Genomic DNA, 57,671 nt, shown 5'->3' on the forward strand with positions numbered 1-57,671 from the left:
GCCGACCGCGAGGAAACAGGTGATCGAGTGGTAGCCATCGGCAATGGGATTCACTGTGTCGCCTACGCGGTGGCCGCGCACACGCGAGCCGGGCCGCGAACGGCGGATGCTCGGTCTCGCTTCGCTCGAAAGACGTGGCTGGGGTGCGCTGGGCGCGTTGGTGGTCGAAGTCGGGCGGGGCGCGCGGTTCGGGAGTTGTGTTCGCTCGGCCACGGCTTCGTCACACGTGCGAGTTGTCGCTGCCGGAGTCGTCGGGGAACCCGGGTCGGCGGGGCTGTTACGGCTGTGGGCTCGGTTGCAGGGCGTCCCAGCCGTCGGCGTGGCCGTCGTGGCGTTGGGCGAGACCGGCCATGCGGGAGCGCTCCTGGGAGCAGTGCAGGGCGTCGAGCAGTTGCACGCGCCGCAGGATCAGCGGCTCGAACTCGTCGGTGCCCGGGCCGCTCACCTGCGGTGCGGGGGAGTAGCCGTCCTGCGCGGCGATCGCGCAGACGGCCTGTACGTGCCGGGGCGGGATGCGCAGGTGATGCCGCAGCACGGCGGGAGCATCCGGTGCCAGCCCCGTCGCGCGCGCCAGCGCGGCCGAACACGCCTCCGCGTCGTCGAAGCTCGACGCGACCACGACCAGGTCCGCCCGGTCCGGGTCGAGAGCGGTGTCCCGGTCCCGCCGGAACAGTCGTCGCCACAGTCCCGGCGTCGCCTTCACCTTCATCTCAGCTTCTCCTTACCCTCGCCTGTCATGCTGGCCGGGCGTTCGTCCGCGCGTGCGACTCGTTCCCGGTTCGCGCATCCGGCTCGTACCGGCCCTGCCTGGTCGAGAGCCCGCTCTCCCTGCGTTTTCCGACACGGAGGAACGAGTTTCGTACCCGGCTACTGCCGTCGTACTACGACGAGTCATACTTACCCCCGTGACGACCGCAGTAGGGACCCCAGGATCGGCCATTACCCAGCGTGTGCATTCGCTGAACCGGCCCAACATGGTCAGCGTCGGTACCATCATCTGGCTGTCGAGCGAGCTGATGTTCTTCGCCGGCCTGTTCGCGATGTACTTCGTCGCCCGCGCCCAGGCGCACGGTAACTGGCCGCCGGAGCCGACCGAGCTGAACCTGAAGCTCGCAGTGCCGGTCACGACCGTGCTGGTCGCGTCGTCGTTCACCTGCCAGATGGGCGTGTTCGCCGCGGAGAAGGGCGACGTGTTCGGCCTGCGCCGCTGGTACGTCATCACTCTGATCATGGGCGCGTTCTTCGTCGGCGGCCAAGGCTACGAGTACATGAACCTCGCGCACGAGGGCACCACGATCTCCAGCAGCTCCTACGGCTCGGTGTTCTTCATCACCACCGGCTTCCACGGTCTGCACGTCATCGGCGGTCTGATCGCGTTCGTGTTCCTGCTCATGCGCACCAAGGTCAGCAAGTTCACCCCCGCGCAGGCCACCGCCGCGATCGTCGTCTCCTACTACTGGCACTTCGTCGACATCGTGTGGATCGGGTTGTTCGCCACGATCTACTTCGTCCGCTGATCGTGGTCGCCGCGCCGCCTCGGCGGGCGCGGCGCGACCCGAGATCTTTCGCACAAGTCGGTTCCGTCTACTCCAAAGGGACACAGATGAGTTCATCTCCCCCGTCAGCGCCAGAGCCCGCCAGCCCCGGGAACGGCCAGGCCAGCAAGACGCGCAGGCAGCGGCGCGTTCGCCGTCGCATCGCGGGCGGACTTGCGCTGCTGGTGGGCCTCGTCGGAGCAGGCTTCCTGGCATCGGCCCTCACGCCGGACCCGCAGCGGGCCACCGCGCACGAGGACCAGTCCGCGCTCATCCGCGAGGGCGAGCAGCTCTACGACACGTCCTGCATCACCTGCCACGGCGCGAACCTGCAGGGTGTGGCCGACCGTGGTCCCAGCCTGATCGGCGTCGGCGAGGCCGCGGTCTACTTCCAGGTGTCCTCCGGCCGCATGCCGATGGCCCGTAACGAGGCCCAGGCGCAGCGCAAGCCGCCGAAGTTCGACGCCCACCAGACCGACGCGCTGAGCGCGTTCGTGGCTGCCCACGGCGGCGGTCCGACCGTGGTCCGCGACGCCAACGGCGAGGTCGCCCAGGAGTCGATGCGCGGCGACGACATCGCCCGCGGCTCGGAGCTGTTCCGCATGAACTGCGCGTCCTGCCACAACTTCACCGGACGCGGCGGCGCGCTGTCCTCCGGTAAGTTCGCGCCGCCGCTGGAACCGGCGAGCGAGCAGCAGATCTACGCCGCGATGATCACCGGCCCGCAGAACATGCCGAAGTTCTCCGATCGCCAGCTGAGCGCGGAGGAGAAGCGCGACATCATCGCCTACGTCAAGAACGCGACCGAGGAGCACAGCCCGGGCGGCTGGGATCTCGGCGGGTTCGGTCCCGCGACCGAGGGCCTGGCCATCTGGGTGGTCGGCATCACGCTCGTCGTCGGCGCCGCGATGTGGATCGGATCCAGGTCATGAGCAATAGCGAGAAGGAGCGAGACGACATGGGTCGGCCGGATGAGGGCCACGACGCGCATCTGTCGAAGGAGCAGTCGGTGAACGCCAACCCGGCGGAGCCCACCGAGGCGGACCTCGACAAGATGTCGCGCGACGAGCTGGTCAAGCTCGGTACCGAGCGCGACGGCGTCGACGTCGCCTACCGCCGCGAGCGCTTCCCGATCCCCGGGACCCGGGCGGAGAAGCGCGCCGAGCGCGCGGTCACCTTCTGGTTCGCCGTGTCCGGCATCGCGGCCGCGGCGCTGGTCGGTGTGTTCCTGTTCTGGCCGTGGGAGTTCAAGGCCAAGGACGAGGAGGGCCACGGGCTCTACTCGCTGTTCACCCCGCTGGTCGGCCTGACCTTCGGCATCTCGGTGCTGGTCATCGGCGTCGCGGTGGTGCTGATCCGCAAGCTGTTCATCCCCGCCGAACTCTCCATCCAGGAGCGGCACGACGGTCCGTCGCCGGAGGTCGAGCGCCGCACCCTGGTCGCCGAGCTGCAGGACGCGCTGGACACCTCCACGCTCGGCCGCCGCAAGATGATCACCCGCACCGCGGGCGCGGGCGTGGGCGTACTCGGCGTCGGCGCGCTGCTGGTGTTCGTCGGCGGTCTGATCAAGAACCCGTGGGCCAAGGGCGACAAGTCGCCGCTGTGGGTCTCCGGCTGGACCCCGGACTACCCGGGCGAGACCATCTACATCCGCCGCGACACCGGTCGCCCGGAGGACGTGGTGCTGGTGCGTCCGGAGGACCTGGACGCGGGCGCCATGGAGACGGTGTTCCCCTGGAAGGAGAAGTGGCGCGGTGACGAGCACGCGACCCTGCAGTCGCTGCGCGGCATCCGCAACGCCGTCATGCTGATCCGCCTGCGTACCGAGGACGCGCAGAAGGCGATCAAGCGCAAGGGTCAGGAGAGCTTCAACTACGGCGACTACTTCGCCTACTCGAAGATCTGCACCCACCTCGGCTGCCCGACCTCGCTGTTCGAGCAGCAGACCAACCGGATCCTGTGCCCCTGCCACCAGTCGCAGTTCTCCGCGACCGAGTGGGGCAAGCCGGTCTTCGGTCCCGCCGCTCGCGCGCTGCCGCAGCTGCCGATCACCGTCAACGCTGAGGGCTTCCTGGTCGCCAACGGCGACTTCATCGAGCCGCTCGGCCCGGCCTACTGGGAGCGCCGTTCATGAGTCCTTCAGTCGCAGCCCAAGCCAGCGAGGCGGACGAGCGCTACCGCGCCGCCGCGTTCATGAAGCGGTCGATCAACAAGGTCTTCCCGACGCATTGGTCGTTCCTGCTCGGCGAGATCGCGCTCTACAGCTTCATCATCCTGCTGCTGTCGGGCGTCTACCTGACCTTGTTCTTCGATCCCTCGATGAGCGAGGTCGTCTACAACGGCGCCTACCAGCCGCTGCGCGGCGTGACCATGTCGCGCGCCTACGAGACCGCGCTGAACATCACCTTCGAGGTCCGCGGCGGTCTGTTCGTCCGGCAGGTCCACCACTGGGCGGCCCTGCTGTTCGCGGCGTCGATCATCATCCACCTGTTCCGTATCTTCTTCACCGGCGCGTTCCGCAAGCCGCGTGAGGCGAACTGGGTGATCGGCTCGCTGCTGCTGATCCTGGCGATGTTCGAGGGCTTCTTCGGTTACTCGCTGCCCGACGACCTGCTCTCCGGCACCGGCCTGCGGGCCGCGTTCGGCGGTATCACCATGAGCATCCCGATCGTCGGTACCTGGATGCACTGGCTGATCTTCGGCGGTGACTTCCCCGGCGAGATCATCATTCCGCGGCTCTACATCGCGCACGTGCTGTTGTTCCCCGGCATCATCCTGGCGTTGATCGCCGCGCACGTGGCGCTGGTGTGGTACCAGAAGCACACCCAGTTCCCCGGGCCCGGCCGCACGGAGAACAACGTGGTGGGCGCCCGAATCGTGCCGGTGTTCGCCGCCGACCAAGGCGCGTTCTTCGCCTTCACCCTCGGCATCGTGGGCATCATGGGTGGCGTGTTCCAGATCAACCCGATCTGGAACCTGGGTCCGTACAACCCGTCGCAGGTGTCGGCGGGTTCGCAGCCGGACTTCTACATGATGTGGACCGACGGCATGGCGCGATTGATGCCGCCGTGGGAGCTGTACCTGGGCCGCTACACCGTGCCCGCCGTCTTCTGGGTCGCGCTGATCATGGGTCTGGTGTTCACGGTGCTGATCGCCTACCCGTGGATCGAGAAGCGGCTCACCGGCGACAACGCCGCGCATCACAACCTGTTGCAGCGTCCGCGTGACGTCCCGGTCCGGACCGCGATCGGCGCGATGGCCATCGCGTTCTATGTGGTGCTCACGCTGTCGTGCGTCAACGACATCCTCGCGCTGAAGTTCGACATCTCGCTGAACGCGACCACCTGGATCGGCCGCATCGGACTGCTCGTCGCCCCGCCGGTGGCGTACTACCTCACCTACCGGTTCTGCCTCGGCCTGCAGCGCAGCGACCGGGCGGTGCTCGAGCACGGTATCGAGACCGGTGTGATCAAGCGCCTGCCGCACGGCGAGTACATCGAGGTGCACCAGCCGCTCGGCCCGGTCGACGACCACGGCCACCCGATCCCGCTGGAGTACCAGGGCGCGCCCGTGCCGAAGAAGATGAGCAAGCTGGGTTCGGCCGGCAAGCCCGGCACCGGCAGCTTCCTGCGCGCGGATCCGCAGGAGGAGAGCGATCGGCACTTCGAGATCGAGCACGCCGAAGAGCACAAGCAGCTGAAGGTGCTGCAGCAGGCGCAGGAGGCGGCGAACGGCAAGCACGGCCACTGACGCCCCGGCCACGGAAAGCCCCGAGTCGAATACGACTTGGGGCCTTTTCGCGTCTATGCCGCCTATGTCAGAGGCGTGGCGCCGCGCGGCGTGCGGCCTCGATTGCCTCGAATTTGGCGAGGTTGTGCCGGGCGTCGGCGAGCGCGTCGTGCGCGTCCGGCGGGATCGGCGGAAGTTCGGGACGGCCGTGCGACTCCCAGTGCTGACGCAATTCATTGGTGTAGCGCGGCAGCGCGTTGGGCAGATCGACCATCGAGCCCCACAACTGGCACAGGGCGACGTGATCGTAGGCGGACACCCAGGCCCACAACTCCGGCTGCACGGTCGGCCGCGGCACCAGGAACGCGTACAGCTCGTCGCGGATCCGGTCGCGGCTGCGCCACAGCGGAGAGGAGGGCGAAGGCAGCTGCGGCAGTACGAATTTGCGCACCCAGGGCCCCGCACGTTCGGCATCGAATTCGGTGGACACCGCGTAGTACTCCCGGCCGTCCTCGCAGACGACGCCGATGGAGACCAGATCGATGGTCACTCCGTCCTCGATGAATTCGCAGTCATAAAAATATCTCAAGCACGGTGCCTCTCTGATATCTGCGCTGGCAGGGATTTCGGCAGCAATTGGGTGCGGAATGGCTGGTGTTCTCGTATGCAGTGTAGAAGGTCGTGCACGGAGGGTACGAGCGCGAGGGCCGTGTGGCAAGGAGAGAATCCTGCCCTGGAAACTGGATAGAAGAATCCTTCGGAAATGGATTTTCGTCATATCGCCGGTATCGAGTCGGGCAACCGAAAATCCTCGAATTCCGCGATGGCGCTGAAGACGACAAATCGAACCACACGGTCTTGCTCCGCGGCGGCACCCGCTGGGCAGAACACATTCACCCTGGGTGGAGCGATTCCAGCCCTGGGACTGGGTGTCCCCACGGGGCGTGCGGTCCGTATTCTGAACTCGTGAACTGGACCGTCGACGTACCCATCGATCGCCTGCCGGAACTGCCGCCGCTGCCCACCGAGCTGCGCAGGCGGTTGGACGACGCGCTGGCGCGGCCCGCGCTGCAGCAGCCGTCCTGGGATCCGGAGCAGGCGGCCAACATGCGCACAGTGCTGGAGAGCGTCCCGCCGATTTGCGTGCCCGCCGAGGTGGAGGAGCTGCGTGGCCAGCTGGCCGAGGTGGCCCGCGGTGAAGCGTTCCTCCTGCAGGGCGGCGACTGCGCGGAGACCTTCGCCGACAACACCGAGCCGCACATTCGCGGCAATATTCGTACTCTTCTGCAAATGGCGGTGGTGCTCACCTACGGCGCGAGCCTGCCGGTGGTGAAGGTCGCGCGGATCGCGGGCCAGTACGCCAAACCGCGCTCCTCGGACACCGATTCGCGCGGGCTCAAGTCCTACCGCGGCGACATGGTGAACTCGCTGGTCGCCGACGCCGCGCTGCGCGAGCACGACCCGTCGCGCTTGGTCCGGGCCTACGCCAACGCGAGCGCCGCGATGAACCTGGTGCGCGCGCTGACCGGCGCGGGCATGGCCGACCTGCACAAGGTGCACGACTGGAACCGTGACTTCGTGGCCAAATCGCCCGCTGGCGCGCGCTACGAGGCGCTGGCCGAGGAGATCGACCGCGGCTTGAGGTTCATGACCGCGTGCCGGGTGAACGACCCGAGCCTGAAGTCGGCCCGCATCTACGCCAGCCACGAAGCGCTCGTGCTGGACTACGAGCGCGCCATGCTGCGCCTGAGCGAGAACGCGATCGGCGAGCCGGTGCTCTACAACCTGTCGGCGCACTTCCTCTGGATCGGCGAGCGCACCCGCCAGCTCGACGGCGCGCACATCGCATTCGCGGAACTGCTGGCCAACCCGATCGGCCTGAAGATCGGCCCGTCCACCACGCCCGAGCAGGCCGTGGAGTACGTCGAGCGGCTCGACCCGAACAACGAGCCGGGCCGGCTGACCATCGTGTCCCGCATGGGCCACAGCAAGGTCCGCGACGTGCTGCCGCCGATCATCGAGAAGGTGCAGGCCACCGGTCACCAGGTGATCTGGCAGTGCGACCCGATGCACGGCAACACCCACGAGTCGTCCACCGGCTTCAAGACCCGCCACTTCGACCGCATCGTCGACGAGGTGCAGGGCTTCTTCGAGGTGCACCACGCGCTCGGCACGCATCCCGGCGGCATGCACATCGAACTCACCGGAGAGGACGTCACCGAATGCCTCGGCGGCGCCCAGGACATCTCCGACCTCGATCTGTCCGGCCGCTACGAGACCGCCTGCGACCCCAGGCTGAACACTCAGCAGTCGCTGGAGTTGGCGTTCCTCGTCGCCGAAATGCTGCGCTGAGGTCCGATCCCCGGCCGCGCGGTCTTCCCTGACCCGCGGCCGGTGCGCTTCCCGCTAGGGAAGGGCCACGATGGTGACCGTGTCGCCCGCCTCCAGGTTGACCCCGATGGCCGGAGTCTGTGAGACCACCAGGGAGCTGTCCGCGCGCGCCAACTGCTTCACCTCGACCCGCAAACCGAGGCTCTCCAGCTTGGCGCGGGCGTTGGCCACGGTCCACCCGCGGACGTCGGGCATCTTCAAAGCGTTGGAGATCAGCAGGACGACGCCGTCGCCCGATTGGATGGTTGCGCCCGCGCCCGGCTGGGTGCCGATGGCCTTGTCCGCCTCGACGCTGCGGTCGAACTGAGGTTTGGACTCACGCACCGCGATGCCGGCGGCGGTGAGGATCTTGGTGGCTTCGTCGGTCGACTTGCCGCGCACGTCGGGAACCTTCACCGGTTGGGAACCCTTGCTGCGGTATACCTTCACCTGCGCGCCGAGAGGCAGCACGGTCCCCGGGTTCGGTTCCACCCGGGCGACCGTCCCCTTGGGCGCGGTATTGGACACTTCGCCCGCGTCGACCGGTTGCAGGCCGTTGTCCCGGATCAACTGGTTGACCTTCGACACCTGGTCACCCGCTTTGACGTCCGGTACCTTCGGCTTGCCGTTGGAGACCAGGACGGCGACCGTCGACCCTTTGGTGATCTTGGATCCGGCCGAAGGGTCGCTGCCGACCACGCCGCCGACCGGGATCGCGTCCGACGCCTTCTGGCGGATCTCGGTCTCGAAGCCGGCATTCTGCAGGGTGGCGACCGCCTTGTCGGTGTCCAGCCCCGCGATGGGTGGCACCGCAGAATAGCGACCGACACCGAGCCACCAGCCGCCGATGCCGACCAGCAGGGTGAGCACCGCGACGATGGCCACCCACACCCAGACCGTGCGCCGCGAGCGGTTGATGTCGTCGGAATAGGGCGGATACGGCGCCGCGGGATGCGCTTGGCGCACCGGTTGCGGCCGGTCGTAGGCATCCGGCGCGTCGTGGTCGATGCGGGGCCGCTGGGCGGTGACCACTCGGGTGTGCTGCACCGGCTGCGGCGGGTGGGCAGACGCCCCGGCGAAGCCAGGCTGGTCGTCGCGATCCGGCTGCACGGCTCGGTAGCCTGCGCTGAGATGCTCGGCGGAGTCCTGCGGCGTGGGCACCCGATAGGCGGGTAGCCGCAGCTCGGCGCCGATCAGCCGCAGCGCGGCCGCCATCTCGTTCGCGTCCGCGAACCGGTGCGCGGGTTCGCGCGCGGTCGCCTTGGCGACCAGTTCGTCGAACTCGGGCGGTACCCCGGAGATGAAAGCGCTCGGACTCGGCACATCGTTCTCGATGCGTTGATAGGCCACCGAGATCGACGTGTCGCCGGTGAACGGAACCCGGCCGGTGAGCAACTCGAAGATCAGCACGCCGAAGGAGTAGACGTCGCTGCGCGAGTCGGCGGAGCCGCTGGTGACCTGCTCGGGCGACAGATAGGCGGCGGTGCCGAGGATGACGCTCGCCGATGTGGTGTTCGCCGCCGCCACCGCGCGCACCAGACCGAAATCGGCGATCTTCACCTCGCCCGCGTCGGAGATCAACACGTTCTCCGGCTTGATGTCGCGGTGCACCAGTCCCGCGGAGTGCGCGACGCCGATGGCCGCGAGTACGGGTTCGGCGACAGCGCGCACGGCGTGCGGCGGCATCGGGCCGCGTTCGCGCAGCAACTCGCGCAGCGTGCCGCCCTCGACCAGCTCCATGATCAGGAAGGGGTGATCGCCGTCGATGCCCTGGTCGTACACCGCGACCAGAGAAGGATGCTTGAGTTTGGCGACCGCGCGCGCCTCGAACTCGAATCGGGACAGGAACTGGGGGTCGCCCGCGAACTTCGGATCCATCACCTTGATGGCGACCGGCCGGTCCAGGCGGGTGTCGACCCCGCGGAAGACCATCGACATTCCGCCGCGGGCGATCGGCGCATCGATCCGATAGCGCCCTTCCAGCATCTGGCCGATCAAGAGAAGTCCTCCGGCTTTCACAAAGTCAGCCGCTCCGTGCGGCCCCCACGATGGTATCGACTCGCACCACCCCGGGTGTCTCACGACGTGCGGCGCGCGACCGTCTACCGTTGTCCGGGTGAGTGCATTTCCCTGCAGTGACGACGTCCTTCCGCAGTCGGTGACCCTGGTGTCGCTGCCGGAGGTGGCCGAGCGACTCGGGCTTGTGGTAACCCGGGTGCACCAGATGTTGCGCGACCATCAATTGATCGCCGTCCGCAGAGAAGGCGTGGCGGGTGTCCCCGAGCGGTTCTTCGACGACACCGGCGCGGTCGTGAAGCCGCTGCCGGGCCTGATCACCGTGATGCGCGACGCCAAGTACACCGACGAGGAGATCCTGGAGTGGATCTTCACCGACGACGACACCCTGCCCGGCAAGCCGGTCGACGCCCTGCACGGGCCCCTTGCCCGCGAAGTCCTGCGCCGGGCCGCCGCGGATCCGTTCTGAGTTTTTGGCCGCGCGGCCGCGAACGGAACAGGCTCGGTCTCGCTTCGCTCGAATCCTGTGGTTGAGCTGGTGTGCGTCGGGCGGTGACCTCGCTACCAGGGGTTTCGCGGTTGTCGCAGGGCTGATTTCCGTGGGGTGGCATCGGTGCGGCTGCTGTGCCTGTTCTGTTGAGCTTGCGTGGTGGTGCTCGGTGTCGCGTCGCTCGGATCCTGTGGTCGAGGTGTGTGTGGTTGTGTCGGGTGGTGACGTCGCTACCAGGGGTTTCGCGGTTGCCGAGCGGCCTGGAGGTCCTCGCTGGGGGCACCGCGGCGCGGCGTGTCGGTTCGGCCGCGCTCGGAGGTTGGGCTGGTGCTCTTACGTTGGACAGGGCGAGGCCTCGTTGGCGGTGGCGGGGCGCTGATGGTGGCGTCTTGTCCGGGCCGTCGCTCGGAGGAGGGATGGATCGTGAAGCTGCAATCGGACCAGTGCCGAAAGAATCGGGGCCGTGGTCAGCGGGTGAGGCGGCCACGGAGTGTGGCGGTGGTGAATTCGGTGGCGGCTATGCGGAGGCGGTGGTGGCGGGGGACTACCGCGCGGTGGCCGAAGACGGCGTAGTCGCTGCGCTCGATGTGGTGCAGGATGTCCGAGTAGAGGGTGGCCGCGGTGCGGATGGCGGGGCGTACTCGCGGTTCGAGCAGGTCGATGCCGGGTTCGGCGCGGCGGTAGAGGTCGCGGTTGACCGCGATGAGGTGGGCGAGGGCACGTCGGACGCGCGGATCGGTCCGGCCGGTGCGGCGACATTCGAACAGCAGGGCGTCGTCGACGCCGAACGCGGCGAGGGCGTCGGCGGGCAGGTAGACGCGGTCGCGGTCGAGATCCTCCGCGACGTCGCGCAGGAAGTTGGTCAGCTGGAACGCCTCGCCCAGCGCGGCGGCGGCGGGCTCGGCCGCGGACACCGGGACGACCGTGCCGAGCACCGGCAGCAGCTGCAAGCCGATCGCGGCCGCCGAGCCGCGCATGTATTCGCGCAGCTGCGCCATGGTGGCGTAGCGATTACGGAACGCCGGGGCGCCAGGCGCGTCCATTCGCATGGAATCCAGGAACGTCCAGAAGTGCTGCGCGGCAATGTCATAACGGTGGATGGTGTGGGTGACCGCCGCCAGGACGAGGGCGCGCGGCCGCGGACCCGATTCCCAGCTCCGGTCGTTCTGCCGGTCGGCGGAAGAAGCGTGCGGTGCCGCGCTCGCGCTGCCGGGGCGCGATTCCAGTGCGGCCCGCAGGTCCCGTTCGATCAGATCGAGTTCCGCGGCCGGGTCGCGATCGTGTGCCGCGGCGGGACGGCCCGCCCGGTCGACGACGTCGTCCACCATGCGCGCGAACGCGTACAGCGCGTGCACGGCGGGTCGTCGTTCGGCCGACAGCAGCCGGGTGGCCAGGAAATAGGTGCGGCCATGGGTGGCCGCGATCTGCCTGCACTCGCGGTAGGCGAGCGGCAGCAGCGCGGAACCCGGTAGGCGGTCCTCGGTCATGGGGTGGCGGCGCGCGAAGCGGTGGCCTCGCCGGGCGTGGCCGCGACATCGCCCGGCGGCGTGGCGCGCAGGCGCAGCGGGTCCACCGTGCGCAGCGACAGCGCCGCCACGACCGCGGCGAAGGTGGCGGCGACGACGTGCCAGAAGTTGTACAGGCCGATCGAACCGTCCGGCTGGAAGACCAGCATGAGCCAGGTGCACAAGCCGACCAGCGCCATCAGCGTCGTGGTGGACAGGGCGAACCCGGCGGCCAGCGCCAGCGGCCACGAGTAGTACCAGGGCAGTGCGGCGGGCGACAGGATGACGATCGCGACGAACGCGATGAGGATGCCGAGCACCGCCTCCCGCTCGCTGTGCCGGAACCGCCACCAGGTCCACGCGAGCACCGCGACCAGGGCCAGCGCGCACATCGCGCGGGTCACCTCGAGCACCGATTCCAGCCGCAGCGGGGTGATCCAGGTGACCGCGTGCGCCATCACGGTCGGCAGCGACAGCCAGTTGATGATCTTCTTGGACCCGGACAACGCCGTCAGCCAGCCGATGCCGACGCCCGCGATGGCCGAGGCGGCGACGAAGACGACCGCGAACACGCTCAGACCGAGCCCCGCGATCTTGCCGAACATGAGTGCGGGATGCGGCATGTCCTCGGTGGGCTCCGCGGCGTCTCCGGGTTGCTCACTGGCGGGCAGGTGCGCCGGGTCGCGCCCGACCCGCTGCGCGGCGCGGCGTTCGCGTTCGTGCAACATCCAGATCCAGACCAGGAACGGCAGCGCCACACCCGCGGTGGCCTTGATGGCCACGCCGATGGCGACGACGACGATGCCCGCAACATGGTGGCGCTCCAGCACCAGCGCGATACCCGCGCACATCAGGCCGACCATCAGCATCTCGTTGTGCACGCCGCCGATCAGGTGGATGAGTACCAGCGGGTTGAGCACCGCCAGCCACAGCGCGACGGTCGGCTTGCCGCCGAGGTGCTTGGTCAGATACGGCACCGCCCACATCATCAGCGCCAGGCCGGGCAGCATGACCAGCCGCATCGCGATGGTGCCCGCCACCACGTTGTCGCCGGTCACGGCGGTGATCGCGCGCCCGAGCAGCAGGAACACCGGGCCGTACGGCGCGGTGGTGGTGGTCCACACGGGGCTCACGTTGTCCAGCAGCACACCGGGATTCGCCACCGGACCGACCTGGTATGGGTCGAAGCCGTCGCGCAGCAGCGCGCCCTGTGCGAGGTAGGAGTAGGCGTCGCGGCTGAACATCGGCACGGCGAACAACAGCGGCGCGATCCAGATGCCGACGATGGCGCGCAACTCGTTCAGCGTTACCTCGGCGTCGGTCCGGTCGCCCGTGCCGATCGTGGCGCGCCCGAGCCGCACCCACGCGGTGATCATGAGCAGCACGCCGATCCAGATGCAGATGGTCGACAGCGCGTAGCCGTGGCCGAACCGCAGCCAGGACAGGTGCATGGCTTCGAGCAGCGGGTCCCGCTTGCGGACACTGCCCGCGCCGAACCCGCCGAACATGATCATGATCGCGCCGAAGAAGCCGAGCAGTGCGGCATGGCCCTCGGGGCTTCTGGCGAAGTCGGCGGAGGTGCGGACCCACCACAGGACACCGCGAGGGGTGGCCGATTCGCGACCTGCGGAGGCGGGCGACGAGGAGCGGACGTCACCGGCGGAGGCGGCCTCTGCGGTGCGCGTTTCGGGGGATGCCATCTGGTGTCGGTCCCCCCGAATGGTCGGCGGTCGCAACCGCGAGCGAATAGGTCGGCGCTTAGTTTACGGCGTCGCCTCGAACACTATCCGGCTGGTGCGCGGGGTTCCAGGCGAAGTGGGCGCGATCGCGCGAGCAATACGGTTTGCCGCCAGTTTTCCGGAGAGCATGGCTGTCGGCACGCCCACACCAGGAGTGGTGCCGCAACCAGCGATAACCACGTTGTCGCTGGAACGCGGGAAATTGCTCGGCCTGAAGGGACCGGTCTGGCGGAAGAGGTGAGCGGCGGAGAACGGTGTGCCCGCGAGCATGCCGCGGTCGAGCCACGTCCGCGGTGTGTCGAGCCGGTCGACGGCGAAATGCTCGGCGATGCCCCGATAACCGCGCGCTTCCAGCACGGCGAGCAGCTCGCGGAGATAGGCGGGGCCGAGACGCGGCCAGTCCAGCGGCGCCGCCGAAAGATTCGGGCACGGCGCCAGCAGGGAGAACGGCTCGTGACGTCCGTCGGCGCGTTCGATGAACAGGCTCGGATCGGTCAGCGCGGGCCGGGTCAGCAGCAGCGAGGGGTCGCTCATCAGCCTGCCGTGGCCCCGGCGGGCCGTGATCTCGGCGAATGTCCGATCCCAGGCCTGCCCGAACTCGATGGTGTGGTGGGCCCGCACCGGCCAGTCCGCCGCGACGGCGGCGGGGACGGTGCCGTGCGCGACGACCGCCGACGGCGAAGCGCGCAGCCCGCGCCGGGGCCGCACGCCGAGCCGGTCGAGCGAGCCGAGATCTGCGGTGAGCACCAGCGCGTCACAGTCGAACGAACGCCCGTCGGCGGTGCGAGCGCGCCGGGCGCGGCGGTCCGCGTAGTCGATCCCGACCACTTCGGCGTTCAGTTCCAGCGTGCCGCCCGCCTCGGTGAACGCCTGCGCCAGCGCAGCGGCGATCGCCCGCATCCCGCCCTCGGGGAAATACACGCCGAGCGAGGTGTCCATGTGCGGGATCGCGCCGTACACGGCGAGCGCCCGCGCGGGCGGCATGCCCGCGTAGAGCGCCTGGAAGGTGAACAGTCGCGCCAGGCGCGGGTCCCGCAGGAACCCGCGCACCCGGGGACCGAGCCTGCCGAAGCCGCCGAGTCGCACCAATTCGGCCAGGGCGCGGCGCTTCTCGGGGACGCGCACCATATCCAGCGGCGAGTCGAAGTTGGTGTCCATGAACTCGGTGAACTCGGCCGCGTAGACCCGCGCCAGCCAGGCGCGCAGCCGCCGGTATCCCCGTGCCTCGGCCGGGCCGCAGGCCCGCTCGACTTCCGCGGCCATCGCGTCCGGATCGGCGAAGACCCTGATCTCGGCGCCGTCGGCGAACCGGGCGTGATAGCCAGGAGCCAGCCGGTGGATGCGCAGCGGGGGCACGCAGGTCTCCGGGGTGCGGCCGACGGCGGCGAGCGCGTCGGTGATCAGTTCGGGCAGCGTGAGGACGGTGGCGCCGGAATCGATGTCGTAGTCGGCGCCCCGGTAGCGTCCGACCCGGCCACCGGGGTGGTCGGCCCGCTCGAGCAGCGTCACCGTGCGACCCGCACCGGTCAGATACAGGGCGGCCGAAAGCCCGGCCAGTCCCGCACCGACCACCACGACGCGATCGGTCGGTCCCGCAACGGTTCTCATCGGAGTCTCCTCGCCGTGGCGCTCACGCGGCACGCTTGGTGGCGGCCAGCGCCATGGCGCGCAGCCGTTCCTTGGCCGCGGGCGTCGCCGAGCTGGCCTCGATGGCCGCCAGGCCGGTGTCGGTGAGTTCGGTGATGCGGCGCTCCACTTCGTCGACCGCGCCGAGTTCGACCAGCAGAGCGCGCAGCCGCTGCACCTGCTCCGCGCTCAGGTCGGTGCCGATGCTCGAGCGCAGCAGCGCGGCCGCGGCGGGATCGGCGTCGTCGGCGCGTCGCAGCGCTTCGGCCAGCAGCACGGTGCGCTTGCCCTCGCGCAGGTCGTCGCCGGAGGGCTTGCCGGTGACCGCCGGATCGCCGAACACGCCGAGCAGGTCGTCGCGCAGCTGGAAGGCGATCCCGATCGCGGTGCCGAACTCGCGGTAGGCCTCGATCAGCTCCTGACCAGCGGCGGCGATCGCGGCGCCGAGATGCAGCGGGCGTTCGACGGTGTAGGCGGCGGTCTTGTAGCGGTTGATCCGCAGCGCGGCCTCGACCGATTCGTCGCCGCCCGCCTCGCCGCTGATGTCGAGCAGCTGGCCGCCGAGCACCTCGGTGCGCATGTCGGCCCACACCGGCGCGAACCGGGCGATGGCCGCGGGGGCGAGGCCGGACGCGTGCACCATGTCATCGGCCCAGGACAGCGCCAGATCTCCGATCAGGATGGCCACGCTGGCGCCGAAGTGCGCCGAGTCGCCGGACCATCCGCGGTCGCGGTGGCGCTGCTCGAAGTCGACGTGCACGGTGGGGAATCGGCGGCGGGTGCGGGAGGAGTCGATGATGTCGTCGTGGACCAGCGCGCACGCCTGGACGAGCTCGAGCGCGGAGCACGCGGTGAGCACCGCAGCGGCGTCGGGGGCGTGCGGATCGCCGCCCGCTCCGAGCCAGCCGGTCCACGCGAACGCCGGCCGGGTGCGTTTCCCGCCGCGGAGCACGAACTGCTCGAGTGCGTCGGTGGCCTCGACGAAGACCGGGCCGAGGCGCTCGGTCGTCGAGCGGCGGGTGGCGAAGAAATGGGTCAGGGCGTCTTCCACGGCGGTGACGAAGGCGGGGGTGCCCGGCTGCGGCACCGCTGGGCGCGGCGTCTGAGTACCGGTTGCGGCGGACAGAGGAGCCTCCAAGGTCGTGCGGATGGTGGACGCACGGGGTCGCGGAGGGTGCCCGGGCGCTGCGGATGATTCGGGGCCGAGCGAGGGGCAGTCGCGCGTGTCGCTCGGCGTGGCGAACAACTCGCCCGATGCGAAGAATACGCGGAGGGTCCGAGCGACCCGACAGGGCCGCCACCGGCCACCTCTACACTGAACCGGTGACTTTCGACAACGTGCGGGGCGGCTCGACCCCTGGCCGGGCGTCCCGGACGCACCCGAACGTCTCCGCCACACCGTCGGTCGTGGAGAGTCTGCGGGCGCACGCGGGGCACGCGGTGCCGTTCTCCGTGGAGTTCAATCCGCCGCGCGACGCCGCCGCCGAAGCGCGGCTGTGGCGCGCCGTCCGGCAGTTCGAGTGCATGCACCCCGCGTTCGTATCGATGACCTACGGCGCGGGCGGTTCCACTCGCGACCGCACTGTCCGCGTGACCGGGCAGCTGGCGCAGGAGACGACGCTGCTGCCGGTCGCGCACCTGACCGCGGTCGAGCACAGCGTCGCGGAGCTGCGCTCGCTGGTCGGCGCGTACGCCGACTCGGGCATCCGCAACATCCTGGTGCTGCGCGGCGACCCGCCCGGTGACCCCCTCGGCGAGTGGCACAAGCATCCCGACGGCGTCTCCTACGCCGAGGAGCTGGTGCGCATCGTGCGCGACCTCGGCGATTTCCACGTCGGCGTGGCCTCCTTCCCGCAGGGCCACCACCGCTCGCCGGACCTGGCGACCGACACCGCGTTCCTGGCCGCGAAACTGCGTGCGGGAGCGGAGTATTCGATCACCCAGATGTTCTTCGACGTCGAGCACTATCTGCGTCTGCGCGATCGCCTCGTCGCGCTCGACCCGATCGAGGGCGCGAAGCCGATCATTCCGGAGCTGATGCCCATCACGTCGCTGCGCACGGTGCAGCGCGCCGAGGAGCTGTGTGGCAGGCCGCTGCCCGCCGCCGTGCTGGACCGGCTGCGCAAGGCGGCGGGCGACGACGGTGAGGAGAACGCCGCGGCGGTGCGGGCGGCGGGCATCGAGATCGCCACCGAGATCGCCCAGCGGCTGATCGACGAGGGCGCGCCCTGCCTGCATTTCATCACGCTCAATTTCGCCAAGGCGACCAGCGAGGTGCTGACCAACCTCGGTTACGGCGTCACGGCGACTCCGGTCAGCGCCTGACCGCGCACGGGGTCCTCTGATCACGGCGCGTCGAGCCGGCGGTGTTCAGCGGTGCGTACGGGTGGTCGTCCGGAACGCATGTCGAGTCGAACGGCCGATCACCGGTCGGGCGATCGTCCGGAACGTGCGCGTCGAGCCGAGTCGGCGATCACCGGTCGGGCGAGTGTCCGGAACACGCGTCGGGCCGAATCGGCGTTCAGCGGTAGCGCGCGGTGCTCCGGTGCCGGTGCGGCCGAGCCGAGTCGGCGATCACCGGTCGGGCGAGTGTCCGGAACACGCGATGGGCCGAATCGGCGTTCAGTGGTAGCGCGCGGCGCTCCGGTGCCGGTGCGGCCGGGCCGGACGCCGATCGACGGAACCCGGGCGAGATGATCCCGGAGTCTGCCGGTGCGCACGAGGACGCACCGGCAGGGCACCGGTCAGGCGGCGCGAGCCGCGCGCAGTCCCCATGCCTCGGCGAGCAGCCGATACGATTCCAGGCGATCGGCGTGCTGATGAGTGATCGTGGTGACGAGCAACTCGTCCGCCCCGCTGACGCGTTGCAGCGCGGCGAGCCGTTCCGCGACCGTGCCGGGTGATCCCACGAACTGGGTGGCAAGGCGGTCGTCGACCAGACGCCGCTGCTCCGCGGTGAGCGGCGCGATGGTCGCCGGATCGGGATAGTCGGCCGCTCCCGCCCCGCTGCGGATGCTGTGCACCCAGTGACCGTAACTGGCGGCCAGCCGCTGTGCGGTCGCGTCGTCCTCGGCCACGACCACGTCCGCGGAGATCACCACGTACGGCTCGGCCGAGTCGGCGGACGGGCGGAACGCCGCCCGATACGCCTCGATCGCGTCCAGCGCGGTGCCCGGCGAGACGTGATAGGCCGCGGCGAACGGCAGCCCCAGCCGCCCGGCCAGCTCCGCGCTCTCGCCGCCGGTACTGCCGAACAGCCACAGCCGTACCTGTGCGTTCTCACCGGGAACAGCGTGCAGCGCAACGCCTTCCGGGCTGACGAAACTACCGGCCAACAGGGCGCGCACCTCGCCGATCTGCTCGGCGAAATCCAGCGGCTCCGCGCCGCGCTGCTGCAACGCGCCCACCGAGGCGATGAATTTCGACCGGTCCAGGATGCGGCCCGGGTCGAACGGCGGCGGAACGACCACGCCGTCGCGGATCTCGGTGCGCCCGGTCACCGCGTCGACCACCGGTTTACCGCCCTTGTTGCGCCCGGCTTCGGCCCCGAACTGGCTGCGCCGATGACCCGACCGGCCCAGCCCCAGGTCGAGCCGGCCCGGGTACAGCGCGTCGATCGTGCCGAACGCCTCCACGATCGAGGCCGAGGTGTGATGACCTACCTGCACGGCCGCCGAACCCACGCGGATGCGCTTGGTGGCCGCGGCGACCAAGCCGATCAGGGTGATCGAGGAGGAACTGGCCACCCTGACGAAGTGGTGCTCGGCCAGCCAGTACCGGTGGTAGCCCCACTGTTCGGCGTGCTGGGCCAGATCGACGGTGTTGCGCAGCGCCTGCTGCGCGGTGGAGCCCGCGCTGATCGGGGACAGGTCCAGGATCGATAGGGGAACGGACCCGCTCATGCCGCACGCCCCTGCCGCGGATCCTGCTCGCCCGCTTCGATGGCCACGCGCAGCCGGTTCTGCGCGGGCGCCACCGGGCAGGTCGCGAAATCGGTGAACGCGGACGGCAGATTCGCCGCGCGGTTGAAGTCCAGCACCACCGTGCCGTCCGCCTCCGGTGCGCCCACGGTCAGTGACCGTGCGGCCGGGTAGGTCGTCACACCGCTGGTCGCGTCGGTGAACAGCACGCGCAGGTCGTTCCGGTCGCCGAACGCGACGACCCGTTCGGTCACCTCGCCGATGCGGAATTCGATGGTGCCCGCGGCGCTGTGGTGGTGTTCGAGTCCCTCGATCACCGCGCCGGTGACCACCGTCCGCTGTTCCTCGAACGGGGTGAACCGCCCGGAGAGCACCCAGCGTGGATCGGGTCGATACGACGGGATGCCGTCGAAGGTGAGCAGGGCGGGGGAGGCCGGGTCGTGCACCCGGACGGCGTAGCGACCTGTGCGGCGGATCACCTCGAGCACCCGGCGCTCCTGCCGGACGTGCAGTCCGGGCGCGCCTTCGGCGGGGGTGACGATCTGCACGCCGGCGATGCCGAGCCCGTCGTACTCCAGCCGGTCGGCGGGCTGGGCGGTGATGAACACCTTCTCGTCGGTGACCCACCAGGTGCCGGGGACATCCGGCAGCCGCTCGGGGCGGTCGGTGAGCCAGTGCAGCCCGGTCAGGCTGAGAAAGCCGAGCGGGTCGCGCAACTGGTCCTCGCGCGCGTGGTGCCAGCGCGCCCACTCGGTCTCGAAAACGCTGGTGATGCTGGTGGTCATGACGCTATGGCTCCTTCGTGGGCGGTGGTGCGACGGTGGGGATGGCGCAGGCCGAGGTGGTCGCGCAAGGTGGTTCCGGCGTACTCGGTGCGGAAGCTGCCGCGCTCCTGGAGTTCCGGGACGACCCGGTCGACGAACTCGTCGAGCCCGTGCGGGGTGAGGTGCGGGACCAGGATGAATCCGTCGGCGGCGTCGGATTGCACATAGGTGTCGATCTGCTCGGCGACCGACGCGGGCGTGCCGATGAACTGCTGGCGCGCGGTGACCTCGATGATCAGCTCCCGGATGCTGAGCCCGCCCGCTTCCGCCTTGGCCCGCCAAGCCTCGGCGACCGCCCGGGGGTCCTTGGCGTGCCGTACGCGGCCGCGGGTGACGGTGACGTTGTCGGCGGGCTCGACCTCCGGCAGCGGGCCGTCCGGGTCGTAGCCGGAGAGGTCGCGGCCCCAGACCTGCTCGAGGAAGGCGATCGCGGTCTGCGGACCGACCTGCTGCAGGCGGATGTGCCGGGCGCGCTCCTCGGCTTCGGCCTCGGTGTCTCCGAGGACGAAGGTGGCGGCCGGGAGGATCTTCAGCTCGTCGGGGGTGCGCCCGTATTTGGCCAGGCGGCCCTTGAGGTCCGCGTAGAAGCGCTGCCCGTCCGCCAGGGTGCCGTGGCCGGTGAAGATCGCGTCGGCCGTGGCCGCGCCGAATTCCCGGCCGTCGTCGGAGTCGCCCGCCTGCAGCAGCACCGGGTGGCCTTGCGGGCTCGGCGGGAGCACGAATCGGGCGGCGATGTCGAATTGCGTTCCGCGATGCCGGGTTTCCGGGATGTCGCGGGCGAACACCCCGGCCTCCCGATCGACGACCAGGGAGTCCGCGGCCCAACTGTCCCACAACGCCCGGGTCACCTCGACGGTCTCGGCCGCGCGGCGGTAGCGCTGCCCGTGCTCGAGATAGCCGCCGCGCCGGAAGTTCGCGCCGGTGAACGCGTCGGAGGAGGTCACGACGTTCCAGGCCGCGCGCCCGCCGGAGAGGTGGTCGAGCGAGGCGAATTGCTTGGCCAGCTCGAACGGTTCGTTGTAGGTGCTGTTGATGGTGCCGGCAAGGCCGAGCTTCTCGGTCACCCCGGCCAGCGCGTTGAGCACGGTGAAGGTGTCCGGCCTGCCCACGACGTCCAGATCGTGGATGCGGCCGAGGTGTTCGCGCAGACGCAGTCCTTCGGCGAGGAAGAAGAAGTCGAACAGGCCGCGCTCGGCGGTCCGCGCCAGATGCTCGAACGACGCGAAATCGATCTGGCTGCCCGACTCGGGATCGCTCCAGACGGTGGTGTTGTTCACGCCGGGGAAGTGGGCGGCGAGGTGGACGGGCTTGCGGGGCTTGTCGGTCACGACAGCGTGCCTTCCGTGCTGGTGGCGTAGCGGCTCGCCGGGCGGGGCAGGCCGAGGCGAGCGCGTAAAGTGCCCGCGGGCAGCGGTTTCCGGTCCAGTGCGGACAGCAGACGGACGGCGGCGGGAAGCGCGAGGGGGCGCAGGACCACGCCGTCGGCGGCCTCGGCGGCAGCCACGTCCGCGAGCAGTTCACGCAGCGTCGCGGTGGTCCCGACGTGGCGCAGGGCGGTCGGCGCGGGGGTGCGGACCGGGTCGGCCCAGCTGTCCAGAGTGTGGACGTCCACACGTGCCGTGTCCGGGGAGTCCGCCAGATGGATGTCCAGATCCAGCAGCACCTGCACGCTGTCGGGGTCGCGTCCCGCGGCCGTCAGCGCAGCACGCACTTCGGTGCGCCGCGTCCGTGCCGCGTCGAGATCCGCCGCGTCGATCCGGATCAGGTCGGCGCGGCGCAGCGCGACCTCGGTGTCGGCCGCGCCGTCTGCGCGCACCGCGACGATCGGCTGACCCTGGGGCGAGCGCGGAGTGATCGATGGCCCCTTCACCGCGAAGTTGTCGCCGGTGAAGTCGATGTAGTGCAGTTTGTCCCGGTCGACGAAGCGGCCGGTCGCGGCGTCGCGGATCTCCGCGTCGTCCTCCCAGCTGTCCCACAGCCGGGTGACGACATCGATCGCCTCGTCGGCCTCGTGCCACAGCGCGGCCGCCTCCTGTGCCGGTTTGCGTCCGAACGCCCGCGCCTGCTCGTCTCCTTCGGAAACGGTGACCTCCCAGCCCGCCCGGCCGAGCGTGGCGAAATCCAGGCTCTGGAACGCCTTCGCCAGATGGAACGGCTCGGTGTGGGTGACCGGCGCCTGCGGGATCAGGCCGACGCGGTGAGTGGCGGCGGCGACGCGGGCGGCGATCGCGACCGCGTCGAGCCTGCCCCGGGTGGCGCCGGGGCCGCCGGGCTGCAAGCCGAACGAGTCGGGCAGGAACACCGCGTCGACGCCCGCCCGCTCGGCCGCGACGATCAGATCGACCCAGTACCGCCCGGTGAACAGGTCTTCGGCGCGTGAGTCGGCACGCCGCCAGGACGCGGGGTGCGCGCCGGTCCCCGCCGCCTCGACGGCGAGGAAGAGGCCGGAATCCGTCATCAGGCCGTGCCCTCCGCGTCGATCTGCTGCCGCAGCGCCGGGTGCGTGCCCGCTCCTGCGACATCGGGGGCCGAGAACAACGCCTGCTGCCACAGCGCGGCGCGTATGCCGGGCGAGGAGCGGACGACGCGGCGGTCCCGCTCGGCGCGGACCGGTGCGACCGCGTGGACCCGCGCGTTACCGGAGATCTCGGCGGCGCGCGGGGCGCGCAGGCGGGTGCGCCACCAGCGGGCCGGGTCGGCTTCGAAGGCGGCGGGGTCGGCTGGAACGTCCGGCGCGGCGGCCGGTTCGGCGTCGGCGTCGGGCTTCCGGTTGAAGGCGGAGTACACCATCAGGGCGATCCTTTTCGGTCGGTGCCACCATGTGCTCGGCTTGTGGCCGGTGGTGGGCTCCGGTGAGCGGGGAGGGGTAATCGCGGAGGACGAGACGGCGGGTTCCGGGCGGCTGCGGCACGGAGCCCAGCGCCGCCGGTTCAGCACGCGGCTGTGGCGGTAGGTCGGATTCGGCATCAGGACACGCCTTTCGCCAGGGCGGGCGTCGGTATGGCCGACAACAGTTCACGGGTGTACTCGTGGCGCGGATCGCCGAAGATCTCTGCGGTGCGGCCGGATTCGACGATGCGGCCGTGCCGCAGCACCGCGACGTGATCGCTGATGCGGCGCACCACAGCCAGATCGTGCGAGATGAACAGGTAGCTCAGCGACAACTCGGCCTGCAGCCGGTCGAGCAATTCGAGAATCTGCGCCTGCACCGAGGCGTCCAGCGCGGAGACCGGTTCGTCGAGCACCAGCAGTTCCGGATGCAGCGCCAGCGCCCGGGCGATGGCGACGCGCTGACGTTGTCCCCCGGACAACTCGGCGGGCCTGCGCTGGGCGAAACCGGGCGGGAGCGCGACCTGCGCGAGCAGTTCCGCCACGCGGTCGCGGCGCTGCGCGCGGTTCCCGATGCCGAACGCGCGCAACGGTTCCTCGACGATCGCACCGACCCGCCAACGCGGATCCAGTGAGGCGTAGGGGTTCTGGTACACCACCTGGAAGCGTTTGCGCAGTGCGCGCAGCCGCGACCCGCGGGCCCGCGACAGCGACTGCCCGTCGAAGGTGACCTCGCCGCGGTCGGGTTCGGTGAGCCGCAGCGCGATCCGCGCGGTGGTGGACTTGCCCGATCCTGATTCGCCGACCAGCGAGAGGGTCTCGCCGCGACCGAGTTCGAAACCGACCCCGGCCACCGCCGTCACGCTGTCGCCCCCGTGCGCCCGGAAGGTCTTGTGCACCTCGCGCAAGACCAGTAGCGGCTCGCCCGTCCTGGGCTTGGGCTCGCGGTAGCCGTCGGCGGGCGCGAGGCTGGGTGAGGCGGCGAGCAGGCGCTTGGTGTACGGGTGGTGCGGCGTGGCCAGCACCTCGGCGGTGGCGCCGCTTTCCACCACCTCGCCGCCGTTGAGCACGACCAGGCGGTCCGCGCGTTCGGCGGCGACGGCCAGATCGTGGGTGATCAGCAGCACCGCCGTGCCGCGCGCCGCGATCTGCTCGGCGAGCCGATCCAGTACCCGGCGCGCGACGGTCGCGTCGAGCGCGCTGGTCGGCTCGTCGGCGATGACCAGGTCCGGTGCGCAGGCCAGCGCCGAGGCGATCAGCACCCGCTGGCGCTGCCCGCCGGAAAGCTCGTGCGGGTACTGGGTGGCCCGTAGTTCGGGCCGGTCCAGTCCGGCGTCGGTCAGCAGCTCGATCGCCCGCGCCCGTGCCGCTTTGCGGTCGGCCAGTCCGTGTACCAGCAGCGATTCGGCGACTTGGTCGCCGATTCGCCGGACCGGATTCAGCGACAGCCCGGGGTCCTGCGGGACGAAGCCGATGCGCGCTCCCCGCAGCCGCCGCAGCGCGCGTTCGGAGCCGGTGTCGACAACGGCGCCGTCGAAGGTCACGGTGCCACCCGCGATCTCGGCGTTCGCGCCGAGCAGGCCGATCACGGCGTGGGCGAGCGTGGACTTGCCGGAACCGGACTCGCCGACCAGCGCCACCACCTCGCCGCGGGCCACGGTGAGTGACACACCGTCGAGCGCGGTGACCGGGCCGGTGTCCGAGCGGTAACGAACCCGCAGGTCCTCGACGTGCAGCAGTGGAGATGCCGGGGCGCTCACGCGCGTTCTCCCTTCCCGATCGCGCGGCCGAGGCGCTGCGCGGCGAGCACGACGGCGATGATGACGAGACCGGGCAGGGTGGTCATCCACCACGCGGTCGCGAGATAGTTGCGGCCCTCGGAGATCAGCGTGCCCCACTCGGGCGTGGGCGGCTTCGCGCCGTAGCCGAGGAAGCTCAGCGCCGACACGGCCAGCACCGCCATGCCGAATTCCACCGCGGCCAAGGCGAGTACCGGCTGGATGGAATTGGGCAGCACGTGCCTGGCCAGCACCGTGTACCAGCGTGCGCCCGCGGCGTGGGCGGCCTCCACGTACACCGCCTGGCGCACCCGCAGCACTTCCGATCGCATCACGCGGGCGAAATTGGCCACCAGCGAAATGCCCACCGCCAGCGCTACGTTGCGGGTGCCGAAGCCGAGCGCGGTGACCAGCGCGAGCGACAGCAGCAGCGAGGGCACCGACAGCAGCACGTCGACCAGCCGCATGACGACGGCGTCCACCACGCCGCCGACCGCGCCGGACAACAGCCCGAGCAGCGCCCCGGCGACCAGCGCTATGCCCACCGCGGCCAGGGTGGCGGTCAGCGAGAGCCCGGCGCCGTGCACCATCCGGGTGTACAGATCGCGCCCGAGATTGTCGGTGCCGAACCAGTGTCGAGCGCTCGGGCTCTGCAACTTCTGCGCGGGCACGCCGGTCAGCGGGTCGCCACCGGCGAAGACCGACGGCACCAGCGCCCACCCCACGGCGAGCAGCGCGACGGCGCCCGCCACCAGCAGTCCGGCATTGCCGCGCAGAGTCTTCCACCGCACGGCCGGTCGTCGCAGACCGGTCAGCACCGCTGCGCGCTGTTCCTCGGTGACGTCAACCACGGGTCCGTACCCCCTCGGCGAGTGGTGCGCCGAGCAGGAGCCCGGCGTTACGAATGACGGGAGCGGGGTCAGGCACGGACGATCGCCTCCTCGGCGGTGTCGGCGGCGGTCTGCTCGGACTCGCCGCGCACACCGCGAGAGCGGGCGGCGATGCGCGGGTCGAGCAGCGGATACAGCAGGTCCACCGCCAGATTCACGCTGACGAACACCACTGAGGTGAGCAGCACGATGCCCTGCACCACGGGGATGTCCTGCGCCAGCACCGCGGTCTGGGTCAGCCGCCCGACGCCTTGGCGGGCGAAGACCGTCTCCACCACCACCGATCCGGCGAGCATGTTGCCGACCAGGACCCCCGCGATGGTGAACGCGGGCACACTGGCCGGGCGCAGCACGTGCGTGCGCCGCACCCACCAGCGCGACCCACCCTTGGCCAGGGCCACGTCGACGAACGGCTGACGCCAGGTCGTCTCCAACCCGGCGGTGAGCACTTGTGCGATGACCGCGCCGATCGGCAGGGCCAGGGTGAGTGCGGGCAGCACCGTGCCGGCGAAACCGTGTCCGCCGAATGCCGGAGCCAGCCGCAATTGGAACGAGAACACTTGCAGCAGTAGCAGTCCGGTCCAGAAGGTCGGTACCGAGACGCCGAGCGACGGCAGCGCGGCCAAGGCGTTGCGCAGCCAGGGCCGCCGGGTCTGGGTGGCCGCGAACGCCAGCGCGACGCCGCCGACGACCGCGAAGAGCAATGCGGTGCCGGTCAATTCGAGCGTGGCGGGCAGCGCGTCACCGATCGCGCCGGTGACCGGCTGCCCGGTCGCGATGGAATGCCCGAGGTCGCCGCGCACGGCGTGTCCGAGCGCGGTCGAATACTGTTCCCACAGCGGCCGATCCAGCCCGTAGCGGGCCTGCATCTCGGCGATGGCGGCCTTGTCCACCGGCGTGCCTGCGCCGCCGCCGTCGGCCGCGATCGAGATCGGGTCGGCGGGCAGCAGGTACAGCACAACGAACGACAGCGTGAACGCCGCCCACAGCACCCAGATCGCCTGCAGTGCCCGCAGGGCCAGATAGCGCGCCATGACTACCGTCCGCTCAGCCAGGTGTCGAAGAACTGCAATCGGGCGGAGGCTTCGAACTTCAGATCGCGCGTGTTCGCACTCGCGCCGATCGCCTGGGACAGCTCGACGGTCGGCAGCTGCAGTCCGGCGTCGAGCACCTGTTCCTGCGCGGTGCGGATGAGCCCGTTGCGTGTTGCGGCGTCGACGGTGCTGACCTGCCCGTTCAGCGCGTCGTCCAACGCGGGTACGGGGCCGCGCGCGTTGAGATTGCGCCCTTCGAGGCCGAAGGTGGTGCGCAGGATGTCACCGTCGGCGCGAGTGGTGTTGCCGTAGAAGGAATCGAAATCCTTGCTGCTCTGGCGCGCCGTGGCCTCCGCCGACGACACCAGGTCCAGCTTCAGCTCGACGCCGACCTGCCGCAACTGCTGCTGCACCAGTTCGAGGATCGCCTGGTTGCCCGCGAACACCTGGCTGAACAGCACCGAGAACGACAACCGCTCGCCGTTTTTCGTCCGGACGCCGTCCGCGCCGGGCAGCCACCCGGCCTGATCCAGGAGCGTGCGCGTCTTCGCCGGGTCGTAGGCCAGACGCGCGGAGAGGTCGGTGTAGCCGGGTGTGGTGCTGGCGAGTGTGCTGGTGGCGGGCTTGAATTGCGGGCCGAGCACGGTGTCGACCAGTTGCTTGCGATCGATGGCGGGCAGCAGGGCCCGGCGCACCGCCGGATCGCGCAACGGACCTCTGGTGACGTTGAGCTGCAAGCCGAACGGCACACCCGGGTTGGCGGTGCTGAGCACCCGGCCACCCGCCGCCTCGATCTGCGGAGCGTCCTGCGGCAGCGCGTCGCTGATCGCGTCCAGCTGCCCGGAGGCGAGACTGCCGGTGCGGACGCCGGATTCGGGCACCACGGTGAACTCGATCTTGTCCAGGTAGGCCTCGCCCCGATGGGCGAACACCGCCGAACCCCAGTGGTAGCCGGTCCGTTTGGCCAGCGTCACCGCGGCGTCCTGGCGGTAGGCCGCGTAGGTGAACGGTCCGCTGCCGACGTTGTCGCCGAGGCAACGCTGCTCGGCAGGCTTGGCCGTGGTCACGTCGGCCAGGATGCCGAGCGCCGCGGTCGAGGACGCCTGCAGGAACGGTGCGTTGGGCTTGCTGAACTCGACCCGGGCGGTGAGCCGGTCCACAGCCGTGGTCCCGACGTAGCCGGTGAGGTAGCTGCTGCCCAGCGGCGCCTTGCCCGAGCCGATCTTCACGACCGAATCGAACGTGTTGCGCACCGATTCGGCGGTGAGCGGCGTGCCGTCGCTGAAGGTGACGCCGTCGACGAGGTGGAAGGTGAAGACCTTCGCGTCGGGGCTCGTCTCCCAGCTCTGCGCCAGCCACGGCTTCAGCTCGCCGGTGGCCGGGTCCTGGTCGGTCAGCGAATCCACGATCTGCCGGGCGACGTACAGCGTCTGATTGGTGCCCGCCTGGGCGGGATCCGAGCAGGTCGGCGCCTGCGACAGGCCGTAGCGCAGTACACCGCCCGGCTGGGGCGGGCCCGCGTCGCCGCCGGGCGCGGCCGAATCACTGCCGCAGGCGGCCACGGTGGTGGCCGCGGCGAGCGCGCCGGCCAGCGCGACGATTCGGTGACGGGTTCGGATCACGGGGCAACTCCAGATACTTCGGGGCGGGGGAGCTCCTCGCCCTGGTCGGGGTCGGTATCGGCGACACCGGTCGCCAACGGTCGGCTGGGGATGCGGCGGCGCAATTCCGGCGCCACCTCGGCTTGGAACAGCTCGAGGCCGTCCAGGTACTGCCGCTCGGGGCGGCCGTCGCGTTCGGCGGACAGGTGGATCACCTCGTGGCCGAGGTGCTCGTGCTGGCGGCCGACCTTGTCGATCACCTGCTCCGGGCTGCCGATCAGCGCCGAACTGCGGGCCACGTAGTCGTCGAGGGTCTCGAACACCACCGGCAGCCCGCGTTCGCGCGCCAGCGCCAGCCGCGCTTCGAAGATCGGCGCGTAGGCCGCGAGCGCCTCCTGTGAGGTGCGCGACACCTGGAATCCGGCGGTGCCCGCGCCGACCAGCGCGTCGGCGGGGTCGTGGCCGTGGAACGCCCAGCGCTCCCGGTAGTGGCGCACCAGCTCGGCATACGGCTCGATCGGGTTGGTGACGTTCGCCGAGAACAGTGGATCACCGTGGCGCGCGGCCAGTTCCACCGATTCGCGGCTGGTGGCGCTGCCGTGCCAGATCCGGATCTTCGGCTGCCACGGCCGCGGCAATGCTTTGGCCTCGCGCAGCGGCGGACGGAAGCGCCCCGACCAGGTCACGCTGTCACCGGCCCACAGGGCGCGGAACAGTTCGTAGCCTTCGCGATTGCGGTCCCACTGGTCGTCGGGCGTGACGTGGTACAGCTGCGCCTGTGCGGCGCCGTTGCCCTTGCCGATGATCAGCTCGAGCCGCCCGCCGGACAGGTTGTCCAGCGTGGAGTAGTCCTCGAAAGCGCGCACCGGGTCGAGCAGGCTCAGCGTGGTCACCGCGGTGAACAGCGTGATCCGCGAGGTGAGGGCGGCCAGGTGGGACAGGATGACCGGCGGCGCGGCGGACAGGAACGGCTCCTCGTGCCGCTCGCCGACGGCGAACCCGTCGTAGCCCAGTTCCTCGGCCAGCCGCGCCTGGCCGACGACGTCGCGCAGGCGTTCCCGGGTGCCGGGCAGGCGGCCGGTCCGCGGGTCGGGTACCCGGGTCACCAAGGTGAACAGCAGGAACTTCACGCGATCGCTCCCAGCGCGGGCAGCTGCTTCTCGAAGGGATGCGGCCCGATCTGTTCCGCGGGCAGGTCCGGGTCGTAGAGCGCGCGGTAACCGGCGGCGAGATAGAGGCCGACCGCTTCGGGCTGACGCGGTCCGGTGGTCAGGTAGATCCGCCGGTAGCCGCGGCGCGCGATCTCGGCTTCCAGCTGCTCGAGTACGAACAGTCCGAGCCCTTGCCTGCGGTGCTCCCGCGAGGTCCAGATCCGCTTCACCTCCGCGGTGTGCGCGTCGTAGCGCTGGAAGGCACCGCCCGCCACCGCTTCTCCGTCGCGGGTGACGACCAGCAGGGCGCCGTGCGGCGGCGCGAACGCGGTGGCCGGGTGCTCGCGCAACGAGGCGTGCACCTCGCCGGGCGTGCGACCGTAGCGGCTGCTGTACTCGAGGGCGAGTTCGGCAAGCAGGGGCGCGGCCAGGGGGTCGTCCTGGGCCACCCGGTGCACGCGCAGCGTCGGGGTCGAGAGCGGTTGTGTCATCGGCTCAGCGCTTCTTCGGCAGGCCGGGCGGGTTGATCCGCGATTCGGTGACCGTCTCGCTCTGCAGGCCCCAACGGTCGATCACCTGCTGATATGTGCCGTGCTCGATGGCGTAGGCGAGCGCGTGCTGCACGGCGGTGATCAGCCCGTTGTCCTTCTTGGTGAGCACCGCGATCTCGCCTTGCAGCGCCTCGCCCGCACCGGAGAAGGTGCCCACGATCCTGGTCTGCTTCGCGGTGGCCGCGTGGTAGATCGCCGTCGGGTTCGGGCCGAGGTAGCCGTCGAGCCGCTGCGAGGCCAGCGCCAGGTAGTAGTCGGTGGTCTGCTGGAAGTAGGCGATGTCGATCGGGGGCAGTCCCTCGGCCCGGTTCTGCTCGTTCCACTTCACCAGCAGTTGCTCCTGGTTGGTGCCGCTGCCGACGCCGATCCGCTTGCCCGCCAGGCTCGTCCGATCCTTGTATGCCAGCTTGCTCTGGATCGGCACCTCCAGCGCGACGTTGTCCTTGCGGTAGGTCGCGAAGTCGTACTTCTCCTTGCGTTCCTCGGTGACGGTGACGTTGGAGATGAACGCGTCCACCTCACCGGAGTCCACCCGCACGAAGTTCTGCGACCAATCGGCCACCTGCGCATCGAGTTTCAGGCCGAGGATGTCGGCGACCAGCGAGGCGAAGTCGATCTCCGAGCCGACCACCGTCCGGTCGTCGGTGGCGTAGAACCGCAGCGGCGGCGCTGCCCCGGACGTGCCGGTCACGACCAGCGTGCCGCGGTCGCGGATCGCCTTCGGCACCTCGGCGGCGATGGCATCGACCTTGGCGGCCCGAACGCGGCCGGACTGGGCGGGGGAGAGGTCGAAGGTGACCGAACCGGCGGGCTGCGCGGCGTTGTCCGCCTCGGGTTCGGTGCAGCCGGTGGCCAGCAGCACGACCGCGGTCGCGGCGGCGGTGACCAGGGCGGAGAACTTCATCGGATACCTGTTCGTCAACGGACTCGGGAAAGGAACGCGCGAGTGCGCGGGTGTTCGGGATGGTCGAGAACGACCGAGGGCGGGCCCTGCTCGACGATGACGCCCTCGTCGAGGAACACCACGGTGTCGGCGACCTCACGGGCGAAGCCGATCTCGTGGGTGACGATCACCAGCGCGGTGCCGCCGTGCGCCAGATCGCGGATCACGTCGAGCACTTCGCCGACCAGTTCCGGGTCCAGCGCGGAGGTGGGCTCGTCGAACAGGATCACGCGGGGGCGCAGCGCCAGCGCGCGGGCGATCGCCACCCGCTGCTGCTGCCCGCCCGACAGCCTGCGCGGATACGCGTCCGCCAGGTGCCCGATGCCGACCCGATCCAGCAGCAGGCGTGCCTCGCGCTCCACCTCGGTCCGATCGCGCCGCTGCGCGGACAGCGGTGCGAGCGTGACGTTGTCGAGCACGGTCAGATGCGGGAACAGATTGAACTGCTGGAAGACGAAGCCGATCCGGGAGCGCTGCTTGCGCACCGCGTGGTCGGGCAGCGCGTGCAAGCGGTCGCGCCGCAGCCGATATCCGATCAGCTCGCCGTCGATGTGCACGGTGCCCGCGTCCAGCGTCTCCAGATGGTTCACCACGCGCAGCAGGGTCGACTTGCCCGACCCGGACGGGCCGATCACGGCCACCACCTCGCCGGATCGCACGGTGAGATCGATGCCGCGCAACACTTCGTGCGAGCCGAAGGATTTCCGGACGCCGCGGACCTGCACGGCGGGTGTGGCGCTCATCGGGTCGCTCCGCGCGGTGCGGCGGGACCGGCCTCGGCGACCTCGCGCAGCTTCCGCCACGCGCGTTGCAGCGGCGTCGGCGGCGGCGTGCGGTGCGCGCCCTTGGCGTAGTGGCGTTCGATGTAGTACTGCGCCACCGAGAGCGCCGTGGTGAGCACGATGTACCAGACCGTCGCGACCATCAGCAGCGGCACCACCCGTCCGTTGCGCCCGTAGATGACCTGGACCTGGTAGAACAGCTCGGCGATCGCCATCACCGACACGATCGAGGTGCCCTTGAACAGGCTGATCACCTCGTTGGCCGCGTTCGGCAGGATCGAGCGCATCGCCTGCGGCGCCACCACCGTGCGGAATTGCCGCAGCCGTGGAATCCCCAAGGCGGCGGCGGCTTCCAGCTGACCAGCGTCCACCGAGATGAACCCGGCCCGGATGATCTCGGCCGAATACGCCGCCTGATGCAGCGCCAAGCCGATCACGGCGGCGGTGAAACCGCTGATCACCCCGTTCACCTCGAAGGTGAACAGCGCGGGCCCGAACGGGATGCCGACCGAAAGGGTCCGATACAGGTAGGCGATGTTGAACCAGAACAGCAGCTGCACGATCAGCGGGATCGAGCGAAATGCCCAGATGTAGACCCACGCGATCACCCGCAGCACCGGGTTGTTCGACAGCCGGGCGATCGCGAGCGCGGTGCCGAGCAGAAAACCCAGCGCCGTGCCCCACGCGGTCAGCTCCAAGGTGACCCGCAGCGCCGACAGCACCGACTCGGCCGTGATGTACCGCGCGAACGTCGGCCAATCCCAGCCGGGATTGGTGGCCAGCCCGTGCACGAACTGGGCGAGCAGGATCAGCGCGACGGCACTGATCACCCAGCGCCAGGGATGCCGGGTCTTCGCGACGGTCGGCGTCGTGCCGGTCTCGGCGGGGGCCGGTGTTCCGGTCGGGTCCGGTTCGGTCGGCGCGGCGGCCTCGGGGGCGGCGTCCGGCGCGGTGGACGCGCTCATGACGGGTCCTCGATGATCACTTCGGTTCCTCCATCGGTCCCGGCGGAAGCACCCGCACCCGGTGACCGGGGGGTTGCTGCGACGTCGACGAGCCAGGTCTCTCGGTCGCTCTGGATGGTTGGCGCCGACCCCCTTCAACGGATGTCAGGGGCGAGCCGAATCATGATGCCCAGCAAGGGAAGCCTGGAACAAGAGAAGTAATCACCGTGAGCGTAGATCTTGTCGACGCCGATTCATCGGATCTTTGTAGTAACCGGGCGTGCGCTGCTCTGCCGAGGGCGAGGTGAGATTCCGCGCTTCGCCGATCCAGGGCGCGTGGCGCCGGACTGGGATGGTCCGATGCAGCATACGGCTATCGCCGACGCTGGGGAACGCCGGTGGGCTACGCGGAGGTCCGTTCCGGGCAAACAGGACTCGCCACGAAATTGCTGTGTGCAATCTCGGCTGCTGATTGCGTTTGCCGGAGTACTGTCCCCCTCGATCGTTCCGCCGATGAGGAGGTTTCGTGACCATATTGCGCCGTCTGACCCAGTTGTCCGCTGTCGCGACCAGTTCGATCGCCTTCGTGCTCGCCGGGCCGGGGGTCGCGTTCGCGGCTCCGGATGCCACGATTCCCGCGTTTCCCGAGGACTCCGTGCCGATCGCCGCCCCCGGTGACCTGTTCGGCGCGTATCAAGCCGCGCTCGACGCGTTGCGCGCGCTCGGTATCCAGCCGTTCGCGTACCCGAGCGCGTCGGCGTTCTGCCTCGACAACACCACGGCCGGTCTGGCGCCCGCCGTGGCAGGCGCCATTCCGGGGCCGTGGCCGAAGACCACCGTCCAGATTCCCGGCCAGGACCTCAGCGCCGTCAAGGCCGGGCAGGCCATGTTCACCTTCGTGCCCTACGGGCTCGGACCGGACGGCCCGAATACCGCCGGAATGCAGGTGAGCTGGCTGAATCTGAGTACCGGTCGCAGCGGCACCGCCGCCATGGGGCCGCTGCCCGAGGTCGCGCGTTCGATGGTTCCCGCGGCCGTTCCGCCGGACCAGCGGCCCGCGGCCGAGCAGGCGATCCGGGACTTCCTCGTCGCGTCCCTCCCGATGGGCGGGGTGCGCGCGGTCCCGGTGGACACCGGGAAGGGCACCGTGCTCGCCGCGATGTTCGGCACGGTGCAGAACGGCGCCAAGTCCTGCTTCTTCCTGCCGACGGTGGGAATCACCCCGGTGCCATGAGATTTCCGTCACCGCGGCACGGCTGCTCAGGGAAGCGGCCGACCTTTCCAGCGGGCCGTGCCGCGGCGCCGGGCCAGGTGTGATCGCACCCACAAAAGCAGATACACCGCCACCGACACCGGATGCGCGACGGCGGCAGGCAGGTCCGAAGGTTTCAGCGGGCCGCCGGTTTCGGTCGAGCGGGCCAGCAGTCGCCCGGCGACGGCGGCGAGCCAGCCGGCCAGGCCCGCCCGGCGGTGCGCCCCGCGGCCGAACACCGCCACTGCGGGCGGCACCCAATAGGCAAGGGCGGCAACCAGTCCCACCGCCGCTCCACCCGTTATCGTGCCGTCGTAGGCCGACCAGAGCCAGCGGGAGTAGCCCGCGTCCAATTCCGCGGCGTCGCGATACATCCTGGTGCGGGCCAGCGGTCCCGCGGCCACCAGAACCGTGGAATGACCGGCTCGCCGCAGCGTACGGGCGATGTCGAGGTCTTCGGTGACGCTTCCGGCCACCGCCGTGTGGCCGCCCACCGAGCGGTACGCGGCGTTGTCGAACACGAGGAACTGCCCGCAGGCCACCGCCGTGGCGGGCCGCAGGCTCCGGTCGGCCGCGGTGACCGGCAGCGTCGAGGCCCACGACCAGCACAGCAGGGGTTGCACCAGCGCCTCCGCCACCGAGCCTGCCACCTGCAGCGGCCAGGGGGAGACCAACGCGGCGCGTCGTTCGCGCAGCGCGCCGACCGCCGCCGCGAGCGCCGTCGGGGCCAGCCGCACGTCGGCGTCCAAGAAGATCAGCACCGGCGTCGACACCTCCTCGGCCAGCCGGACGCAGGCGGTGGCCTTTCCGGTCCAGCCGGGGACCGGATCGGACTCGCTGTGCAGCAAGGTGAAACGCGGGTCGCCGTCGATCGCCGCGCGGGCCGCGGCGCCGGTGTCGTCGGTGGACGCGTCGTCGAGGACGCGTACCGCCATGCGCGGCACGCCCACCTGGGCGCGCAGGTCGCCGATCAGCTCGGGTAGCCGGTCGGCCTCGTCGCGCGCCGGGATACAGACGGTGACCGGTTCGATCACCGTCGTCGGGGTGTTCGTCAACCGCCGTACGGTGATCCGGTTGTACAGCGCGATGCCCGCGCCCAACACGGCGACCGCGGCGGCGAAGGACGGCAGGATCGAGTTCGCGCGCAACGTCTTCGGCAGGTCGGCACTCACCATGTGGGCCACGCTATCGCGGCACACCGACCTGTCGCTCAGCGATTCTGCGTCACCGAGCGCCACCAGCGGCTGAGCGAGAAGCCGACCTCCGGCGCGCCGGGCGCGGCGGGGTTGCGGTCCATGTACGCCATGGCCGCGACGATGGCGGCCACCGCGAGCGTGATGCCGCCCGCGATGCCCGCCCAGCCCGCGAACGAGCGGGTGTTCGGGTCGGCGTAACTGACCTCGGCGCGCAACGTGGAGACATCACCGGGCGGCAGCTTCCAGGAGACGACGTTGTCGCCCTCGCGGCTGCCGTTGGTCTTTGCGACGCGGGCCGGGAACGCGATGGTGAACTGCACGTCCGAGCCGTGCGGCGGCACCGATTTCAGATCGACCCGCCCGCTCAGGCTGACCAGGTCGCCGGTGCGCTGGAATTGCAACTGGAACATGCCCTGGGTCTGCTCGGACAGCCCGCCGAGCTGCTGCACCTCGCCGAACGACAGATCCTCGAAGAAGACCTGGCTGCCCATATATCCGTCCTGGGCGTACGGCTCCACCCGCACCTTGGCGGCCAGCGTCTCGGGCGCCTTCAGCTGCGGGCCCTTGTCCCCGGCGTCGGCGGGCACCACGGCGGCGACGATCCGTCCGGACACCCGGTCGTTGGACGAGACCCCCATCGAAACCTGGACCCGCAGGCACGCTGCGAGCATCGGGACCAGCATCGCCGCGAGCAGGACGACCGAAGCGGCACGCGCGGCACGGCGTGGGACCCGCCGCGGCGGGCGATCCGGGGTATCGAGCTTCGTGGTGACGGGACTCGGCTGCACGGGTGACATCGTGCCAGGCCGTCCGCCCGGAATGAAACGCGCCACTCATCGCGCGCGTCGGCGCGCCGAGTGCGGGGAATCACGCCGGGTCAGCGGCGCGCGCGAGCCAGGACGACGAGCAGGGGAACACCGAGCACACCCATACCGGCGAAACCGTATCCGGCCGACGGCAGGAGACCGAGGAACACCGCGTGGGCCAGCGCCGACCCCAGCCAGGTCCACAGGAAGAAGGCCACCGGTACGGCGACCGCGATCGCGCGGCCACCCGGTCGCGCTACCCGTACGGGATCCGGAGCCGCTCGCTCCCAGAGCGCCAGCAAGCAGCCCATCACGAGCGCGACAGCGAACCAGCCCAGGTAGTTGGTCACCGGAATCAGGTCCAGCCCGGGCAGGCCGGAGTGGGTGTCACACCAGGCCCACTGCCCGTCGGTCACCATCTGCGAATCCAGGAAAAGATCCCAGCCCACCGCGCCCACCGCCGTCGCAAGGACCCGCGTGACCGTGTGCCGTGACAACAACCCGGCCACCACCCACACCGGATACATCCCGCCGGTCCAGGCCAGCGGGACGAGCAGCGGCACCGTGAGCAGAGCGGGCCCGAGCCGGTCGGTCGCGTACTCGTAGCAGCCGAACGGTATGCCGGTCGCGGTACCGATCACCTCGGCGGTGAGCCCGACGCCGGAGACGATGATCAGGAAACCGACGGCATAGCGCAACCCCCTGGTCGCGGTCGCGTGCGCCAGCGCGGCGGCGGCGGAGAGCAGCACGACCGCGACGGTGACACGGTCGCGCGCGCCACCCGCGGCGAGTGGGTAACCGATCTGCGCGACGATCGTCAGCACGACCAAGGCGAGTGGCAGCAGAAAACGCGCGGAGCGGTATCGGAACCGTTCTGTCGCCTCGGGCGGCAGTTCGCCCGAATCCGTCATCGTCGCAGCCACCGCGACAACCTGGGCCGGTTCAGGTCGCGCAGCGCGAGTGCGGCGGCCGTCCGTCCGCTGGCGCCGGAGACGCCGCCGCCGGGATGGGTGGACGCGCCCGTCAGATACAGTCCCGGCGCGCCGGGCACCCGCTGCCCCGCCAGCTCGGGCAGCGGACGCCACAGCATCATCTGGTCCAGCGACATCTCCACGTGCATCACGTTGCCGCCGACGAGCCCGAGTTCGCGCTCCAGGTCCACGGGTGTCTGTACGTGTCTGCGCAGCACCGTCTCCGCGAAACCGGGCGCGTAGGAATCGACTTCGGCGATGATCCGGTCGCCTTCCCGCTGCGCGAGGCCGGCCCAGTCCGCCCCGGAGGCCGGTCGGTACGGGTGCCATTGCGCCCACAGCGACAACTGGTGCTCGCCGGGCGGCGCGATGGTCGGATCCACGGCGCTGAAGCTCATGGCCAGCACGACCGGTCGCGGCGGGAGGTCACCCGCCAGCGCCGCGCCGTGCGCACGACGCAACTGCGCGCGATCGGACACCAGCAATTGCAGGCCGCGGGCGGAGTGATCGATCGGACTGCCGGGATAACGGGGCAGCGCCGAAGTGGCGGCCCGCACCACCATCCCGATCCCGGGACCGACGCGGATGCGCGTGCGCCAGTCGTCGAGCACCGCGCCGTCGAAGCCGCCGTCGCGGAGCAGGTCCAGAGTGGTCAGCACGTGGCAGCCCGCGATCACGGTGCTCGCGCGCAACTCTCGGCCCGAGGCGGTGCGCACCCGCCAGCGGTCCCCGTCGCGACGCAGGGCGGACACCGCGTCGCCCGCGGTCACCACCCCGCCGTCGGACCGCAGCCGCGCCACCAGCGCGGTGGTCAACGCCCCGCTGCCGCCGACCGCGCGCCCCGGCGGCAGCGTGTGCATGAGCGCGGCGAAGCCGACCATCGGCGCCGTGCCCGGCTCCGACATCGGCGGCCCGGACTGCGCGCCGAACCAGGCCAGCGACGCCTTCAACCGTTCGTCCTCGAAGAACACGTCCAACAGGGCGTCGCCGGATTGCAGGAACTCGCGCGAGAGTGCGCTGCCGCCGTTCCTCGCGTCCAGTCCCCAGAACGACCGCACCAGCCTGCCCGGCGTAGGTGCGCCGCCGAACGCCCGCATCACCCTGGCGCTGCGCGGACCCCACACCCGGACGAACCGGCGGTAGGCGTCCGCGTCCCGCGGGCCGCAAGCCGCGGCGATGGAGGCGCAGGTCGCATCCAGGTCGCGATGGAACACCAGGGCGGGGCGATCCGCGTGCGCGGGCGTGAAACCCCATGGGTCGCAGTCGATGTACCGCAGGCCGAAACGGTCGAGTCCGAGGTCCTCGACGATGCCGGTGTGGCGGATCATGATGTGCGCCGACGAGCCGCGATCGACCCGGTGGCCGGGGAATCGCTCGACCGTCGACACCGCTCCGCCGAGGACCTCGTCGCGTTCGAGCACTTCGACCTCGTGCCCGGCGCGGGCGAGGTAGCACGCGGCCACCAAGGCGTTGTGGCCCGAGCCGACGACGATCACCGTCACGTGATCCTCACAGCGGCAGCCGCCTGCCGAGGATCGCGAACGGCCGGTTGTCGCCCGCGAAGACGAAATTGCGGACCACATCGGTGAATCCCTGCCTGCGATACAACCGCCAGGCGCGGTTGTCCTCACCGGCGACCTCGGGCGTCGACAGCAGCACCGCCCGCTCGGTGCGGTCGCGCAGCAGCCGTTCCAGCAGCGTGCCGCCGATGCCGCGGCCCTGCGCGGCTGGATGCACATGCAGCTCGGTGAGCTCGAAGTAGTCCGAGAGCAGTTCGCGCGCGGAATGTTCCGGCCAACCCGAACGCCGCATTCCGCTGTGCACCTGCTGATGCCACCACTGGTGCGCGGCGCCGCGATAGCCGTAGGCGATCGCCACGATCGGCGCGTGGCGCAGATCGATCCGGCCGGAGTCGTCGGGCAGCACCGCGGCGACCGCCTGCCAGCCGGGCCGGGTGGTGTGCTCGGTCCACATCGGCGCGCGATGGTTCTCGGTCCCGCGCGGATAGTCCATGGCGGCCACGTAGACCGCCAGCGCGTCGTGCAGCCGGGAGCGCAGGGCCGCCACCGAGAGATCGATGACGGCGGGTGCGGGAGTGTGATTGGGCTTGACGGCGGTCATGGCTCTCGTCGGTCGCGCGGACGCGGAAAGTTGTCGGTGGGCGTCTCTATATTGAAGCTCAATTCAAACGTTCGAATACCTGTTCGGTCCGGGCGGTGCTGGAAAGCGGTGGGGCACGCCGTCTCCAGCGCCGCATACGGGCCAAGGTACGCGAGGGTGGAGGGACGGCGATGTCTGGTCGAGTGGAACATCCGGGCCGGCCCGGCCGGGCCGGCAAGTTGCTGGAGCGCGCGGACGGGTTGCTCATGCAGGCGGCGGGGGAACGAGATCCGCGGGAACGGTTCCGCACCGCCTACCTGGCGGCGCTGCGCGGGGCGGGCGCGGTGATCGCGCTCACGGGCGCCGACACCGCGCCGAGGGCGCGCTCGCGCAACGCGTGGGTGCTGATGCAGCGCGCCGCGCCGGAATTCGTGATGTGGGCGGACTACTTCAGCGCGCGGTCGGAGATCCGGGCGGCACTGGAGGCGGGCCTGGACCGGAATGTCGACGAACACGAGGCGGACGAGTTCTCTTCGCGGGTGGCGGCATTCCTCCACGACGTGGAAGATCTCCTCGCGGCATCGGCCCGGTTGCGGCCCGCCCCTGGAATGACCGGCGGTATGACCGCTTAGTTATCGGCGTGTTGGCCTACCTTCACCTTCGCCCCGGCGACGGGCGGGCTGGTTACGGACTGGCTCCGACTGTGCCCATGAGGCGTACCTCCGCCTCGCTGCGGCCATGCGCGGGCTGATGACGGACTGGCTCCGACTGTGCCCATGAGGCGTACCTCCGCCTCGCTGCGGCCATGCGCGGGCTGATGACGGACTGGCTCCGACTGTGCCCATTAGGCGTACCTCCGCCTTCGCTGCGGCCATGCGCGGGCTGATGACGGACTACGTCCGACTGTGCCCATTAGGTGGTCTGGCCCTGATCGAACTCGTATCATTGGTGACAGATGGCCGCCAAGGTCGGCTATCTGTCGTCTACCCGGAGGCGACAGCCACGTCCTAGTGCCGGGGGAGGTACCGTGCCACTCTCCGAGCACGAGCAGCGCATGCTCGAACAGATCGAGAGCGCTCTCTATGCTGAGGATCCCAAGTTCGCCTCGTCCGTCCGCGGCGGACGGCTACGTTCGACCTCGAGTCGTCGCAGACTCCAGGCCGCGGCGTTGTTCGTCCTCGGCCTCTTTCTCCTCGTCGCAGGCATCGCAGCGCCCGTGAAGCCCGGCGGCTTTCCGATCATCAGCCTGATCGGCTTCATCGTGATGTTCGGTGCAGGCGTGCTCCTGCTGCTGGGCACCTCCAAGAGCATCGCCAAGAACGACCGGTCCGGCGGGCAGGCGTCCTCCGGCGGCGGGCGAGGGCGCCAGCGCAAGTCCGGCGGTTTCTCCGAGCGTATGGAGGATCGCTTCCGGCGGCGGTTCGAGCAGGAATAGCTCGCCCGTAGCCTGACAACTTCAGCACGACCGGCGACGCCGCACCGCGATGGTGCGGCGTCGCCGGTTCGTGTGTGTAACCGATCACGCCGCGAATGATCTTCGGGTCCGACTTCCCCCTCGCCCCACACCTCCCCACGAACTTCCCCCACTTCGCCCCCTCCGGTGCCACACCAGGGGGTTTGCTGGGTGTTTTCGGGCGTTTGTCGCCTGGGGCGGCGCGTGTCGGCAGAACTCGCGAAAGTTCTCCACGCCGGTGATAGCTGACATGACCTGCGGAATCGTCTGAGTCGGGAGCCAGATCACCGCTTGTTTCGATTGAAAGTGGGGGAAAGTGGGGTAATGTGGAGCGCGCAGTACTGAAGGGCCGACCATCGAGGTGATCGAATAGGGAGGTATCGAGATGTTTCTCGGTACCTACACACCTCGCTTGGACGACAAGGGGCGACTCACGTTGCCTGCGAAGTTTCGAGACGATCTGGCGGGAGGGTTGATGGTCACGAAGGGGCAGGACCACAGCCTTGCCGTGTACCCGAAAGAGGAGTTCACCGCGCTCGCCCGGCGGGCCGCGGCCGCGTCTCGAAGCAATCCGCAGGCCCGTGCGTTCGTCCGGGCACTCGCGGCCGGAACGGACGAGCAACGTCCGGACGCGCAGGGCCGGATCGTGTTGTCCGCCGACCATCGTCGCTACGCCAACCTGGACAGGGATTGCGTGGTGATCGGTTCGGTCGACTTCCTGGAGATTTGGGACAAGCAGGCGTGGGAGTCCTACCTCGCCGAGCACGAGGAGGACTTCTCGCAAGCCAGAGACGAGTCGCTGGGCGGAATCTTCTAGCCGCGGGCGCGCGAGTGCCACGCGGTCTCTGCCCGGACGCGGACCCTGACGTACTTCCCCGACGCCAGGTGCCGAAAGTTCGGTCAGAGACCACGGGGCATTCGTGTCCGTATGGAAAGCACTGTGTATCAAGGCGACCCGTGTGCGGTGCGCGACGACGCGAGGCAGACTCCGGGAGGTCTAGGTGAACCGTGAACAGCGCGGTCCCCGCCATGTTCCGGTTCTGCTGGAGCGAGCCGACGCGCTGCTCGGTCCGGCCTTGGCCGAGCCGGGCGCGGTCTACGTCGACGCGACACTCGGCCTCGGCGGTCACGCCGAGCATTTCCTGAGCACCTACCCGGGCCTCCGTCTCATCGGGCTCGACCGCGACACCACCGCATTGAAGCTGGCAGGCGAGCGGCTCGAGCCGTTCGCGGACCGAATCACGTTGGTGCACACCCGCTACGACGGCATCGTCGATGCGTTGGCGGAGGCCGGCTTGCCCGCCACCGGTTCGGTCTCGGCGATCCTGATGGACCTGGGCGTCTCCTCCATGCAGTTGGACGAGGCCGACCGCGGCTTCGCGTATTCCGTCGACGCCCCGCTGGACATGCGGATGGACCCGACCAGCGGGCCCACCGCCGCCGATGTGCTCAACACCTACAGTCACGGCGATCTGACCCGGGTACTGCGGACCTACGGAGAGGAACGCTTCGCGAGCCGGATCGCCGCCGAGGTGATCCGGCGTCGGCAGAGCAAACCGTTCCGCACCAGCGCCGAGCTGGTGGAGCTGCTGTACGCCACGATTCCCGCGGCGACGCGCCGCACCGGAGGGCATCCGGCCAAGCGCACGTTCCAAGCGCTGCGGGTGGAGGTCAACGGGGAGCTCGACTCGTTGCGAGCCGCGCTGCCCGCCGCGCTCGCCGCGCTGCGGGTGGGCGGCCGCATCGTCGTCATGTCCTACCAATCGCTGGAGGACAAGGTGGTCAAGCACGAGCTCGCCGCCCACACCGCGTCCAGGACGCCGGTGGGCCTGCCGGTCGAGCTTCCCGGCATGGGACCGGAGTTCCGGATGCTGACCCGTGGCGCGGAGAAGGCGACCGAGCAGGAGGTCGAGGACAACCCGCGGGCGGCCCCGGTACGCATGCGCGCCGCCGAGCGGATCCAGGAGGCGCGGTGAGCGAGCAGTGCCCGCATCGCGCCGGCCGGATGCGGATGTCCCGCAGCGGTAGCGGAGGCCGGATGAGACAGCGGAGCGCTGTACTCGCCCGGCATCCCCGGAGGACAGAGGAGGGGAATCTATGAGCGTGCGGACGAGGACCGTCGAAGCGCCGGGCCGGGTCGCCCGGCGGGTCCAGGACGCCGAGCGGGTGAAGTCGGGCGCGGCGCAACGCGCCTATGCCCGGCGGCGAATGCGCGAAAGTGGTTCGGACAGCGCGTTCCTGCCCACCGTGCGGCGCTCGGCGATGGCGGCGCGCATCCCGTTCGTCACGGCGATCATCGCCCTGCTCGGTTGCGGCCTCGCGCTGACCTTGCTGCTGACCACCCGTGCCGCCGAGGACAGCTATCAGCTCGGCGACGCGCGGGCGACGAACCGGCGGCTGGCCGACGAGCGCGCGGCCCTGCAGCGCGAGGTCGAGGTCGCCGATTCGGCCCCCGAACTGGCCCTGCGGGCGCGTGAACTGGGCATGATCCCGGCCAAGGACCCGGCTCGCCTGCTGGTCGGTCCCGACGGCTCGGTCACGGTGATCGGCAAGCCCGCCCCGGCCGAGGGCACTCCCGTGCCGCCGCTGAACGCCTCGCCTTCCGCGCGGTCGCCGAGAGGGGAGCGGGTGGTGCCGGTTACCACCACGCCCGGTGCTCCGGCGCCGGGTCAGCCGAACACGGGATCGCAGAACAACGCGCAAGTGAACCCGGCGCCCACGGCCGCGAGCCCGGCCCCGACTTCGGCGATCAACCCGCCGCAGCCCGGGGTGCCCGCGGCTTCGGTCACACCGCAGGTCACTTCGCCCCAGCCGCCCGCGGAAGCGTCGCCGCAGCAGGAAGCCGCGCAGGCCCCGGAGGCGGTGCCCGGCGGAGCCCCGCAGTGACGCATCCCAGGCCCGCGCCGCGCAGGCGCGGGCCCTCGGCGCCCCGCACCACGGGCGGGCCGCGGCCACCGCGCTCAGCTGTCTCGGACGGCCCGCTCCGGTTGCGCCTCGGCGTCGGACGAGTGGTCATGTTAGTCGCGCTCGCGGTCGTCGCGCTGCAACTGCTGTGGGTGCAGAGCGTCGCCGCGCCGGGACTGTCGGCCCAAGCGGCCAGCCAGCGCACCACCCATCAGCCCGACCCGGCCATCCGCGGGCCGATCACCGACCGCTACGGCAAAGCGCTGGCCTTCACCGTGTCGGCCAAGGCGCTGCATTTCCGGCCGGTCGCGGTCCGGAAGGAACTGGCGGACGCCAAGGCCAAGAACGACAAGGCGCCCGATCCGGATCAGCGGCTGCGCGACATCGCGCGCACCATCCACGAGAAGCTCGGCAAAGACGCGCCCGCGGAAGCGGAGCTGCTGGCCAAGCTGAACAGCGACGAGCAGTTCGTGTTCCTCGCCCAAAATGTCGATCCGCGCATCGCGGACGAGATCACCGATAAATATCCGCAGGTGGGCTCCGACCAGCAGAGCCCACGGGTCTACCCCGGCGGGTCGCTGGCGGCGAATGTCGTCGGCGCTGTCGGTTGGGACGGTCACGGGCAGATCGGGCTGGAGTCGTCGCTCGACTCGGTGCTGGCCGGTACCGACGGATCGCACACCTACGATCGCGGCTCGGACGGCGCGGTCATTCCCGGCAGTTGGCGCGACGAGCAGCCCGCGGTCAACGGGTCCGCCGTGGAGCTCACCTTGGACTCCGATCTGCAGTACTACGTGCAGCAGCAGGTGCAGCAGGCCAAAGACGTCTCCGGTGCGGGTTCCGCTTCGGCCGTCGTCCTGGACGCCAAGACCGGGCAGGTCCTGGCGATGGCCAACGACAACACCTTCAATCCCGACCTGGGGCCGCAGAAGTGGGCCAATGCCCAGCTGAGCAACCCGTCGGTCACGGACGTGTTCGAGCCCGGCTCGGTGAACAAGATCGTCACGGCGGCTGCGGCCATCGACTACGGCCTGACCGATCCCGACGAGGTGCACCAGGTGCCCGGCGCGATCCAGATGGCGGGTGTCACGGTGCACGACGCGTGGTCGCACGGCGTCGAGCCCTACACGACCACCGGAATCTTCGGCCGCTCTTCCAATGTGGGCACGCTGATGCTCGCGCAGCGCGTGGGCGAGGATCGCTTCGCCGACATGGCGCACCGGTTCGGGCTCGGGCAGCGCACGGGCATCGGCCTGCCGGGCGAGAGCGCGGGCCTGATGCCGGACCGGGATCAGTGGTCCGGCGGCACCTTCGCCAACCTTCCTATCGGCCAAGGTCTTTCGATGACGACGCTGCAGATGGCCGGGATGTATCAGGCGATCGCCAACGACGGTGTCCGCATTCCGCCGCGGATCCTGCGGGCGAGGATCGCGCCGGACGGCGCCCGCACCGAGGAGACCCAGCCGGACGGCGTGCGGGTGGTGAGCAAGCAGACCGCCGCCACCTTGCGGACGATGTTCCAGGCGGTGGTGCAGCGTGACCCCATGAACGCCAACCAGAACGGCACCGGATGGCCCGCGGCCATCACGGGCTACCAGGTGGCGGGCAAGACCGGTACCGCGCAGAAGGTCGATCGCAATTGCCGGTGCTACTCCACGTCGTCGTTCTGGATCACGTTCGCGGGCATGGTTCCCGCGGAGAATCCTCGGTACGTGATCGGCCTCATGCTCGACGCGCCCGTGCGCAGTTCGGACGGCTCCGGGGGCGGTTCGGTGGCTCCGCTGTTCCACAACATCGCCTCGTGGGCCCTGCAGCGCGACCGCATCCCGCCGTCCGTCCAGCCGTCCAGGCAATTCGTCTTGCAGGCAGGGTGATCGATCCGCTCCGGGGATGTGCGGTCGGTAGCGAAGACATCGGATCGGTGTGGAGGAAGCAGCAGGTGAGTGCGGTGTTCGAGGGGCATAGGCCGACGACGGCCCGCCGTGTGCGCCGCGTCCTCGCCCGGTGGCGTCCGAGTGCCGCGTGGCGCGGTCCGGGCCGGGCGGGCGAACCCGTAGGGTGCGGTGGGCGACCTCCCCGGCGTTGCGACGGGGCGCATGGTCCCGCCGTGACCGGTCGCCGGTAACCTGACACGTCGATCGCCGCCCCCGAAAGGAGCCTGGTTTCTGTGCAGTCCGGTCAACCGCGCGCATTGCGGCCAGAGCATTCGCCGTCAACGCCGCTGGCGTCGTTGGCCGCCGTCATCGGGGCCACGACGAGCGCCGAATCGGACGTGGCGGTCACCGGCATCGAGCAGCGCTCGGATGCCGTGCTGCCCGGTGACCTGTTCGCCGCGCTGCCCGGGGCCCGCGCGCACGGGGCGCGTTTCGCGCGCGACGCCGTCGCCCGCGGCGCGGTCGCGGTACTGACCGACGCGGCGGGCGCGGAACTGGCCGGTCCGCTCGAGGTGCCGGTGCTGGTGCGGGAGAATCCGAGGGCGGTGCTCGGCGAGCTGTCGGCCACGATCTACGGCAATCCGTCCGAGCGGCTGCGCATCGTCGGGATCACCGGAACCTCGGGCAAGACCACGACCTCCTACCTGGTGGAGGCGGGCCTGGCCGCCGCGGGGCTGTCCACCGCGCTGATCGGCACGATCGAGACCAGGATCGGCGGCAGGCGGGTGCCGAGCGCGCTGACCACTCCGGAGGCGCCGCAGCTGCACGCGATGTTCGCGCTGATGGTCGAGCAGGGCGTGGACGCGGTGGTGATGGAGGTATCCAGCCACGCGCTGACGCTGGGCCGGGTGGACGGAGTGCGGTTCGCGGTGGGCGCGTTCACCAATCTGTCCCAGGACCACCTCGACTTCCACGCCGACTTCGAGGACTACTTCGCCGCCAAACGCAAGCTGTTCGAACCCGATTCGCCGGTCGCGGCCCGCACCGCCGTCGTCTGCGTGGACGACGAGTGGGGGCGGCGGCTGGCCGCCGGCCTGCCGAACCCGGTCACCGTCTCGACCACCAGGACCGCCGCCTGGAGCGTCACCGGCGCGGTGTCGGCGCACGGCGGCGAACAAGACTTCACCGCGGCCGGTCCGCAGGGCGAAACTCCCGTACGCCTTCGGCTTCCCGGCCGCTACAACGTCGCCAACGGCCTGCTCGCGGTGGCGGTGTGCGCCGCGGCGGGCGTCGAGCCGTCGATCGCGGCTCCGGCGCTGGCGACCGTGGACGTGCCCGGCCGCATGCAGCGGGTGGAGCGCGGACAGGACTTCTTGGCGATCGTCGACTACGCGCACAAGCCCGCGGCGTTGGAGTCCGTGATCGCCACGCTGCGTGGTCATCTCGCGGCCGACACCGCGGGACGGCTCGCGGTGGTGGTCGGCGCGGGCGGCGACCGGGACGCGGCGAAGCGGCCGCTGATGGGCGCCGTAGGCGCGCGGGGCGCCGATCTGCTGATCATCACCGACGACAACCCGCGCACCGAGGATCCGGCGGCCATCCGCGCCGCCCTCGGCTCCGGTGCACTGGAGGTCCCGGAAGCCGACCGCGGCGAGGTGCGGGAGATCGGAGACCGAGCGGAGGCCATCGCCGCGGCGGTGGCGTGGGCGCGCCCCGGTGACGTGGTGCTGATCGCGGGCAAGGGACATGAGGCAGGGCAGGAGATCCAGGGCGTGAAGCACCCGTTCGACGACCGCGACGTACTCGCGGCCGCATTGGAAAGACGCAGTCCGCAAGGTAACCACGCGGAGGACTTGACGGTTTCATGATCGAGATGACACTGCGGGAGATCGCGGAGGTCGTCGGCGGCACGCTGCACGACGTCGCAGACCCGGAGGTGCGAGTGACCGGCGCGGTCGAATTCGACTCGCGCCGAATCGGTTCCGGCGATCTGTTCCTGGCGCTGCCGGGTGAGCGCTCCGACGGCCACGACTACGCGGGCGCGGCCGTCGCCGCGGGCGCGGTGGCGGTCCTTGCGGCGCGGCCGGTGGGCGTGCCCGCCATCGTGGTCACGCCAGGCGGCGGCGACGTGCCGTCGAGTTCGGTCGCGCTCAGCCACGATGCGGACGGATCCGGCGCCGCCGTGCTGACCGCGCTCGCCGCGCTCGCCCGCGCCAGCGTGTCGCGTCTCGCCGCCGACGGCGGGCTCACCGTCGTCGGCGTCACCGGCTCGTCCGGCAAGACCTCCACCAAGGACCTGCTGGCCGCCGTCCTGGCGCCGCTGGGCACGGTGGTGGCCCCGCCTGGGTCGTTCAACAACGAACTCGGCCACCCGTGGACGGCGTTGCGCGCCGACGCGGGCACCCGCTTCCTGGTGCTGGAGCTGTCCGCGCGCGGGCCCGGGCACATCGCGGCGCTGGCCGAGGTGGCGCCGCCGAGCATCGGAGTGGTGCTCAACGTCGGCACCGCGCATCTCGGCGAGTTCGGCAGCCGCGAGGCCATCGCCAAGACCAAGGGCGAGCTGGTCGAGGCGCTGCCGCCCACCGGGCTCGCCGTGCTCAACGCCGACGATCCCCAGGTCGCCGCGATGGCCTCGCGCACATCGGCGCGGGTGGTGACCGTCGGGCAGGCCGCGACCGCCGACGTGCGGGCCACCGACATCCGGCTCGATGACCAGGCCAGGGCCGCGTTCACCGTGCACACGTCCGCGGGCAGCGCCCAGGTGCGCCTGGCCGTGCACGGCGAGCACCACGTGGGCAACGCGCTGTCGGCGATCGCGGTCGCGCTGGAATGCGGCGCCGATCTGGACACCGCCGTCGCCGCGCTGTCCGACGCGCGCGCCGCGTCCGCCCGCCGGATGGACGTGCGGACCACCGCGGACGGGATCACCGTCGTCAACGACTCCTACAACGCCAATCCGGACTCGGTCCGCGCCGCGCTCAAAGCGCTGGTGAGCATGGCGCGCGCGGCCGAGACGCCGCGGCGCAGCTGGGCGGTGCTCGGCGAGATGGGCGAACTCGGCGAGGAATCCGTCCTGGAGCACGACGCCATCGGGCGGCTCGCGGTGCGGTTGGACGTCAGCCGGGTGGTCGCCGTCGGCACCGGCAGGCCCGCCCGCGCGCTGCACCAGGGCGCGGTGATGGAAGGCTCCTGGGGCGAGGAATCGGTCCTCGTGCCCGACATCGCGGCCGCGATCGCGTTGCTCGAGCAGGAAGTGGCCCCCGGCGACGTGGTGCTGGTCAAGGCATCGAAGTCGGTCGGCCTGTGGGAGGTCGCCGAGCATCTGACCGACCCGGCCGCCGTGGCCGCACGCGGCGGCGCGGCGGACAACGGGGTGGGACAGGACACGGAGGCAGCAGGATGAGACAGATTCTCTTCGCCGCGGCGATCGCGCTGACGGTCTCGATCCTGCTCACCCCGCTGCTGATCCGGTTGTTCGCCAAGCAGGGCTTCGGGCAGGAGATCCGGGTCGACGGTCCCGCCAGCCATCAGGCCAAGCGCGGTACGCCGACGATGGGCGGCGTCGCCATCCTGGTCGGCATGTGGGCCGGTTACCTGGGCTCCCACCTGATCGGCATCGGTTACGACGCCGACGGGCCGTCGGCGTCGGCGTTGCTCGTGCTCGGGCTGGCCACGGCGCTGGGCGCGGTGGGTTTCGTCGACGATTTCATCAAGATCCGCAAGCAGCGCAACCTGGGCCTGACCGCGGCGGGCAAGTATCTCGGCCAGCTGTCCTCGGCCGTGATCTTCGGCATCCTCGCCTTGCAGTTCCGCGGCGGCAGCGGGCTGACGCCCGCCAGCAGGCACCTGTCCTACGTGCGCGACATCAGCACGGTGACCATGGGCGTGGTCGTGTTCCTGGTGTTCGTCTGCTTCGTGGTGGTCGCCTGGTCCAACGCGGTGAACCTCACCGACGGACTCGACGGGCTGGCCGCCGGATCGATGAGCCTGGTGCTGGGCGGATACGTGATCATCACGTTCTGGCAGTACTACCACGCCTGCGAGACCAAGCCCGAGACCGGCTGCTACAACGTGCGCGATCCGCTGGATCTCGCGCTGGTCTGCGCCGCGGGCGCGGCGGCGTGCGTCGGGTTCCTGTGGTGGAACGCCGCACCGGCCAAGATCTTCATGGGCGACACCGGTTCGCTCGCGCTGGGCGGCCTGCTGGCAGGCCTGTCCATCACCACCCGCACCGAGCTGCTGATGATCGTCATCGGCGCGCTGTTCGTCGCCGAGACGGCGTCGGTGGTGCTGCAGGTCGCGGTCTTCCGCACCACGCGCAACCGGCTGTTCAAGATGGCGCCGTTCCACCATCACTTCGAGCTCAGCAAATGGGCCGAGACGACGGTGATCATCAGATTCTGGCTGCTGGCCGCGATGGCCTCCGCCGTCGGGCTCGGGCTGTTCTACAGCGAATACCTCTCCGCGGTCGGGTGAACGAGATGGTCGAACATTCTCCGCGGGCTCTGCGCACCCCAGGGCCCATGCTGGAATTCCTACGCGGACGCGACGTTCTGGTCGCGGGCTGGGGTGTGTCGGGACGCTCGCTGGTGGAACCGCTGCGCGACATCGGCGCGCGGCCGGTGGTGACCGACGGCGGCGCCGCGGCCCTGGCCGAGGCGGCCGGGCTCGGGCTGGACGTCGCCACCACCGCGGAACTGGAGAACGCGGACTGGAGCCGGTTCGCGCTGGTGATCACCAGCCCGGGCTGGCGGCCGGACTCGCCGGTGCTGGCGTCCGCGGTCGCGGAGGGTACGCCGGTGTGGGGCGACGTGGAGTTCTCCTGGTGGGTCGATCAGGCCAGGATCTACGGTCCGGTGCGCAAATGGCTGGTCGTCACCGGCACCAACGGCAAGACCACCACGACCCAGATGACCCACGCGATCCTGCGCGCGGCGGGCATCGCCAGCGTCGCGTGCGGCAACATCGGCCTGCCCATCCTGGATGCGTTGCGGCGCAACCCCGGTCCGCAGGTGCTCGCGGTGGAGCTGTCGTCGTTCCAGCTGCACTGGGCGCCGTCGGTGCGTCCGGAGGCGGGTGTCGTGCTGAACGTGGCCGAGGATCACCTGGATTGGCACGGCGGCCTGGACGCCTACGCCGCGGCCAAGGCCAGGGCGCTGGTCGGCCGGGTCGGCGTGGTCGGCCTGGACGATCCGGTCGCGGCCTCGCTGGCCCGCAAGTCCAAGGCGCGCCGGACCGTCGGGTTCCGGGTGGGCGTACCCGCCGACGGCGAGCTCGGCGTGGTGGACGGCAAGCTGCTCGACCGCGCGTTCACCAAGGCCGCGATCCTGGCCGAGGTCGGCGACATCAGCCCGCCCGGCCCCGCCGGCGTCGCCGACGCACTCGCCGCCTCCGCGTTGACCAGGGCGATCGACGTCGCGCCGCAGTTCGTCCGGGAAGGCTTGATCGAGCACAAGGTCGGCCCGCACCGCGCGGCGTTCGTCCGCGAGCTGTCCGGCGTCGAGTTCGTCGACGACTCCAAGGCCACCAATCCGCACGCCGCGCGCTCATCGATCCTGGCGCATCCGCAGGTGATCTGGGTGGCCGGTGGCCAGCTGAAGGGCGCGCACGTCGACGACCTCGTCGAGGAGGTCGCCGACCGCCTGGTCGCGGCGGTGCTGATCGGCGCCGACGCACCGGTGCTCGCGGCCGCGTTGGCGCGACACGCGCCCGAGGTCCCCGTCGTCGAGCTGATCGCGGGAGACGATGCAGGGATGGGTGACGAAGCGTCGAGGGCCGCCGCGGCCGACGCTGTCATGGCGCGGGCCGTGCGAGCGGCCGCCGGGTTCGCCCGCCGCGGCGACACCGTGCTGCTGGCTCCGGCCGCCGCGTCGCTGGACATGTTCGCCGATTACACCCACCGGGGTCGCAGTTTCGCCCAGGCGGTGCACGCCCTGGAAGACGGTGACCTCGGAACCACCGATATCGGGGGTTTGCGATGACTGCCGACCGGGGCGGGCGGGGTATCGACACCCGCCCCGGTCGGTCGAGTCGCTTTCGCGGACGCGCAAGCATCCTCCGCCTCCGCTGGTTCGCTGTGACAGTGGTGCTACCGGCGCGGGCCGCGGGTGCCTCGTGACTTCGGGCAACGGCAGGCGGTGGACCGGTAAGACGGCCCGGACCTCGGGCGCACGAGAAGCCGGGACGCCATCCCGGCGTGGCCGCGGCGTAGGGACGGGTCCCGGTTCGTGGCTGGCACGGCCGCTCGCGTCCTTCCATCTCGTCGTCACCATCGCCACGCTGCTGACGGCCCTCGGACTGGTCATGGTCCTGTCCGCGTCCGGCGTCGTCGAGTACGCCGAGGGCGGGTCGGCGTACTCCCTGTTCATCCAGCAGACGTTGTTCGCGGCGATCGGCGCGGTGCTGTTCTATCTGGCCCTGCGCGTTCCGCTGCGCCTGTTGCGCCAGGCGTCGTTCCCGCTGTTCGCGATCTCGGTGCTGGCGCTGGTGCTCGTGCTCATTCCGGGCATCGGCACCAGCGTGCAGGGCGCGCGCCGCTGGCTGATCCTCGGTCCCGTCTCGGTGCAGCCGTCCGAGGTCGTGAAGGTGACCTTGATCGTCTGGGGCGCGCACTTGCTGGTTTCCCGGCGAGCGATGGGTTCGAGTCTGCGGGACATCCTGGTGCCGCTCGTCCCGGCGGGTGTGCTGGTCTGTCTGTTGATCGTGGTCCAGCCGAATCTCAGCACCACGGTCGCGGTGGGCATCATCCTCGGCGCCTTGCTGTGGTTCGGCGGACTTCCGATCCGGCTGTTCGTGACGATCGCGGTTTCCGGCGTCGTCGCCGCGGGCGTGCTCGCCATGTCCGCCGGTTACCGGTCGAATCGGGTCCGGTCCTTCTTCAATCCGGGCTCCGATCCGCAGGGCGACAACTATCAAGCTCGACAGGCCCTGTATTCCCTTGCCGACGGAGGGATCTGGGGCAGGGGCCTGGGACAGAGCCGGGCCAAGTGGAGCTACTTGCCGAACGCCCACAACGACTTCATCTTCGCGATCATCGGGGAGGAGCTGGGCTTTCTCGGTTGCGCACTGGTGCTGGGCCTGTTCGCCTTGTTCGTCTACACGGGACTGCGCATCGCCAGCCGGTCGGCGGATCCGTTCCTGCGGCTGCTGACCGCCTCCGCGACCACGTGGATCGCCGGACAGGCCATGATCAACATCGGGTATGTCGTCGGTCTGCTGCCGGTCACCGGGCTGCAGCTGCCACTGGTGTCCGCCGGCGGCTCATCGCTCGCGATCACCTTGCTGATGTTCGGGCTGATCGCCAACGCGGCCAGGCACGAGCCGGAAGCCGTCGCGGCGCTGCACGCAGGACAGGACGGTCGTTTCAGTAGGCTGTTGCGGTTGCCCAAACCCGAGGTGTACGCGCCGGCTCGGGCGAGCGCCCGACGTGGCCGGGCGCCGCGGCCGTCCGATCGCGGATCCTCGGCGCTGCCGCAGGGCAGGCGGGGGCGTGCGGAACCGGCGCGCCGCCGCTCGCCGGAGAGTCGCGGCACCAGCTCGGCGCGTGCCACCAGGGCTTGGGAACCCAGTTATCCGGTCAATCACGCAAGAGAACGGGGAAGATCCAGGTGATCTCGGTAATCGTCGCGGGCGGCGGCACGGCGGGCCACATCGAACCGGCACTGGCGGTGGCCGACGCGTTGCGGCGGCTCGACGATTCCATCCGGGTGACGGCGCTGGGCACCGAACGCGGTCTGGAGACCCGCCTGGTTCCCGAGCGCGGCTATCCGCTCGAGCTCATCCCTCCGGTTCCGCTGCCCCGCAAGCCCACCGCCGATCTGCTGCGGTTACCCGGTCGGGTGCGCGCCTCGGTGGCGGCCACCAGGGCGGTCATCGATGCGGTCGAGGCCGACGTGATCATCGGTTTCGGCGGGTACGTTGCGCTTCCGGCGTATCTCGCCGCCGGCGCGGGTGTGCTGCGCCGCAGACGCCCGGTGCCGGTGGTGGTGCACGAGGCCAACGCCAAGGCCGGTATCGCGAACAAGGTCGGCGCCCGCCGCGCCGCTCGGGTGCTCGCGGCGGTCCCGGACTCCGGCCTGGCGGACGCGCGGGTGGTGGGCATTCCGGTGCGCGAATCGATCACCGGACTGGACCGCGCCGCACTGCGGGCCGAGGCGCGGGAGCACTTCGGCCTTCCGTCCGAAGGCCCGGTGCTGCTGGTCTTCGGCGGTTCCCAAGGCGCGCGGACGCTCAACGACGCGGTCTCGGGCGCCGCGCCCCAGCTGGCCGCCGCGGGCATCTCGGTGCTGCACGCGCACGGGCCCAAGAACACCATCGACGTGGACGGATCCGCCGCGGACGGCGCTCGCTACGTCGCCGTGCCGTACTTGTCCCGGATGGACCTCGCCTACGCCGCCGCCGACGCGGTGGTCTGCCGATCGGGCGCGATGACCGTCGCGGAGGTCTCGGCGGTGGGGCTGCCCGCGTTCTACGTGCCGCTGCCGCACGGTAATGGGGAACAGGAACTCAACGCTCGGCCCGTGGTGCGCCAGGGCGGTGGCAGAATTGTCCCCGACTCCGAGTTGACGCCGAAGTACGTGATCGATGAGGTGATTCCGCTGCTCATGGACTCCGCACGGCTGACCGAGATGGGCCGGGCCGCCGCAGGCGCCGGGCACCGCGACGCCGCCGACGAGGTGGCGCGGATCGCGCTGGAGGTGGCGCGCCGATGAGCGACACGACCGCAGATCGGGTGGTCCAGGACGCGGGCGTCGAACGGACCGCGCTGCCCCCGGAGCTGGAGCGTGTGCACATGGTCGGCATCGGCGGGGCCGGGATGTCCGGCATCGCGCGGATCCTACTCGCACGCGGCGGCGCGGTGTCGGGGTCGGACGCCAAGGAGAGCCGGGGCGTGCTGGCGCTGCGCGCTCGCGGCGCTCAGGTGCGGATCGGGCACGACGCCACCGCCTTGGACCTGCTACCCGGCGGCCCGACCGCGGTGGTCACCACTTACGCCGCCATTCCGAAGACCAACCCGGAGCTGGTCGAGGCCAACCGGCGCGATATCCCGGTGCTGCTGCGCCCCACGGTGCTGGCCTCGCTGATGCGGGGGCATCGCACCTTGCTCGTGTCCGGCACGCACGGCAAGACGTCCACGACCTCCATGCTCATCGTGTCGTTGCAGCACTGCGGGTTCGATCCGTCGTTCGCGGTGGGCGGCGAGCTGAACGAGGCGGGCACCAACGCCCACCACGGCACCGGTGACATCTTCGTGGCCGAAGCCGACGAGAGCGACGGCTCGCTGCTGCAATACGACCCGGACGTCGCCGTGGTCACCAACATCGAGTCCGATCACCTGGATTTCTTCGGCTCCGACGAGGCCTACGTGCAGGTCTTCGACGACTTCGCCGACCGCCTCGCCGCGGGCGGCCTGCTGGTGGTGTGCCTGGACGATCCGGGCTCGCTGGCACTGGCCGAGCGAGTCGGTGCGCGCTTGGCCGAGCGAAACGTCCAAGTCCTCGGCTACGGCTCCGGCGAACTCGCCGACGCGCCGGTCCCGGTGGGCGCCCGGCTGCACAGTTGGGAGCCGCGGGACGTCGGCGGCATCGCCCAATTCCAGCTCACCGACGAGGCCGCGCCGCGCACGCTGCGCCTGTCGGTGCCGGGCAGGCACATGGCGCTCAACGCGCTCGGCGCCCTGCTCGCCGCCCGGGCCACCGGCGCCGATGTCGGCGAGATCATCCAGGGCCTGGAAGGGTTCGGCGGTGTGCACCGCCGGTTCCAGTTCGCCGGTCGGGAGAACGGGGTGCGGGTGTTCGACGACTATGCCCACCACCCCACCGAGGTGCGCGCCGTGCTCGGCGCCGCCGCCGAACTGGTCCAGCAGGAGGCCCGCGACGGAGCCCGGTCCAGGCAGGGCCGGGTCATCGTGGTCTTCCAGCCACATCTCTACAGCCGGACCGCGACCTTCGCCCAGGACTTCGGCGCCGCGCTCAGTCTGGCCGACGAGGTCGTCGTGCTCGATGTCTACGGCGCGCGGGAGAAGCCGCTGCCGGGCGTGAACGGAGCGCTGGTGGCGCAATCGGTGACCAAGCCGGTGCACTACCAGCCGGACATGTCCCGGGTCGGGCGCCAGGTCGCGGGGCTGGCGTTGCCGGGCGACGTGGTGATCACCATGGGCGCGGGTGACGTGACGATGCTGGGCGGTCAGATTCTCGACGGATTACGGGCGCGTCCCCAGCACGGACGGTGACCCGGCGTGCGCGGGGTCGGGTCGGCGCGCGCGGCCGGGCGCCGCGCGGGTGATCGGTTCGGCGAGCTCGACTGGCGCCGAATTCGCCTGTGGGGATTGCTGAGCGTGTGCGTCCTTGCAGTGCTCTGTGTTCTCGCCTGGTTCACCCCGGTGCTCTCGGTGCGCACCGTGCGAATCGAGGGGGCGGTGGCGGTGCCCGAACAACAAGTGCGGGATGTGCTCGAAATTCCTTCCGGCCGCTCGATCTTGCGGATCGACACCAATGCCGTGGCACGCCGGGTGGCGAGCATTCCGAAGGTACGCACGGCACGGGTGCAGCGGGTGTTTCCGTCCTCGGTTCGGGTGACGGTCGTCGAGCGCGCCGCGGTGTTGTTCTACGACAGCAGGGAAGGCGCGCATCTGCTGGACGCGGACGGCGTGGAATTCGCGGTCGAGCCGGCTCCGATCGGCGTGCCGAAGTTGATCACCGATCATCCCGGCGGCGCCGATCCGGTGACCAGGGCTGCGGTCTCGGTGATCGCCATCGTGCCGCCTGCGCTGGCGGTTCAGGTGAGCGAGGTTGTGGCACGGTCCATTTCGGATATTTCGCTGAATCTGAAGGGCGGCCGCACGGTACTCTGGGGCGGGAGCGACGACGCCGAACGAAAGGCGGCGGTCGTGTTGCCGTTGTTGACGCGCCCCGGAACGGTGTTCGATGTGTCGAGTCCCAATCTGGTCACGGTAAAGTGATCCACACCCATTGCGCCCAGGTAATTTTCGGCGGTCCGGGAGTTGTTCCGGCGCCGAGAGGGGAGCCGGGGGGCAACCGTTCACCATACGACGTGTGGAGCGGCGAGACGAGCGGGATCACGCAAGATTCTGGCTCTCGTTTCGGCGCGCCTGCGCGCGTATCGCGTCGGCTGCGAATAGCGTTCCGCACCAGTCGGATACTTGACATAACGCTAACCCTATGGTTGAGCTTTAGGGTTTGCCCGAGCCGCGGTTCGCTCCTCGTAGCGACCCGACCCCCGGACCGGGCCGAAAAGGCGGTGTGCCGAGCATCCGGAAACGACAGGCTTTAGATCGAAGGAAGGCGAGAGCCCATGACGCCCCCGCACAACTACCTTGCGGTGATCAAGGTCGTCGGTATCGGCGGCGGCGGTGTGAATGCCGTCAACCGGATGATCGAGCAGGGACTCAAAGGTGTCGAGTTCATCGCGGTCAACACCGACGCCCAAGCGCTGCTGATGAGCGATGCCGACGTCAAGCTCGACGTCGGCCGCGAGCTGACCCGAGGTCTCGGAGCAGGCGCGGACCCCGAGGTCGGCCGTAAAGCCGCCGAGGACCACAAGGACGAGATCGAAGAGGTGCTCAAGGGCGCCGACATGGTCTTCGTGACGGCGGGTGAGGGCGGCGGCACCGGCACCGGTGGCGCCCCGGTCGTCGCGCAGATCGCGCGCAAGCTCGGCGCGCTCACCATCGGCGTGGTCACCCGCCCGTTCTCCTTCGAGGGCAAGCGGCGCGGGAATCAGGCCGAGGTCGGCATCAATCTGCTGCGCGAGTCGTGCGACACGCTGATCGTCATCCCGAACGACCGGCTGCTGCAGCTCGGCGACGCGGCGGTGAGCCTGATGGACGCGTTCCGCTCCGCCGACGAGGTGCTGCTCAACGGTGTGCAGGGCATCACCGACCTGATCACCACCCCGGGTCTGATCAACGTCGACTTCGCCGATGTCAAGAGCGTGATGTCCGGCGCGGGCAGCGCGCTGATGGGTATCGGCTCGTCGCGCGGCGAGGGCCGCTCGGTGAAAGCGGCCGAGGCGGCGATCAATTCGCCGCTGCTGGAAGCCTCCATGGACGGCGCGCACGGCGTGCTGCTGTCGATCGCGGGCGGGTCCGATCTCGGGCTGTTCGAGATCAACGAGGCGGCTTCGCTGGTGCAGGAGGCCGCGCACATCGAGGCCAACATCATCTTCGGCACCGTGATCGACGACTCGCTCGGCGACGAGGTGCGGGTCACCGTGATCGCGGCGGGCTTCGACGGCGGCGGCCCGGCCCGGCGCACCTTCGAGACGTCGGGTCGCAGCACCATCGGCACGGCGCGGTCCGGTGAGATCGGGCAGAGCCGAACCAGCGAGTTGACCGCGCGAAGCAGCGACAGCACGCCGAGCACGTCCGTCACGGGTACGGCTGGCCGCGGCACGTTGCCGAGCTACCGGGACACCGAACGGCCGCGCACCCTGGGCGAGCCGTCGGTGACGAGCGGCACGCGACCGCACATCACGCCGCCGGATGCCGACGACGATGACGACGACGTGGACGTGCCGTCGTTCATGCGGAGGGGCTAGGCATACCTCCGCCTTCGCTCCGGCCATGCGCGTGCTGCGTACCTCCGCCTTCACTCCGGCCATGCGCGTGCTGCGTACCTCCGCCTTCGCTCCGGCCATGCGCGTGCTGAAGACGGACTGCGTCCGGCAGCACCCATCAGGCGCTGGAATCCGGTTCCGGCGCAGGCCGGGACCGAGCTGGAAAGAGCGATCCCGGCCCGCGCCGGGACGCGTCGGAGGGATACGCCGAAGCGGTCCCGAAGCACGACTGTGCACAGGAATTCGGGGGACGCCGGTGCGGGGGCCGGCCGGGCGGGACCG

Annotated in this window: 49 protein-coding genes and 1 riboswitch; of the genes, 23 read left to right on the forward strand and 26 right to left on the reverse strand. The window is 70.4% G+C overall.

The window, feature by feature from the left end; all coding sequences use genetic code 11:
- Window positions 1-277: 277 nt before the first annotated feature.
- Complete coding sequence (locus ABZW96_RS31365) at window positions 278-709, reverse strand: hypothetical protein (protein ID WP_355079579.1); 432 nt, start codon at window positions 707-709, stop codon at window positions 278-280.
- A 196-nt stretch (window positions 710-905) separates the two neighbouring features.
- Between ABZW96_RS31365 and ABZW96_RS31370 the strand changes: the two genes are divergently transcribed.
- The 4 genes from ABZW96_RS31370 to ABZW96_RS31385 all read left to right on the forward strand — a co-directional run bounded on the left by ABZW96_RS31370 (window position 906) and on the right by ABZW96_RS31385 (window position 5,285).
- Window positions 906-1,517: a heme-copper oxidase subunit III gene (locus tag ABZW96_RS31370; protein ID WP_039797061.1), complete on the forward strand. Its 612-nt coding sequence runs from the start codon at window positions 906-908 to the stop codon at window positions 1,515-1,517.
- Between the two features lie 86 nt (window positions 1,518-1,603).
- Complete coding sequence (locus ABZW96_RS31375; RefSeq protein WP_355079581.1) at window positions 1,604-2,467, forward strand: cytochrome c; 864 nt, start codon at window positions 1,604-1,606, stop codon at window positions 2,465-2,467.
- Window positions 2,468-2,493: 26 nt separating this feature from the next.
- The gene (locus tag ABZW96_RS31380; protein WP_355079687.1) at window positions 2,494-3,669 is read left to right on the forward strand and encodes a ubiquinol-cytochrome c reductase iron-sulfur subunit; all 1,176 of its coding nucleotides are present in this window, start codon (window positions 2,494-2,496) and stop codon (window positions 3,667-3,669) included.
- Entirely contained in the window at window positions 3,666-5,285 is a 1,620-nt protein-coding gene (locus ABZW96_RS31385; RefSeq protein ID WP_355079583.1) for a ubiquinol-cytochrome c reductase cytochrome b subunit, read from the forward strand. Before ABZW96_RS31380 ends, ABZW96_RS31385 begins: the two co-directional genes overlap by 4 nt.
- A 67-nt stretch (window positions 5,286-5,352) precedes the next feature.
- Here the strand turns inward: ABZW96_RS31385 and ABZW96_RS31390 are convergent, their stop codons facing one another.
- Entirely contained in the window at window positions 5,353-5,853 is a 501-nt protein-coding gene (locus tag ABZW96_RS31390) for a polyadenylate-specific 3'-exoribonuclease AS (RefSeq protein ID WP_355079585.1), read from the reverse strand.
- A 377-nt stretch (window positions 5,854-6,230) separates the two neighbouring features.
- Between ABZW96_RS31390 and ABZW96_RS31395 the strand changes: the two genes are divergently transcribed.
- Entirely contained in the window at window positions 6,231-7,616 is a 1,386-nt protein-coding gene (locus tag ABZW96_RS31395; RefSeq protein ID WP_355079587.1) for a class II 3-deoxy-7-phosphoheptulonate synthase, read from the forward strand.
- 54 nt (window positions 7,617-7,670) lie between these two features.
- Here ABZW96_RS31395 and pknB read toward each other — a convergent pair whose 3' ends face one another.
- Window positions 7,671-9,632, reverse strand: coding sequence for a Stk1 family PASTA domain-containing Ser/Thr kinase (gene pknB, locus ABZW96_RS31400; protein WP_355079589.1), 1,962 nt, complete (start codon window positions 9,630-9,632; stop codon window positions 7,671-7,673).
- 118 nt (window positions 9,633-9,750) lie between these two features.
- On the opposite strand from pknB, the gene ABZW96_RS31405 reads away from it, so the two are divergent.
- Window positions 9,751-10,119, forward strand: a complete 369-nt coding sequence (locus tag ABZW96_RS31405) for an Rv2175c family DNA-binding protein (protein WP_355079591.1) — start codon at window positions 9,751-9,753, stop codon at window positions 10,117-10,119.
- Window positions 10,120-10,607: 488 nt separating this feature from the next.
- Here the strand turns inward: ABZW96_RS31405 and ABZW96_RS31410 are convergent, their stop codons facing one another.
- From ABZW96_RS31410 to ABZW96_RS31425, 4 genes are all read right to left on the reverse strand, one after another.
- Window positions 10,608-11,627: a phytoene/squalene synthase family protein gene (locus tag ABZW96_RS31410; protein WP_355079593.1), complete on the reverse strand. Its 1,020-nt coding sequence runs from the start codon at window positions 11,625-11,627 to the stop codon at window positions 10,608-10,610.
- The gene (locus tag ABZW96_RS31415; RefSeq protein WP_355079595.1) at window positions 11,624-13,345 is read right to left on the reverse strand and encodes an alpha-(1->6)-mannopyranosyltransferase A; all 1,722 of its coding nucleotides are present in this window, start codon (window positions 13,343-13,345) and stop codon (window positions 11,624-11,626) included. The genes ABZW96_RS31410 and ABZW96_RS31415 overlap by 4 nt, the downstream gene beginning before the upstream one ends.
- 63 nt (window positions 13,346-13,408) lie before the next feature.
- The gene (gene crtI / locus ABZW96_RS31420) at window positions 13,409-14,992 is read right to left on the reverse strand and encodes a phytoene desaturase family protein (protein ID WP_355079597.1); all 1,584 of its coding nucleotides are present in this window, start codon (window positions 14,990-14,992) and stop codon (window positions 13,409-13,411) included.
- A 22-nt stretch (window positions 14,993-15,014) separates the two neighbouring features.
- The gene (locus tag ABZW96_RS31425; protein ID WP_355079689.1) at window positions 15,015-16,097 is read right to left on the reverse strand and encodes a polyprenyl synthetase family protein; all 1,083 of its coding nucleotides are present in this window, start codon (window positions 16,095-16,097) and stop codon (window positions 15,015-15,017) included.
- A gap of 236 nt (window positions 16,098-16,333) precedes the next feature.
- Between ABZW96_RS31425 and ABZW96_RS31430 the strand changes: the two genes are divergently transcribed.
- Window positions 16,334-17,335: a methylenetetrahydrofolate reductase gene (locus tag ABZW96_RS31430; RefSeq protein ID WP_355079598.1), complete on the forward strand. Its 1,002-nt coding sequence runs from the start codon at window positions 16,334-16,336 to the stop codon at window positions 17,333-17,335.
- A gap of 419 nt (window positions 17,336-17,754) precedes the next feature.
- Here the strand turns inward: ABZW96_RS31430 and ABZW96_RS31435 are convergent, their stop codons facing one another.
- The 14 genes from ABZW96_RS31435 to ABZW96_RS31500 form a co-directional block, all read right to left on the reverse strand.
- A complete protein-coding gene (locus ABZW96_RS31435) occupies window positions 17,755-18,912 on the reverse strand; it encodes an LLM class flavin-dependent oxidoreductase (protein WP_355079600.1) in 1,158 nt (385 codons plus the stop codon).
- On the reverse strand, window positions 18,909-19,715 hold the full coding sequence (locus tag ABZW96_RS31440) for a DUF1684 domain-containing protein (protein WP_355079601.1): 807 nt from the start codon (window positions 19,713-19,715) through the stop codon (window positions 18,909-18,911). Before ABZW96_RS31440 ends, ABZW96_RS31435 begins: the two co-directional genes overlap by 4 nt.
- Window positions 19,712-21,082: an NtaA/DmoA family FMN-dependent monooxygenase gene (locus ABZW96_RS31445; RefSeq protein ID WP_355079603.1), complete on the reverse strand. Its 1,371-nt coding sequence runs from the start codon at window positions 21,080-21,082 to the stop codon at window positions 19,712-19,714. Before ABZW96_RS31445 ends, ABZW96_RS31440 begins: the two co-directional genes overlap by 4 nt.
- Entirely contained in the window at window positions 21,079-22,212 is a 1,134-nt protein-coding gene (locus tag ABZW96_RS31450) for an LLM class flavin-dependent oxidoreductase (RefSeq protein WP_355079605.1), read from the reverse strand. Before ABZW96_RS31450 ends, ABZW96_RS31445 begins: the two co-directional genes overlap by 4 nt.
- Window positions 22,212-22,544 carry a hypothetical protein gene (locus ABZW96_RS31455; RefSeq protein ID WP_355079607.1) on the reverse strand — a complete coding sequence of 111 codons (333 nt, stop codon included), beginning with the start codon at window positions 22,542-22,544 and terminating at the stop codon, window positions 22,212-22,214. The genes ABZW96_RS31450 and ABZW96_RS31455 overlap by 1 nt, the downstream gene beginning before the upstream one ends.
- A gap of 176 nt (window positions 22,545-22,720) precedes the next feature.
- Window positions 22,721-24,343, reverse strand: a complete 1,623-nt coding sequence (locus tag ABZW96_RS31460) for an ABC transporter ATP-binding protein (RefSeq protein ID WP_355079609.1) — start codon at window positions 24,341-24,343, stop codon at window positions 22,721-22,723.
- The gene (locus ABZW96_RS31465) at window positions 24,340-25,179 is read right to left on the reverse strand and encodes an ABC transporter permease (protein ID WP_355079691.1); all 840 of its coding nucleotides are present in this window, start codon (window positions 25,177-25,179) and stop codon (window positions 24,340-24,342) included. The genes ABZW96_RS31460 and ABZW96_RS31465 overlap by 4 nt, the downstream gene beginning before the upstream one ends.
- Before the next feature lie 101 nt (window positions 25,180-25,280).
- A complete protein-coding gene (locus tag ABZW96_RS31470) occupies window positions 25,281-26,285 on the reverse strand; it encodes an ABC transporter permease (protein WP_355079611.1) in 1,005 nt (334 codons plus the stop codon).
- A gap of 2 nt (window positions 26,286-26,287) precedes the next feature.
- Complete coding sequence (locus tag ABZW96_RS31475; protein WP_355079613.1) at window positions 26,288-27,907, reverse strand: ABC transporter substrate-binding protein; 1,620 nt, start codon at window positions 27,905-27,907, stop codon at window positions 26,288-26,290.
- Complete coding sequence (locus tag ABZW96_RS31480; RefSeq protein ID WP_355079615.1) at window positions 27,904-29,016, reverse strand: LLM class flavin-dependent oxidoreductase; 1,113 nt, start codon at window positions 29,014-29,016, stop codon at window positions 27,904-27,906. The genes ABZW96_RS31475 and ABZW96_RS31480 overlap by 4 nt, the downstream gene beginning before the upstream one ends.
- Window positions 29,013-29,528, reverse strand: a complete 516-nt coding sequence (locus ABZW96_RS31485; RefSeq protein WP_355079617.1) for a GNAT family N-acetyltransferase — start codon at window positions 29,526-29,528, stop codon at window positions 29,013-29,015. Before ABZW96_RS31485 ends, ABZW96_RS31480 begins: the two co-directional genes overlap by 4 nt.
- Window positions 29,529-29,532: 4 nt before the next feature.
- Window positions 29,533-30,492 carry an ABC transporter substrate-binding protein gene (locus ABZW96_RS31490; protein ID WP_355079619.1) on the reverse strand — a complete coding sequence of 320 codons (960 nt, stop codon included), beginning with the start codon at window positions 30,490-30,492 and terminating at the stop codon, window positions 29,533-29,535.
- Window positions 30,493-30,506: 14 nt separating this feature from the next.
- Window positions 30,507-31,274, reverse strand: a complete 768-nt coding sequence (locus ABZW96_RS31495) for an amino acid ABC transporter ATP-binding protein (protein ID WP_355079621.1) — start codon at window positions 31,272-31,274, stop codon at window positions 30,507-30,509.
- Window positions 31,271-32,278 carry an amino acid ABC transporter permease gene (locus ABZW96_RS31500; RefSeq protein WP_355079623.1) on the reverse strand — a complete coding sequence of 336 codons (1,008 nt, stop codon included), beginning with the start codon at window positions 32,276-32,278 and terminating at the stop codon, window positions 31,271-31,273. Before ABZW96_RS31500 ends, ABZW96_RS31495 begins: the two co-directional genes overlap by 4 nt.
- Before the next feature lie 27 nt (window positions 32,279-32,305).
- A riboswitch (SAM riboswitch) is annotated at window positions 32,306-32,399 on the reverse strand.
- A gap of 384 nt (window positions 32,400-32,783) precedes the next feature.
- On the opposite strand from ABZW96_RS31500, the gene ABZW96_RS31505 reads away from it, so the two are divergent.
- Entirely contained in the window at window positions 32,784-33,491 is a 708-nt protein-coding gene (locus tag ABZW96_RS31505) for a hypothetical protein (RefSeq protein ID WP_355079624.1), read from the forward strand.
- 26 nt (window positions 33,492-33,517) lie between these two features.
- Here the strand turns inward: ABZW96_RS31505 and ABZW96_RS31510 are convergent, their stop codons facing one another.
- The 5 genes from ABZW96_RS31510 to ABZW96_RS31530 all read right to left on the reverse strand — a co-directional run bounded on the left by ABZW96_RS31510 (window position 33,518) and on the right by ABZW96_RS31530 (window position 38,603).
- Window positions 33,518-34,684, reverse strand: coding sequence for a glycosyltransferase family 2 protein (locus ABZW96_RS31510; protein WP_355079626.1), 1,167 nt, complete (start codon window positions 34,682-34,684; stop codon window positions 33,518-33,520).
- Window positions 34,685-34,719: 35 nt separating this feature from the next.
- Window positions 34,720-35,388: a DUF3153 domain-containing protein gene (locus ABZW96_RS31515; RefSeq protein ID WP_355079693.1), complete on the reverse strand. Its 669-nt coding sequence runs from the start codon at window positions 35,386-35,388 to the stop codon at window positions 34,720-34,722.
- 194 nt (window positions 35,389-35,582) lie between these two features.
- Entirely contained in the window at window positions 35,583-36,422 is an 840-nt protein-coding gene (locus ABZW96_RS31520; protein ID WP_355079628.1) for a carotenoid biosynthesis protein, read from the reverse strand.
- Complete coding sequence (locus tag ABZW96_RS31525) at window positions 36,419-37,984, reverse strand: NAD(P)/FAD-dependent oxidoreductase (protein WP_355079630.1); 1,566 nt, start codon at window positions 37,982-37,984, stop codon at window positions 36,419-36,421. Before ABZW96_RS31525 ends, ABZW96_RS31520 begins: the two co-directional genes overlap by 4 nt.
- 7 nt (window positions 37,985-37,991) lie before the next feature.
- The gene (locus ABZW96_RS31530) at window positions 37,992-38,603 is read right to left on the reverse strand and encodes an N-acetyltransferase (protein ID WP_355079632.1); all 612 of its coding nucleotides are present in this window, start codon (window positions 38,601-38,603) and stop codon (window positions 37,992-37,994) included.
- Window positions 38,604-38,773: 170 nt separating this feature from the next.
- Between ABZW96_RS31530 and ABZW96_RS31535 the strand changes: the two genes are divergently transcribed.
- From ABZW96_RS31535 to ftsZ, 15 genes are all read left to right on the forward strand, one after another.
- Window positions 38,774-39,214 carry an SAV_6107 family HEPN domain-containing protein gene (locus ABZW96_RS31535; RefSeq protein ID WP_355079634.1) on the forward strand — a complete coding sequence of 147 codons (441 nt, stop codon included), beginning with the start codon at window positions 38,774-38,776 and terminating at the stop codon, window positions 39,212-39,214.
- Window positions 39,215-39,609: 395 nt separating this feature from the next.
- Window positions 39,610-40,017, forward strand: a complete 408-nt coding sequence (locus ABZW96_RS31540; RefSeq protein ID WP_039797093.1) for a DUF3040 domain-containing protein — start codon at window positions 39,610-39,612, stop codon at window positions 40,015-40,017.
- A 403-nt stretch (window positions 40,018-40,420) separates the two neighbouring features.
- A complete protein-coding gene (mraZ, locus tag ABZW96_RS31545) occupies window positions 40,421-40,852 on the forward strand; it encodes a division/cell wall cluster transcriptional repressor MraZ (RefSeq protein ID WP_355079635.1) in 432 nt (143 codons plus the stop codon).
- Window positions 40,853-41,036: 184 nt separating this feature from the next.
- The gene (rsmH, locus tag ABZW96_RS31550; RefSeq protein WP_355079637.1) at window positions 41,037-42,011 is read left to right on the forward strand and encodes a 16S rRNA (cytosine(1402)-N(4))-methyltransferase RsmH; all 975 of its coding nucleotides are present in this window, start codon (window positions 41,037-41,039) and stop codon (window positions 42,009-42,011) included.
- A 121-nt stretch (window positions 42,012-42,132) separates the two neighbouring features.
- On the forward strand, window positions 42,133-42,921 hold the full coding sequence (locus tag ABZW96_RS31555; protein WP_355079639.1) for a hypothetical protein: 789 nt from the start codon (window positions 42,133-42,135) through the stop codon (window positions 42,919-42,921).
- A gap of 128 nt (window positions 42,922-43,049) precedes the next feature.
- A complete protein-coding gene (locus ABZW96_RS31560) occupies window positions 43,050-44,813 on the forward strand; it encodes a penicillin-binding protein 2 (protein ID WP_355079641.1) in 1,764 nt (587 codons plus the stop codon).
- Window positions 44,814-45,160: 347 nt separating this feature from the next.
- Window positions 45,161-46,681 carry a UDP-N-acetylmuramoyl-L-alanyl-D-glutamate--2,6-diaminopimelate ligase gene (locus ABZW96_RS31565; protein WP_355079695.1) on the forward strand — a complete coding sequence of 507 codons (1,521 nt, stop codon included), beginning with the start codon at window positions 45,161-45,163 and terminating at the stop codon, window positions 46,679-46,681.
- Window positions 46,678-48,216, forward strand: a complete 1,539-nt coding sequence (murF, locus tag ABZW96_RS31570) for a UDP-N-acetylmuramoyl-tripeptide--D-alanyl-D-alanine ligase (RefSeq protein ID WP_355079643.1) — start codon at window positions 46,678-46,680, stop codon at window positions 48,214-48,216. The genes ABZW96_RS31565 and murF overlap by 4 nt, the downstream gene beginning before the upstream one ends.
- The gene (mraY, locus tag ABZW96_RS31575) at window positions 48,213-49,289 is read left to right on the forward strand and encodes a phospho-N-acetylmuramoyl-pentapeptide-transferase (protein ID WP_039797126.1); all 1,077 of its coding nucleotides are present in this window, start codon (window positions 48,213-48,215) and stop codon (window positions 49,287-49,289) included. The genes murF and mraY overlap by 4 nt, the downstream gene beginning before the upstream one ends.
- A 47-nt stretch (window positions 49,290-49,336) precedes the next feature.
- Window positions 49,337-50,794, forward strand: coding sequence for a UDP-N-acetylmuramoyl-L-alanine--D-glutamate ligase (gene murD / locus ABZW96_RS31580; protein WP_355079697.1), 1,458 nt, complete (start codon window positions 49,337-49,339; stop codon window positions 50,792-50,794).
- 250 nt (window positions 50,795-51,044) lie between these two features.
- The gene (gene ftsW, locus ABZW96_RS31585) at window positions 51,045-52,424 is read left to right on the forward strand and encodes a putative lipid II flippase FtsW (protein ID WP_355079699.1); all 1,380 of its coding nucleotides are present in this window, start codon (window positions 51,045-51,047) and stop codon (window positions 52,422-52,424) included.
- On the forward strand, window positions 52,421-53,524 hold the full coding sequence (gene murG, locus ABZW96_RS31590) for an undecaprenyldiphospho-muramoylpentapeptide beta-N-acetylglucosaminyltransferase (protein WP_355079645.1): 1,104 nt from the start codon (window positions 52,421-52,423) through the stop codon (window positions 53,522-53,524). Before ftsW ends, murG begins: the two co-directional genes overlap by 4 nt.
- Complete coding sequence (gene murC, locus ABZW96_RS31595) at window positions 53,521-55,044, forward strand: UDP-N-acetylmuramate--L-alanine ligase (RefSeq protein ID WP_355079647.1); 1,524 nt, start codon at window positions 53,521-53,523, stop codon at window positions 55,042-55,044. The genes murG and murC overlap by 4 nt, the downstream gene beginning before the upstream one ends.
- Window positions 55,045-55,131: 87 nt before the next feature.
- Entirely contained in the window at window positions 55,132-55,773 is a 642-nt protein-coding gene (locus tag ABZW96_RS31600; protein WP_355079701.1) for an FtsQ-type POTRA domain-containing protein, read from the forward strand.
- A gap of 353 nt (window positions 55,774-56,126) precedes the next feature.
- On the forward strand, window positions 56,127-57,371 hold the full coding sequence (ftsZ, locus tag ABZW96_RS31605; protein ID WP_355079649.1) for a cell division protein FtsZ: 1,245 nt from the start codon (window positions 56,127-56,129) through the stop codon (window positions 57,369-57,371).
- Window positions 57,372-57,671: the final 300 nt, after the last annotated feature.

It is taken from the genome of Nocardia sp. NPDC004168 (assembly GCF_040610355.1).
In the GTDB taxonomy this organism is placed as follows: domain Bacteria; phylum Actinomycetota; class Actinomycetes; order Mycobacteriales; family Mycobacteriaceae; genus Nocardia; species Nocardia sichangensis.

Bases quoted from the DNA above. Each gene is read 5' to 3' on its own strand.
- ABZW96_RS31365 (WP_355079579.1), bottom strand. From the start codon at position 709: ATGAAGGTGAAGGCGACGCCGGGACTGTGGCGACGACTGTTCCGGCGG.
- ABZW96_RS31375 (WP_355079581.1), top strand. From the start codon at position 1,604: ATGAGTTCATCTCCCCCGTCAGCGCCAGAGCCCGCCAGCCCCGGGAAC.
- ABZW96_RS31380 (WP_355079687.1), top strand. From the start codon at position 2,494: ATGGGTCGGCCGGATGAGGGCCACGACGCGCATCTGTCGAAGGAGCAG.
- ABZW96_RS31385 (WP_355079583.1), top strand. From the start codon at position 3,666: ATGAGTCCTTCAGTCGCAGCCCAAGCCAGCGAGGCGGACGAGCGCTAC.
- ABZW96_RS31410 (WP_355079593.1), bottom strand. From the start codon at position 11,627: ATGACCGAGGACCGCCTACCGGGTTCCGCGCTGCTGCCGCTCGCCTAC.
- ABZW96_RS31415 (WP_355079595.1), bottom strand. From the start codon at position 13,345: ATGGCATCCCCCGAAACGCGCACCGCAGAGGCCGCCTCCGCCGGTGAC.
- crtI (WP_355079597.1), bottom strand. From the start codon at position 14,992: ATGAGAACCGTTGCGGGACCGACCGATCGCGTCGTGGTGGTCGGTGCG.
- ABZW96_RS31435 (WP_355079600.1), bottom strand. From the start codon at position 18,912: ATGAGCGGGTCCGTTCCCCTATCGATCCTGGACCTGTCCCCGATCAGC.
- ABZW96_RS31440 (WP_355079601.1), bottom strand. From the start codon at position 19,715: ATGACCACCAGCATCACCAGCGTTTTCGAGACCGAGTGGGCGCGCTGG.
- ABZW96_RS31450 (WP_355079605.1), bottom strand. From the start codon at position 22,212: ATGACGGATTCCGGCCTCTTCCTCGCCGTCGAGGCGGCGGGGACCGGC.
- ABZW96_RS31455 (WP_355079607.1), bottom strand. From the start codon at position 22,544: ATGGTGTACTCCGCCTTCAACCGGAAGCCCGACGCCGACGCCGAACCG.
- ABZW96_RS31470 (WP_355079611.1), bottom strand. From the start codon at position 26,285: ATGGCGCGCTATCTGGCCCTGCGGGCACTGCAGGCGATCTGGGTGCTG.
- ABZW96_RS31485 (WP_355079617.1), bottom strand. From the start codon at position 29,528: ATGACACAACCGCTCTCGACCCCGACGCTGCGCGTGCACCGGGTGGCC.
- ABZW96_RS31490 (WP_355079619.1), bottom strand. From the start codon at position 30,492: ATGAAGTTCTCCGCCCTGGTCACCGCCGCCGCGACCGCGGTCGTGCTG.
- ABZW96_RS31495 (WP_355079621.1), bottom strand. From the start codon at position 31,274: ATGAGCGCCACACCCGCCGTGCAGGTCCGCGGCGTCCGGAAATCCTTC.
- ABZW96_RS31500 (WP_355079623.1), bottom strand. From the start codon at position 32,278: ATGAGCGCGTCCACCGCGCCGGACGCCGCCCCCGAGGCCGCCGCGCCG.
- ABZW96_RS31510 (WP_355079626.1), bottom strand. From the start codon at position 34,684: ATGGTGAGTGCCGACCTGCCGAAGACGTTGCGCGCGAACTCGATCCTG.
- ABZW96_RS31515 (WP_355079693.1), bottom strand. From the start codon at position 35,388: ATGCTGGTCCCGATGCTCGCAGCGTGCCTGCGGGTCCAGGTTTCGATG.
- ABZW96_RS31520 (WP_355079628.1), bottom strand. From the start codon at position 36,422: ATGACGGATTCGGGCGAACTGCCGCCCGAGGCGACAGAACGGTTCCGA.
- ABZW96_RS31530 (WP_355079632.1), bottom strand. From the start codon at position 38,603: ATGACCGCCGTCAAGCCCAATCACACTCCCGCACCCGCCGTCATCGAT.
- ABZW96_RS31535 (WP_355079634.1), top strand. From the start codon at position 38,774: ATGTCTGGTCGAGTGGAACATCCGGGCCGGCCCGGCCGGGCCGGCAAG.
- mraZ (WP_355079635.1), top strand. From the start codon at position 40,421: ATGTTTCTCGGTACCTACACACCTCGCTTGGACGACAAGGGGCGACTC.
- ABZW96_RS31555 (WP_355079639.1), top strand. From the start codon at position 42,133: ATGAGCGTGCGGACGAGGACCGTCGAAGCGCCGGGCCGGGTCGCCCGG.
- ABZW96_RS31560 (WP_355079641.1), top strand. From the start codon at position 43,050: ATGTTAGTCGCGCTCGCGGTCGTCGCGCTGCAACTGCTGTGGGTGCAG.
- murF (WP_355079643.1), top strand. From the start codon at position 46,678: ATGATCGAGATGACACTGCGGGAGATCGCGGAGGTCGTCGGCGGCACG.
- mraY (WP_039797126.1), top strand. From the start codon at position 48,213: ATGAGACAGATTCTCTTCGCCGCGGCGATCGCGCTGACGGTCTCGATC.
- murD (WP_355079697.1), top strand. From the start codon at position 49,337: ATGCTGGAATTCCTACGCGGACGCGACGTTCTGGTCGCGGGCTGGGGT.
- murC (WP_355079647.1), top strand. From the start codon at position 53,521: ATGAGCGACACGACCGCAGATCGGGTGGTCCAGGACGCGGGCGTCGAA.
- ftsZ (WP_355079649.1), top strand. From the start codon at position 56,127: ATGACGCCCCCGCACAACTACCTTGCGGTGATCAAGGTCGTCGGTATC.